Source organism: Streptomyces sp. NPDC001514 (assembly GCF_053597075.1).
The window spans coordinates 1-57671 of record NZ_JBSFHO010000021.1 but is presented as its reverse complement, the minus strand read 5'-3'; the positions used below and the strand labels follow the sequence as shown (position 1 = coordinate 57671).

Below are 57671 nucleotides of genomic sequence, written 5' to 3'. Positions count from 1 at the left end.
GTGATCCATGTGACCCCGGAGAAGGGCAGCACGGGCAAGTCGCTGGAGGAGACGGTCGGTTCGGCCCTTCCGGTGGAGTTCAACGCCCCGGCCGCACCGAAGATCAGCAGCATGACGGCGACGGGCTACCCGGCGGCGCCGCCGTTCGACGGTGAGCGGATGTTCCAGTGCGAGGACCGGCCGGGCCGGCTGTCCCTCAAGGCCGACCAGCCGACGATATACCGCATCGGTTGCACGATGACCGGCGGTTCGTCCGGCGGCGGTTGGGTCGCGGCCGGCAAGGACGGCAAGCCCGCGCTGGTGTCGAACACGTCCATCGGCCCGGTGACGGCGGGCTGGCTGGCGGGACCGCGGCTCGGTCCCGAGGCCAAGGGCATCTACGACGCGGTCAGCAAGAAGTTCGCAGGCCGATAGCCGTCAGCAGCCGGTTCAGCGAGCGACGTCTCGCTCGTCGATGGGGGCCTCCGGAGCCAGCCCGGAGGCCCCCTCGCGCTTCCGCTCCGCGCCCCCTCCCCCGCACTGATGCCTCGTCAGCCACCGGTCCATGCCGCGAAGGGCTGCGCGTGGAGACTCCGTGCAGGTGGATACCCCCGACAACTGGCATGGGCATTACGTGAATAAAGTGGGGGCCGCACCACGGGCGGTCCGCTGACGACCGCCCTTTCGCGTGCCCGTCACGTGACACGTTCATGGCAATTCACATCAGGGGGGCTCGTTTCCATGCGATCCATACGTCCGCTGCTGGTCGCCACCGGCCTCGCCGCGGTCCTCTCGCTGACGGCCACGGCCTGTGGCCCGAGTGAGAACAGCGCGGCCGACAAGCCCGCCGCATCCGCGGGCGGCGGCGGTGACGCCGCCCTCCCCGCCGACCTGGCCGACAAGCTCAAGGAGCACGGTGTCGACCTGGACAAATGGAAGAACGGCGAGTGGAAGAACTGGGAAAAGGACAAGTGGCTTCGTGAGGCCAAGGACTTCGTCAACCCGGTGATCGAGGGCCTCTGGAAGCCCGAGCGGATGAAGGAGGCCAAGTCCCCACAGAAGACCATGGCCGCCGGTGACATCTCGGGCGACCAGGGCGTCACGGACCCGGAACCGGCCCCCGTGAAGGCCGTGCCGGAGCAGAAGCCGTACCACAAGAACGCGGCGCCGGTCGGCAAGGTGTTCTTCGACGCCCCCGAGGGCACGATGGTCTGCTCGGCCACCGTGATCAAGGACCCGAAGGCCCCCGGCAGGTCCAACCTCGTCTGGACCGCCGGCCACTGCGTGCACGCAGGCCAGGCGGGCGGCTGGTACCGCAACATCGCCTTCGTCCCGGCCTACAACGACCTCGGCAAGTCCTCGGCCGAGCTGGAGAACGCGAAGCCGCAGGAGATCGCCCCGTACGGCGTCTACTGGGCGGACTGGGTCTCGACCTCCGCCGAGTGGATCACCCAGGGCGGCCCGACGGGCGGCGGGGGTGCCCCGTACGACTACGCCGTGATGCACGTCAAGCCCGAGACCGGCGGCAAGTCCCTCGAGGAGACCGTGGGCATCGCCCTCGACGTCAACTTCGACGCCCCCGAGGCGAAGGACATCGAGGCGATGGGCGCCTGGGGCTACCCGGCCGCGCCGCCGTTCGACGGCCTGCTCATGCACAAGTGCGTCGACCGTCCCGGGCGGCTGTCCATCAGCCCCGGTACGCCGACGATGTGGCGCATCGGATGCACGATGACCGGCGGCTCCTCCGGTGGCGGCTGGTTCGCCGAGCAGCCGAACGGCAAGCTGGCGCTGGTCTCCAACACCTCGATCGGCCCTGTGACGTCCGGCTGGCTGGCCGGACCACGCCTCGGCGAGGGTGCCAAGGAGATCTACACGACGATGAGCGGCAAGTTCGCGGGCCAGTGACCCCGCACGCTCGTCGGCACCCGTGAGTCACGAGTGAATCGCCGAAGGCCCGCCCCCTCACCTGGAGGGGGCGGGCCTTCGGCGTGTCCCACGGCGCCGGTCGGCGCCCGGCCAACGGCGGATCAGTGGCCGGTCAGCGGGTCGCCGGCACGTACGGTCCGAGCGCCGCGGCCAGTTCCTCATGGACGCGCGCCTTGAGCAGCGTGCCCTCGGAGGTGTGCTCCTCGGAGAGCACCTCCCCGTCGGCGTGCACCCGTGAGACGAGCGCGCCGTGCGTGTACGGCACGAGGGCCTCGATCTCGACCTCGGGACGCGGCAGTTCGGCGTCGATCACCGCAAGCAGCTCGTCGATGCCCCGGCCCGTCCGGGCCGATACGGCGATCGCGTGCCGCTCGATCCGCAGCAGACGCTGCAGCACCAGCGGATCGGCCGCGTCCGCCTTGTTGATGACCACGATCTCGGGCACGTCCAGCGCGCCGACGTCGCGGATCACCTCGCGCACGGCAGCGAGCTGCTCCTCCGGAGCCGGGTGCGAGCCGTCCACCACGTGCAGGATCAGATCGGACTCGCCGACCTCCTCCATGGTGGAGCGGAACGCCTCGACCAGGTGGTGCGGCAGATGCCGGACGAATCCGACGGTGTCCGCCAGCGTGTAGAGCCTGCCGCTCGGGGTCTCGGCCCGGCGCACGGTCGGGTCCAGGGTGGCGAACAGCGCGTTCTCCACCAGGACGCCGGCGCCGGTGAGGCGGTTGAGCAGCGACGACTTGCCTGCGTTGGTGTACCCGGCGATCGCGACCGACGGGACCTTGTTCCGCCGGCGCTCCTGCCGCTTGATCTCGCGGCCCGTCTTCATCTCCGCGATCTCCCGGCGCATCTTCGCCATCTTCTCGCGGATCCGTCGCCGGTCCGTCTCGATCTTGGTCTCACCGGGGCCTCGGGTGGCCATGCCACCGCTACCGCCACCCATCTGCCGGGACAGCGACTGACCCCAGCCCCGCAGTCGGGGCAGCATGTACTGCATCTGTGCCAGCGCCACCTGCGCCTTGCCCTCTCGGGACTTGGCGTGCTGGGCGAAGATGTCGAGGATCAGGGCGGTACGGTCGACCACCTTGACCTTGACGACGTCCTCGAGCTGGATCAGCTGGCCAGGGCCGAGCTCACCGTCGCAGATCACGGTGTCGGCCCCGCTCTCGAGCACGATGTCGCGCAGCTCCTGCGCCTTGCCCGAGCCGATGTACGTGGCCGGGTCCGGCTTGTCACGGCGCTGGATGACGCCGTCGAGCACAAGGGCACCTGCCGTCTCCGCGAGCGCGGCGAGCTCCGCGAGGGAGTTCTCCGCGTCCTGCACGGTCCCCGAGGTCCAGACGCCGACCAGCACCACGCGCTCCAGGCGCAGCTGCCGGTACTCGACCTCGGTGATGTCCTCGAGCTCGGTGGAGAGGCCCGCCACACGCCGCAGTGCGGCACGCTCGGTGCGATCGAACTGATCGCCGTCCCGCTCTCCGTCGATCTCGTAGCTCCAGGCGACGTCCTCTTCCATCAGGGCATCGGCCCGAAGGCTCTCGGTGCGGTTCGTGTCCGCGAAGCTCTGCGCGTTCTTGGAAGGGGATGAAGAGGAGGTCATTGGATCCTTACGTCGATGGAAATACGGTACGGAAAGTACGGTACGCCCGTCACAACGCGTGACGGACCGGAAAGATTCCCGAGAGACTCCGGCAGAGGCCACGGCCCGACAGGACAACGGCCCGGCGGCACCGCCCGATGTGTCGATGGTCGCACGGTGCCACCACGGCCGTCACCCCGGTTTTACCCACCGGCCCCCGGTCGACCCTCGGGCCCGGTTTCGCCGCCGGGCCACCAGGTCGCCGGTGCCCCGGTGCCCCGGTTACCGCCTGGCCTTCGGTGCCACGCTGCGCCAGTCGGCGTGCCCCGGCATCTGCGGGGTCTTCTTCCCGTACAGCCACTCGTTGAAGAACGCGGACAGGTCACGCTTGGCGACCTTCGATGCGAGCTTCGTGAAGTCCGCCGTCGTCGCCGTCCCGTCCCTGTGCTCGGCGACCCAGAGCCGCTCCAGCATCTCGAAGGCACTCTTCCCGATCTCCTGCCGGAGCGCGTACAGCACCAGCGCACTGCCGTCGTAGACCACCGGCCGGAACAGTCCGATCTGCTGGCCCGGCTCCGCCGGCTTCGGAGCCGCGGGCGGCCCGCCCGCCGCACGCCAGTCGTCCGAGTGCGTGTACGCATAGCGCATCCGCTGCTCCAGGGACTCCTCCCCGTACTCCTCCGCGTACAGGGCCTGGTACCAGGTGGCGTGTCCCTCGTTGAGCCAGAGATCCGACCAGCCGCCCGGCGTGACGCTGTTCCCGAACCACTGATGAGCCAGCTCGTGGACCATGATCGAGTCGACGTACCACTTGGGGATCTCGGGGCGTGTGAAGAGCGACCGCTCGAAGAGCGAGAGCGTCTGTGTCTCCAGCTCGAAGCCGGTGTCGGCAGCGGCGATCAGCACACCGTACGTCTCGAAGGGGTAGCGCCCGACCTTGCCCTCCATCCACTCGATGTGCGCGGGTGTCTTCTTGAGCCAGGGTTCGAGGCTGTCGCGGTCGGCCGTCGGTACGACGTCCCGTACGGGCAGCCCGTGCGGGCCCTGGCGGTGGACGACGGACGACTTGCCGATGCTGACCTGGGCGAGCTCGGTCGCCATCGGGTGCCGGGTGCGGTAGAGCCAGGTCGCGGTCGCACCGGCCCGGGCCTTCGCCTCGAACAGTCCGTTGGCCACGGCCGTCAACTCGGCCGGGGCCGTGATGCGGAATGTGAAGTAGGCCTTGTCGGCCGGATGGTCGTTGCAGGGGAAGACGCGGTGGGCGGCATCGGCCTGGTTCGCCATCGCCAGCCCGTCGGCGGTGCGGACCCAACCGCCGTCGCCCGCCTTGCCCTTCGGGTCGCTCGTGTGGGTGATGGTGATCCTCAGCGGTGCACCTGCCGCGACCGCGCCGCCTGCGGGCGCGATCACGAGGTCCTCACCGGCGGTCGCGAACTCGGCACTGCGGCCGTTCACTTCGACCGTCCGCACTGTGCCGCGGGTGAAGTCGAGGTTGATCCGCTCCAGGCGCTCGGTCGCCCGCGCGTCGATCTTCGTGACGGCATCCAGGGGCTTGCTGTTCGAGCCGTGGTAGGTGAACGCGATGTCGTACGTGAGGACGTCGTACCCCGGATTACCGAGGTGCGGGTAGAGCGGATCGCCGATGCCGAGAGGTACGGGTTCGGGCGCGGGCAGTGCGGCGGCCACCAGGGTGACCGAGGCGGCGGCGAGCAGGGCGGCTCGCAGGCGTCGAGAGGTGAGCAGCATGCACCACCGCTACCAGTGCGATGATCCTGTACGTCGACGGCGCGCTCCGCGCCCACCCGAACGGGTCCCGGCGGCAGCGGCCGACCGCGGCAGGGCATCCGCGAGGGAACATCCGCGACGGGGCGTCCGTCCGCGGATTCCGCGACAGGCGTCCGCGCCGCGGATCAGGTCGTGCCCGCCGGATGCTGCGCACGGCTCACGTCGTACACCCCGGCCACGTCGCGCATCGCCCGCATCAGCCCGGGAAGCCCGGCCGCGTCCGGGAGCTGCAGGGTGTACGTGTGCCGTACGCGCTGCTCGCTCGGCGGCTCCACCGTGGCAGCGACGATCGCCGCGCCCGCCGTCGCGATGACTTCGGTGAGATCCGCGAGCAGCCGCGGCCGCCCGAACGATTCGGCGATGAGCGTGACCCGGCACTCGGCCGCCTCGCCCCAGCGCACACCGATGGGCGCCCGCCCCAGTCCCTGCATCCGGGCCACGGCCGGACACCCCACGCGGTGCACGGTGACAGCACCGCCGCGCACCGCGAAGCCGGTGACCGCGTCGGGCGGTACGGGAGTGCAGCAGCCCGCGAGACGTACGGTCGCGCCCGGCAGGTCGGTCACCGCGTTCGCGGCGGCGCGGCGGCCTGCGCTGACGGCCGTGGCCATGGGCGCACGGGGCGCGGCGGCGGGCGGCTTCGCACCTTCCGGGTGCTCGGCCAGCCAGCTGCTGATGGCGATCCGTGCGGCGGGCGTACGGGCGTGGTCGAGCCATTCGGGTGACGGACCCGATGCGGCGTCGTGGGCGAGCAGCAGTTGCACCGTGTCGCCGTCGCCCAGCTGGGTGCTGAGCGTGGCGAGTCTGCCGTTGACGCGGGCGCCGATACAGGCGTGCGCCTCCTCGCCGTACTGCGCGTACGCGGCGTCCACGCAGCTCGCCCCGGCGGGGAGGCCGAGCGTGCCGCCGTCGGCGCGGAAGACGGTGATCTCGCGGTCCTCGGCGAGGTCCGCCTGCAGCGAGGTCCAGAAGGTGTCGGGGTCGGGGGCGGATTCCTGCCATTCCAGCAGCCGGGAGAGCCAGCCGGGCCGGGTCGGGTCTGCGCGCTCGCCGTCGGCGTGCTCCGGCTGTTCCGAGCGCCGGGCCTCGCCCAGGTCGGGGCCGTCCGCCTCGGGGCCGTCCGTCGCCGCGTACGGATTTCCGAGGGCGATCACGCCCGCCTCGGCGACCTTGTGCATCTGGTGGGTCCGGATGAGGACTTCGGCCACGGCGCCGTCGGGTCCGGCGACAGCGGTGTGCAGCGATTGGTAGAGGTTGAACTTGGGGGCGGCGATGAAGTCCTTGAACTCCGAGATCAGCGGGGTGAAGCAGGTGTGCAGTTCGCCGAGGACCGCATAGCAGTCGGCGTCCTCACCGACGAGGACGAGCAGCCGTCCGAAGTCCGTCCCGCGCAGCTCGCCGCGCTTGAGCCGGACGCGGTGCACGGAGACGAAGTGGCGGGGCCGGATGAGGACTTCGGCCTGGATCCCGGCTTCCCGCAGCACGGTCCGTACGCTCTCGGCGATGGCTGCGAGCGCGTCGGCCGCGTCGGCGTTCTCCGCGATGAGCGCACGCGTCCGTTCGTACTCCTCGGGGTGGAGGATCGCGAAGACCAGATCCTCCAGCTCGGTCTTGAGGGCCTGCACGCCGAGCCGTTCGGCGAGCGGGATGAGCACGTCCCTGGTCACCTTGGCGATGCGGGCCTGTTTCTCGGGGCGCATCACGCCGAGCGTGCGCATGTTGTGCAGCCGGTCGGCCAGCTTGATCGACATGACCCGGACGTCGTTGCCGGTGGCGACGAGCATCTTGCGGAAGGTCTCGGGTTCGGCCGCGGCCCCGTAGTCGACCTTCTCGAGTTTGGTGACGCCGTCGACGAGGTAGCAGACCTCGGCGCCGAACTCGGTTCGTACCTGATCGAGCGTCACCTCGGTGTCCTCGACGGTGTCGTGGAGCAGTGATGCCGTCAATGTCGTGGTCTCTGCGCCCAGTTCGGCCAGGATGAGGGTCACGGCGAGCGGATGCGTGATGTACGGCTCGCCACTCTTGCGGAACTGGCCACGGTGCGAGGACTCGGCGAGGACGTACGCCCGGTGCAGGATGGCGAGATCGGCGTCGGGGTGGTGGGCGCGGTGCGCCTCCGCGACGTGGCCGATCGCGTCGGGGAGCCGGTCCCTTGCCGCAGGACCGAGCAGCGCGGCCCGGCCCAGCCGACGGAGGTCGATCCTCGGGCGGCCGCGCCGGCGACTGGGCGCATCAGGGTTGGTGGCCTCTGCACTCATGGGGCACCTCCGGCAGCGTCGACCGGCGGTGGGAGGAGCAGGCTTGCCCTCCGGGCCGGTGCTTGATGCTACCGAGCCCACCACGTGGCGGAGTCCGCCTCTCGCTCAGCGTGAACCGGATCACCCATTCGAGCGAAGCCCTATGCGACTGCCGTTTGGCTGTCCGACGCGTCCGGGCCGCTTCGCGCAGTCGGACCGGACCCGCTCCCGCCCATCATGCAGGGCCGATCAGGCCGGGTTCATCGGGCCCGGTCGATCAGGCCGGGCTCATCGGGCCTGGTCGATCAGGCCGGGGGCGATCCACCCCTCGGCGACGATCCTGGCCGGGCCGGTCATCTCGATCTCGCCGTCGGGGTGCTCGGTGATCACCAGGCGCCCGCCGGGAAGATCCACCGTGTACGTCACCGGGACCCCGGTGACGGCCGGGTCGGCGCCGTCCCTGCGCGCCGCCGCGACGGCGACGGCGCAGGCGCCCGTGCCGCACGAACGGGTCTCGCCGGAGCCGCGCTCGTGCACACGCATGGCGACATGACGCGGGCCGCGGTCGACGACGAACTCGACGTTCACCCCTTCGGGATACACCTCGGCCGGGGAGTAGGCCGGCACGGATCGCAGGTCGCCCGCGTGGTCCAGATCCTCGACGAAAGCGACCGCGTGCGGATTGCCCATGTTCACATTGCGGGCGGGCCAGCTGCGGCCGCCGACGCTGACCGTGACGCCGTCCTCGGGGAGGACGGCGCGGCCCATGAAGACCGTGATGTCGCCCGCGGTGGAGCCGCTGTCGGACACAGCCTTGTCGATGTGCACCCGCTTCACACCGCCGCGCGTGGCGACCGCGAGATCGCCCGCGTCGACCAGGCCGGCGTGCTGCAGATAACCGGCGAACACCCGCACGCCGTTGCCGCACATCTCGGCGATCGAGCCGTCCGCGTTCCGGTAGTCCATGAACCATTCGGCCTCGCCGGCCTGGGAGCGCGCCTCGGGGTGGGCGGCGGAGCGCACGACGTGCAGCAGGCCGTCCCCGCCGATACCCGCGCGACGGTCGCAGAGCGTGGCGACGACGGATGCGGGCAGCTCGATCGCATTGTCCGGGTCCGGGACGATCACGAAGTCGTTCTCGGTCCCGTGGCCCTTGAGGAAGGCGATCGGCGAGGTCTTGGAGATGGTCACTTCCCCATCGTACGGGGCGGCTCCGACACCCCGCGGGGCCGGGCGATCGCCGGGTCCGGCACTCAGCGGAGCCGGGCGACCCGCCACACCGCGAGTGCGACCAGCGCGCCCACGACGACGACGTACAGCGCGATCACGCGCCAGTCGGGCCGTTCGCCCGAGCCGCGCGCGGGCAGTCCCGGCCAGGTGTGGCCGACCCGGCGGGCGGCCATCATGCCCCAGCCGGCGGCGCAGCTGCTGATCAGCAGTCCGAGCATGGCGACGACCGCGCCCCCGTCCCCCGAGCCGAAGGCGAGGGGGAACGCGAACATGAGCGAGCCGACGGCCGCGAGTCCCACGATGGGGGCGAGCTGCCAGATCCTCAGTCGGCGCTGCGGCCGGAGCTCGACCTCGACCTCCTCGCCGATCACGACCCCGGTCTCGGCGTCGTCCAGGGGCAGGTCCAGCGTGACGTCCAGAGCGTCGTCAGGACCGTCCGGGCTCAGACGCGGTGCGTCCTGCCGTGCTTCCTGATCTCTTTCGCGAGGGCCGGCCTCCATCGCCACGCGCCCTCCCAACTCGGACTCCACTGGTGGATCGATGCTTGATGATGGCATGGCCCCGGCCGCCGGAATGACGGGCTGGGCGTCCCGATGCCATCACGTGATCAGGCTGTGACCGCTCGTTCGACCAACGCCAGGGCACGCCCCGGCAGTTCCGGGCGGTCGGCGACGGCCCCGCTCAGCCAGTGGACGCGCGGGTCGCGGCGGAACCACGAGTCCTGACGGCGCGCGAAGCGTTTGGTGGCGCGTACGGTCTCGGCGCGCGCCTCGTCCTCGGTGCACTCCCCCGCGAGCGCCGCGAGCACCTGCTGGTAGCCGAGCGCACGGGACGCCGTGCGCCCCTCGCGCAGCCCCTGCGCCTCCAGGGCGCGCACCTCGTCGACGAGCCCCGCCTCCCACATGCGGTCCACGCGCAGGGCGATGCGCTCGTCGAGCTCGGGGCGCTCGACGTCGACGCCGATCTGGACGGTGTCGTACACGGCGTCATGGCCGGGGAGGTTCGCGGTGAAGGGCTTGCCGGTGATCTCGATGACCTCCAGGGCGCGGACGATGCGGCGGCCGTTGCTGGGGAGGATCGCGCGGGCCGCGTCGGGGTCCGCGGCGGCGAGCCGTGCGTGCAGGGCTCCGGAGCCGCGCTCCTCCAGCTCGGCCTCCAGGCGCGCGCGCACCTCGGGGTCGGTGCCGGGGAACTCGAGGGCGTCGATCGCTCCGCGTACGTACAGCCCGGAGCCGCCGACGAGGACGGGAGTGCGCCCCTCGGCGAGCAGCCGGTCGATCTCCGCCCGGGCCAGCTTCTGGTACTCGGCGACGCTCGCCGTCTCCGTGACGTCCCAGATGTCGAGGAGGTGGTGCGGGATGCCCTCGCGCTCCTGCGGGGTCAGTTTGGCGGTGCCGATGTCCATCCCGCGGTAAAGCTGCATCGAGTCGGCGTTGACCACCTCGCCGCCGAGCTGCTGGGCCAGATGGACTCCCAGATCGGACTTTCCGGCCGCAGTGGGACCGACGACGGCGATGACCCGCGGTGCGGGGGCTGCACTTCTCACTTCCCCAGTCTCGCAAACCGCGCGGGCCGTCCCCGAACGAGCTACGTGACGGCATACGCCTGGGGTCGTTGCCTGTTGCGAGGTTCCTGCCGCCGGTTTCCGAACCGGCGCCCCCGGGCGGCGCAATGGGACGCTCCGGGCGGGGCGGAATTTCGCCCACACGAGTACGCTATGGAGCAGATATGGGCGTTTTTGCAAGGTTTCGCCGGAATGGCAAGGGAACTGCCGAGGCGTCAACCGAGGAGGGCTCGGCCGGCACTCTGACGGCCGAATCCGGTTCCGAGGGCGAGGCTGCGGCCGACACCGGGTCCGATTCCGGGGCGGCGTCCGCGGAGGCGCCCGAGGCGGCAGCGGTCGCTTCGGTTTCCGCGTCCGAGGAGGCGGGGGCACCCGCCTCGGAGAGCGTGGAGATTCCGAAGCAGCAGTCCGCCGAGGAGGCCGCGGACAACGAGGCCGGAGAGGGCGCCCGGAAGTAGATCCCACGAGAGATCCCACGAGCGAAGGTGACCCATGGGCTTCCTGGACACGCTGAAAACCAAGCTCGCCCCCGCCAAGGACAAGGTCTCCGACTTCGCGCACCAGCACGGGGACAAGATCGAGAAGTTCGAGCACGGTCTGGAGAAGGCGGCGCAGAAGGTCGACCACCGGACCAAAGGCAAGTACAGCGACAAGATCGAGTCGGGCACCGGCAAGGCCAAGGAGGCACTGGACCGTCTCGCCCACAGGGACGAAGGCACCGAGCGGAAGGACGAGGGGACGATGCCCCCGGCCTCCTGAGACAGTGCCGCGCCGACGCGACGAGGCGTGGGCGGAGCAACGGCGGACGGCCGCGGAGCGAAGGGCTTCGCGGCCGTCCGCCGTTCGCGGTCAGTGGTCAGTGGTCAGTGGTCAGTGGTCAGTGGCCACTGACCACTGGTCCTCCTGGGCCGTGGACTGTCAGCAGTACGACGGCCTGCTCACACCGGCAGGCTCTCAGGACCAGGCGGCCACGAAGTAGCCGACGCCGTACGGAGCGTCCTCGTACAGCAGCTGCCCCGCCAGATCCGTGCCCTCGGCGGCGCCCGCGAGCACCTGCCAGGGAGCGCGGCCCGCCACCTTCAGTTCGTACGCAAGTGAGCCATCCAGCGCCTTGAGCGCCGCGGTGTCCGCCGCGCCCAGGGCCCGGGCCGCCCCGGCGTCGAAGGCGGCGGCACGCTCGTCCAGATAGCCGGGCGCCTTCAGGGTGCGGCAGGCGCTTCCGTCGCCCATGACCAGCAGCGCGACGCGCGGCGCCAGGGCGGCGAGCTCACGGCCGGTCTCCGCGCAGCGCTCCGCAGCCAGCTCCTGGTCGACGCCGAGGCCCTCGACCGGGGCATCGGCCCAGCGCACCCGTTCGAGCAGCCAGGCGGCGACGGCGAGCGACGCGGGAAGCGGGCGCTCGGCCGCCCCGGAGCCGGGCGCGCCGGGCGCCTTGGAGCCGGGTTCCCCAGAACCGGGCTCCCCGAGACGTACCCCGACATCGACCCCGAAGCCCTTGAAAGAGCCCCGTGCACCCTGGGGATACGAGCCCTGCTCGTCGCCGTCGGCCGGGCCGACCACGACCAGCCGGTCCGGCCGCGACGCGGCGAGCACGCTCAGCGCATCCGCGCACGCGGTCCTGGCGGCGTCGAGCTCGGGTGCGGCGCCGGAGGCCACGTCGGGCACGAGGAGCGGAGGGCTGGGGCAGACGGCGGCGGCGACGAGCATGATCGCAGCCTAGTGGCTGGGGGCCTGTCTTGTGGATCGGCTGGATCGGGTGGATCGGACCGGATCAGGGAGCGGCTACGCCGCGGTCAGCCGACCGCCGAGCAGCCGCCCGTCGCGGCCGGGAGCGGCGCCGGGACGCCGATCGTCGGGATGCCCAGCATGACGCCCGCCGGCTGGGCCGGAGCGGCGTTGCGCTTCTCCCACGCGTCGCCGGCACGGGTGCGCCGTACCGTCGTCGTCGGGCCCTCGGCCAGCAGGTGGTGCGGCGCCGCGTAGGTGATCTCGACGATGACGACGTCGCCGGGACGCACCTCGGTATCGGGCTTGGTGAAGTGCACGAGGCGGTTGTCGGGGGCGCGGCCCGACAGGCGGTGGGTGGCGCCGTCCTTGCGGCCCTCGCCCTCCGCGACCATGACCTCCAGGGTCCGGCCGACCTGCTTCTTGTTCTCCTCCCAGGAGATCTCCTCCTGAAGCGCGACCAGCCGCTCGTAGCGTGCCTGGACGATCTCCTTGGGGATCTGCCCCTCCATCTCGGCGGCCGGGGTTCCGGGCCGCTTGGAGTACTGGAAGGTGAAGGCCTGCGCGAACCGTGCCTCGCGCACGACGTGCAGGGTCTGCTCGAAGTCCTCCTCGGTCTCGCCGGGGAAGCCCACGATGATGTCGGTCGAGATCGCGGCGTGCGGAATCGCGGCGCGGACCTTCTCGATGATGCCGAGGTAACGGTCCTGCCGGTACGAGCGGCGCATCGCCCTGAGCACCGTGTCCGAGCCGGACTGGAGCGGCATGTGCAGCTGCGGCATCACGTTCGGGGTCTCCGCCATCGCCGCGATCACGTCGTCCGTGAAGTCGCGCGGGTGCGGCGAGGTGAAGCGGACCCGCTCCAGACCCTCGATCTTCCCGCAGGCCCGCAGCAGCTTGCTGAACGCCTCGCGGTCGCCGATGTCGGAGCCGTACGCATTGACGTTCTGGCCGAGCAGGGTGATCTCGGAGACGCCCTCGGCGACGAGCGCCTCGACCTCGGCGAGGATGTCGCCGGGCCGGCGGTCCTTCTCCTTGCCGCGCAGGGCGGGGACGATGCAGAACGTACAGGTGTTGTTGCAGCCGACGGAGATGGAGACCCAGGCGGCGTAGGCGGACTCGCGGCGCGTCGGCAGCGTGGAGGGGAAGGCCTCGAGCGACTCGGCGATCTCGACCTGTGCCTCTTCGAGGACGCGGGCGCGCTCCAGCAGGACCGGCAGCTTGCCGATGTTGTGCGTACCGAAGACGACGTCGACCCAGGGTGCCTTCTTGACGATGGTGTCGCGGTCCTTCTGGGCCAGACAGCCGCCGACGGCGATCTGCATCCCCGGGCGGGCTGCCTTCATCGGGGCGAGCCGGCCGAGGTTGCCGTACAGCCTGTTGTCGGCGTTCTCCCGCACCGCGCAGGTGTTGAAGACGATGACGTCGGCCTCGCCCTCGCCGGTGCCTTCGGGCGCACGCACATAACCGGCATCCTCCAGCAGGCCCGAGAGCCGCTCGGAGTCGTGGACGTTCATCTGGCACCCGTAGGTGCGCACCTCGTATGTTCCCTTGACGTCCACTGCTTCGCTCCGGTCGCTGCTGGTCATTCCTCCAGGGTAAGGGGGCGTCGGCGGAGCTCTGTCCCCGAGCCGGGCGGCGGCATCGGGCGGCGGGGATCCGGCGTCAGGACCGTTCGGTCGCGGGCTCCCCGCCCGGGCCTTCCGGGGCCTCGATGGACCAGGTGAGCTCGCCGTCCCGGACGCCGCAGACGGTTGAACGTTGCACCGTATGGCCTCCGGCAAGGGGGGCCTGGCCATCACCAGGAGTGAGCTGGCAGGATCGCGGCCATGTCCCCCGCACTCCCCCGCCTCACCCGACGCCGCCGCCGCGCCCTCCAGGGGTCCGCCGTGCTCGCCGTGGTGTGCGGGCTGCTGCTGTGGTGGCTGCTCCCCGTCGGGGAGAGCTCTCCGAGCGGGCGGCTCATCTTCAGCACGGGTGTGAAGACCGGCGTCTACCAGCGGTACGGCGAGCTCCTGGAGGGCACGCTCGCGCGCGATCTGCCCCGGGTCTCGGTGGATCTGCGGACCAGCGAGGGCTCCCAGCAGAACCTCGCCCGGGTCGCGAGCGGCGAGGCCGACTTCACCATCGCCACAGCCGACGCGGTGGCGAAGTACCAGCGGGACGTCAGGCCCGGCGCGAACCGGCTGCGCGGCTGCGCCCGGCTGTACGACGACTACGTACAGCTCGTGGTCCCGCAGAGCTCGTCGGCGCGGACCCCGGCCGATCTGCGCGGCAAGCGGGTCGGCGTCGGCCAGGCGGGATCTGGTGTCCGGCTGATCGCCGAGCGCGTGCTGAACGCTGCGGGCCTGGACCCCGCCAAGGACATCACTCCGGTCTCCGCCGGGATCGACACCATGCCGGACCTGCTGGAGCGGGGCGAGCTGGACGCCTTCTTCTGGTCGGGCGGGCTGCCCACCAGCGCCGTACAGACACTGTCCGAGCGCTTCCCCATCGGTCTGCTCCCGCTGGACGACGACCTGATCGACCGGCTCCATGACGAGGGGGGCGCGGCGACGCGCTACTACCGCTCGGCAGTGGTGCCCGCCGACGCCTACCCGAACATGGCGGGCGGTGCCGCTCCGGTGGAGACCGTCGCCGTCGCGAATCTGCTGGTCACCACGACCGACGCGGATTCGGAGCTGACCGAGCGCCTCACCCGCACCGTGATCAACAGCCGGGACCGGATCGGACGGGAGGTGCACCCGGCGCAGCTCGTGGATCTGCGGACGGCGATCTACACGGACCCGCTTCCCCTGCACGAGGGCGCGCGGCGGTACTTCCGCTCGGCCAAGCCATAGCCCGCCGCTTCGGCACGGCCGTTGGGCCCGGCCGGCCGAATGCCCAGACCCTCCGAAGAGCGAGCCCCCCGAAGACCCAGGCCGGCCGCAGGCCCGCCGAGCCGCCGGCCCGGCACAGCCGCGGGCCGGTCGGACCGACCCGTAGGAGCCGTTCAACCCGCGGTCCCGGGTCACGCCGCGGGTGCCTCGGCGGGATCTTCGGGAAGACGCCCCACCGGGGACGTACGCGGGAGCGTGATCGTCACGCACAGCCCTTGCGGTTCGGCGTGCGCGTACGAGATCGAGCCCCCGGCGGCCGAGAGCAAAGCGCGGGTGATGGAAAGGCCGAGGCCCGAGCCCTTCACGTTCTGATGGCGGTTGCTGCGCCAGAAGCGGTCGCCGACACGGCCCAGCTCCTCGTCCGTCAGCCCGGGGCCCCGGTCGGTGATCACGATCGTGGAGGCCTCGCCGTCCGCGGAGACCGCGACGGTGACCTCCTCTCCCCCGGGTGTGAACTTCAGCGCGTTGTCGATCACGGCATCGAGGGCACTGGAGAGTGCGACGGGGTCCGCCCAGGCCGTGACCGCCGGGCCCCGACCGGTGAGCTGTACGCCCTTCTCGTCGGCGAGCGGACGCCAGGCGGCGACCCGCTCGGCGGCGAGCGCGCCGATGTCGGTGAGCCGGAGGTCCGCGGAGGCGTGCTCGGCCAGCGCCAGGTCCAGCAGATCGTCGAGGACCTGGGCGAGGCGCTTGCCCTCGGTGCGCACGGAGGCGATCTCCTCGTTCCCCTCGGGGAGCTCCAGCGCGAGAAGCTCGATCCGCAGCAGCAGGGCCGCGAGCGGGTTGCGCAGCTGGTGGGAGGCGTCGGCGACGAAGGCGCGCTGCTGCTCCAGCACCTCTTCGACGTTGTCCGCCATCTCGTTGAACGAACGGGCCAGTCTCCGCAGCTCCGGAGGCCCGCCGGCGGCGGCGACGCGCGAGTTCAGCCGTCCGGTCGCGATGTCGTGGGTGGCGGCGTCCAGGACGCGTACGGGCCGCAGCACCCAGCCGGTGAGCCGCACCGCCGCGCCGACCGCGAGCAGCATCGCCGCGGACTCGCCGGCGGCGATGAGCAGCCATCCGGTGAGGATCTGTGAACGCAGCTGTCCGGTGGGCGAGTCGGTGACGACGACCGCGACGACGTCACCGTCCCGTACCACGGGCGAGGCGACGACGAGCCTGGCGCCCTCCTGCCAGGGCCACACCTGGGGCGGGTCGTGACTGCGGCGGCCCAGCAGCGCTTCCTGGAACGCCCGGCGGCCCTCGCCCTCCTCCGGGACCTCCCAGTACTCGGGTGCGCGGGCCATGGCCGCGTCGCTGCGGTAGAAGACACCGGTCCGCATCCCGTACACATCGTGGTAGCGGCTCAGTTCCTCTTCGAGCATTTCGCGCCGTTCGTCCTGGCCGGGGACCCCGTCGGTGACGAACTGGGCCTGCGCCGCGAACCGCGCGGTGTCGTCCAGCCGGTCCACGACGACACCCTGCTGTTCGGCGGCGGCGAGACTCACGGCGAGCGGAAAGCCGAGCGCGAGCAGCACGCCCGCCATGAGGACGATGAGGAGCGGAAGAAGGCGGGTACGCAACGGAAGGTGCCGCCCTTACGCGGCGGGCGCGACCAGGCGGTAGCCGACGCCGCGCACGGTCTCGATCAGGGCGGGCATCCGGAGTTTGGAGCGCAGCGACGCGACGTGCACTTCGAGCGTCCGGCCGGTGCCTTCCCAGCTCGTGCGCCACACCTCACTGATGATCTGCTCCCGGCGGAAGACCACACCGGGGCGCTGGGCGAGCAGCGCGAGCAGGTCGAACTCCTTGCGGGTCAGCTGGACGGCCGCGCCCTCGACGCTGACGCGGCGGGTGGCGAGTTCGATGGTGACCGGACCCAGCCTGAGGGCGCTGTCGGCGGCTGGAGCCGCGTCCTCACCGGGCCCGGTGCGCCGGCTGACGGCATGGATACGGGCGAGCAATTCGCCCGTATCGTACGGCTTGACCACATAGTCGTCGGCGCCGAGGTTCAGTCCGTGGATCCGCGACCGTACGTCCGAGCGCGCGGTGACCATGATCACCGGGGTCGGGGTGAGCTTCCGTATCTTTCCGCAGACCTGGTAGCCGTCCTGGTCGGGCAGTCCGAGGTCGAGCAGGATGACGCCGAACGGCGGTTTGCCCTCGGCGGCCGCCGGCAGGACGGCCTGCAGCGCCTCCTCGCCGTTACGGGCGTGCGTCACGGAGAAACCGTGCCTGGCGAGCACCGCGGACAGGGCCGCGGCGACATGGTCGTCGTCCTCGACGAGCAGCAGTCTCATGGCCCCCCTCCGGGCTTCGGGTCCTGTTGGTCGATCAGGGCCTAGCTCTTGCGTGTGTACAGGGCATGAACGCCGATGGCCGCCCGGTCAGTCAAGAGGCATCTCGTTACACCGGGGCTTCCGTTACCCACCCGGTACGGCGAGAGCCGCCCTGTTCACCCAGTGTGTCCGGTTGCAGCCGGATCGTTATGCTCAATTTCAGCTCAGATGTACTGACGCTGGTAGCACCGCGTGCTTAGGGTCCTCCCAATCGAGGAGGACGGAGCAAGAAGCCGATGAGCGGAGTATCAGTGACCAAGGGCACGGAGGATGCCGTACCGGCGGCGGCCGACCTGGTCGTACTGAACAACGTCAACAAGCACTTCGGCGCGCTGCATGTGCTCCAGGACATCGACCTGACGATCGCGCGCGGCGAGGTCGTCGTCGTGATCGGGCCCTCCGGGTCCGGCAAGTCCACGCTGTGCCGCACCATCAACCGGCTGGAGACGATCGACTCCGGCGTCATCACGATCGACGGCAAGCCGCTGCCCCAGGAGGGCAAGGAGCTCGCCCGGCTGCGTGCCGATGTGGGCATGGTCTTCCAGTCGTTCAACCTCTTCGCGCACAAGACCGTGCTGGAGAACGTCATGCTGGGCCAGCTCAAGGTCCGCAGGACGGACAAGAAGGCCGCCGAGGAGAAGGCGCGCGCACTGCTCGACCGGGTGGGCGTCGGCTCCCAGGCCGACAAGTACCCGGCGCAGCTCTCCGGCGGTCAGCAGCAACGCGTCGCGATCGCCCGGGCGTTGGCGATGGGTCCCAAGGTGATGCTCTTCGACGAGCCCACCTCCGCCCTCGACCCCGAGATGATCAACGAGGTACTCGAGGTCATGCAGCAGCTGGCGCGCGACGGCATGACCATGGTCGTCGTCACGCACGAGATGGGCTTCGCGCGCTCGGCCGCCAATCGGGTCGTGTTCATGGCGGACGGCAAGATCGTCGAAGAGGCCACGCCCGACCAGTTCTTCAGCAACCCGCGCAGCGACCGGGCGAAGGACTTCCTTTCGAAGATCCTGCACCACTGAAGCGGGCCCTTTGAACCCGGCCCGTCCTGGGCATCGTTGGCCCTGGACAGGGTTCTGCTGATCGCCCACATCACGTCTAACCAAGGGAAGTTCACCATGAAGCTCCGCAAGGCCTCCGCCGCCGCAGCAGCCGCCGTCGCGCTCGCCCTGACCGTCACCGCGTGCGGCTCCGGCAAGAAGGACGACTCCGCCGGCGGTTCCACGGGCGGCGGCGGCAAGATCACGATCGGTATCAAGATCGACCAGCCGGGCATCGGCCTGAAGACCCCGGACGGCAAGTACGTCGGCTTCGACGTCGACGTCGCCAAGTACGTCGCCAAGGAGCTCGGCTACGAAGAGGGCGACATCGTCTTCAAGGAGACGAAGAGCGCCGACCGCGAGACCGCGATCGAGCGCGGCGACGTCAAGTTCATCGCCGCCTCCTACTCGATCAACGACAAGCGTCTGGCGAAGGTCGACTTCGCGGGCCCGTACCTGCTGGCCCACCAGGACATCCTGGTCCGCGCCGACGACAACACCATCACCAAGCCCGAGGACCTGAACAAGAAGAAGCTCTGCTCGGTCACCGGCTCGACCTCGGCGACGAACGTCAAGGAGAAGCTCGCTCCGCAGGCTCAGCTGCAGGAGTTCGGTGGCTACTCCGAGTGCCTCACCGGCCTGGAGAACAAGGTCGTCGACGCCCTGACCACGGACGACTCCATCCTCGCCGGCTACGCCGCGCAGGAGGCGTTCAAGGGCAAGTTCAAGCTCGCCGGCTTCAAGATGAGCAACGAGAACTACGGCATCGGCCTGAAGAAGGGCGACACCGAGCTCAAGGACAAGATCAACAAGGCGCTGGAGAAGATGGTCTCCGACGGCTCCTGGCAGAAGGCCGTGGACGCCCACTTCGGCCCGGCCGGCTACAAGAGCGAGCCCGCGCCGAAGATCGGCAACATCGTCAAGTGACCGCGGGGCCTGTGAGGCGCGCCGCCGCTGACGGCGGCGGCGCGCCGGGTCCTTCCCACACGCATACGCGGAAGCGCGGGAGATCGTGTTCGACTTTCTTGATATGAACGCCCTACTGGGGGCCTTCTGGGTGACGGTGAAGCTCACCGTCTACTCGGCCCTCGGTTCCCTGATATGGGGAACGCTGCTGGCCGGCATGCGGGTCAGTCCGATCCCGCTGATGCGGGGTTTCGGTACCGCGTACGTGAACGTCGTGCGTAACATCCCGCTCACCGTCGTCATCGTCTTCACCTCGCTGGGCCTGTTCCAGACGCTCGGTGTCACCCTCGGCGCAGACGACTTCAAGGTGATCAACTTCCGGCTCGCGGTGCTCGGTCTGATCGCTTACACCGCCGCGTTCGTGTGCGAGGCACTGCGGTCCGGCATCAACACGGTGCCGGTCGGGCAGGCTGAGGCCGCGCGTGCGCTCGGCCTCAGCTTCACGCAGGTGCTGCGGCTCATCATCCTCCCGCAGGCCTTCCGCTCGGTGGTCAATCCCCTGGCGAACGTGCTGATCGCACTGACGAAGAACACGACCGTGGCGTCGGCCATCGGCGTCGCCGAGGCCGCGTACCTCATGAAGGGCTGGATCGAGGAGTACGCCGCCCTCATCCCGATCGTCGCTGTCTTCGCGTTCGGGTTCATCTGCCTCACGCTGCCGACCGGACTGGTCCTCGGCTGGGTGAGCAAGAAGGTGGCGGTGAAGCGATGAGTTCCGTTCTCTACGACGCCCAGGGGACCCGCGCCAAGCGGCGCAACATCCTCTACACGGTGCTGTTCACGATCGCCCTCGCCGGTGTGCTGTGGTGGGTGTACGACAGCCTGAACGCCAAGGGCCAGCTCGACTGGATCAAGTGGGAGCCGTTCTTCACGAGTTCCCAGCCGTACACGACGTACATCTGGCCGGGTCTGCAGAACACCCTGATCGCTGCGAGCCTCTCGCTGGTCATCGCGCTGCCGCTGGGCGCGTTCTTCGGTATCGCCCGGCTCTCCGACCACCGGTGGGTCCGGGGCGTCGCCGGCACCGTCGTGGAGTTCTTCCGCGCGATCCCGGTGCTGATCCTGATGCTGTTCGCCAACCAGGCGTACTCGGACTTCACCGACATCAGCAGTGATGTGCGGCCGTTGTACGCGGTCGTCACCGGCCTGGTGCTCTACAACGCCTCGGTGCTCGCCGAGATCGTCCGGGCCGGCATCCTGTCGCTGCCCAGGGGGCAGACCGACGCGGCCAAGGCGATCGGTATGCGCAAGGGCCAGACGATGCGGTACGTGCTGCTGCCGCAGTCGGTGACCGCCATGCTCCCGGCGATCGTCAGCCAGATGGTGGTCATCGTGAAGGACACCGCGCTCGGCGGCGCGATGCTCACCTTCTCCGAACTGCTCGCATCGGTCCGTCCGATGAGCGCGAACTACGGCGCGAACACCATCGCCAGCTTCACCGTCGTCGCCGTCATCTTCGTGGCCCTGAACTTCGCCCTCACCTCGGTCGCGAGCTGGCTGGAGAAGAAGCTCCGGCGCGGGAAGAAGAGCACGGGCGCGGTGGTCCACGCCGGGCCCGGGGGCGGCCTGGAGACGGTCGGGCCTCCCGGCGACGGCATCTCGACGCAGGGCGACTTCAAGTCCGGCGCCGGAGGCGGCGCCAGCTGACCGCACGTCATCCGACCGCACGTGGCCGAAAGCTCCGCCCGAGCAGAGGCTCCACGAGCGAAGGCTCCACGGGGGCGGCGGCGCGAACGCGCTGCCGCCCCCGTCGCTTGACGGGGGCACCGGCAGTGGGTTGCATACGTTCTGTGATCGCGCACCGGGCTTCGCCCAGCCCATTCCCACTGTTCGCTCTGTCCCCGCGGGCCTCAGGAGCAGCGCCGTGGACCCGGTGATCGTCGTCGGCGCGGGGCCCGTCGGGCTCGCGCTGTCGCTCGCCCTCGCTGCGCAGGGTGTTCCTTCCGTCGTGCTCGACGAGGGGGCGGGGAAGGACGAACCGCGCCCCGCCCGCACGGTCGTGCTGCGTGCCGACACCGCGGCCCTGATGGAGCGGCTCGGTTGCGCCACGATCCGTGACGAGGGCGCCCGCTGGATCGGCTGGCGCTCGCTTCGGCGCAAGCAGGAGATGCGCGTGCTGGAGCTCGGCGGGGAGGAGATGCCGGCCCCGGTGCACATTCCGCAGCACGCCCTGTTGCGCGGGCTGCGCGACGCCATCGCCGCCGACGACCTCGTGCAGGTCGCCACGCACAGCCGGCTGGACGCGCTGGAGCAGGACGGCAGCGGGGTCACCGCGCACACGCGCGGGCCCGAGGCGACCTGGTGGCGCGGGAGTTATCTGGTCGGCTGCGACGGGGCACGGTCGACCGTGCGGAAGCTGCTGGGTGTCCGTTTTCCTGGGCGTACCGCCGTGGAGCGCCATGCCGTGGCCGCTCTCCGCACCGAGCTGCCGTGGCCGGACGAGGCGGTGCTGCACCGGATGCCGCCGTGGCGCTCGGGCGGCGAAGAGGTGACGGCCCGGCCGCTGCTGGACGACGCCTGGCGGCTCGACTGGTTGCTGCCCGCCCGGGGCGAGCTGGTGACACCGGACGCGCTGGTGTCCCGGGTGCGCGACACGCTGTCCGGCTGGTGCGACGGGCCACCGCAGTACGAGCTCATCGACACGGGTGTCTACACCCTGCACCACCGGCTCGCCCGGCGTTGGCGCGTGGACCGGGCCTTTCTCGCCGGGGACGCGGCCCATCTCCTCGGCGCGGTCGGTACGCAGGGGCTCGACGAAGGGCTGCGCGACGCCGACAACCTGGCCTGGAAGCTGGCGCAGGCCTGGCATCACGGCGCTTCGGAGACGCTGCTGGACAGCTATCAGGCCGAGCGGCGCACCGCTGTCGCCGCGCGGTTGCGCGCCGCCGATCAGTCGCTGCCGATACTGCGGGGCAGCGGTGGGCTGCGGACCTATCTGCCGGGTGCGGGGCGCGGGCACGACACCCTGCTGACCGACGGGCACCTGGGGCTCGGGCCGCTGGGCGCGCCCCCTTCGTACCCGCACTCCCCTCTCGCGCCCCAACACGCCGAAGCGCACACCGCGGTCGGTACCCCGTTCGGAGCACCGGTCGACGACGTCCGGGTCACGGCACCGGACGGCACGACCGTAAGGCTCCGGGACCGGCTGGGGCGTGGCCGGCTGCTGGTGGTGCTCGTGGCGCCCGGCACGGGGGTGTGGGACCGGCGGCACTGGGTGAGCGCGGGCGTGATGCCGCGGCTGGCCTCGGCCGTCGAGGCACTGCCGGTAGGGGCCGAGCTGCTGGTCACCGAGGGCTACCCCGGGGCTTCGGCGCACACGGTGCTGCTGGTACGGCCCGACGGTCATCTCGTGGCGGCGTTCGGCGGGGTGCGCCCGGCCGAGCTGTACGCGGCGGCGGACGCGGTGCGCGGGGGCGCGCCCGAGTCCTCCTCGGTGGGTGCCGACCGGACTGCGGACATCAATTGACCGACGCGGGCGCACATGGTGTACTCCGAATCGTGACCGACACCGATGTGCGCCTGTGGCGGAGGGTCCATATGGACCTGCTCCGCTATGCGGGCTGCGTGTGTCGTCCGTCCTGCTGACTTCGCCTTCTTCCCTTCCGCGCGGCCGCCTTCGTCTTTCTGGTACGCGTTTTTGTGCGCGTTCTTCGTACGCCGGGCCGCGTGCGCCTCAGCGAACTTCCAGGACGGTTCTTGTGCCTCAGTCTGTCCCCGTACGCACGAAAACGGCCGCGCCCACCGCGGCCGACCTTCTCGACTTCGTCCGGCGCACCGCCGCCGACCCCGAACTGATCAGCTCCCTTCCGCTCGATCCGGAGGGCCGCACCTGGGTGCGGCTCGAAGGGCCGGGCGGCAGCGAGGCCTGGCTGATCAGCTGGCCTCCCGGCACCGGAACGGGCTGGCACGACCACGCCGAGTCGGTCGGCGCGTTCGCCACGGCCACCGGCCGGCTGACGGAGAACTCCCTCGCGGTACGGCTTCCGGCGAGCGGCTGGAAGACCCTGGAGCTGGCCGAAGGGGTGGACCGCGAGCGGCAGTTGGGCCCCGGCCAGGGGCGGGCGTTCGGACGGCACCATGTGCACGAAGTGCTGAACGAGTCGGAGACCGCGCACGCGGTCTCGGTGCATGCCTACTATCCGCCGCTGCCGCTGATCCGACGCTTCAGCCGGTCCGGCGCGGTGCTCCGTCTTGAGCAGGTCGAACGTCCGGAGGACTGGCAGTGAGCGAACATCCTGTGGGTATCGACGAGTTGCTGGAGCAGGTGCGGGAGGGCCTCGACCGGGTCGGGCCGCGCGAGGCCTTCGACGCCGCGGCGGACGGGGCGCTGCTGGTGGACATCCGCTATGCCGCGCTGCGCGACCGGGACGGGCTGATCCCCGGAGCGCTGGTGGTGGAGCGCAATGAACTGGAGTGGCGGCTGGACCCGCAGGGCAGCCATCGTGCGCCCGAGGCCACGAGCCACGACCTGCACGTCGTGGTGATCTGCAACGAGGGGTACGCCTCGTCGCTCGCGGCCGCTTCGCTCAAGCAGTTGGGGCTGCACCGGGCAACCGATCTGGTGGGCGGCTTCCAGGCATGGCGAGCGGAGGGCCTGCCCGTGCGGGTGCCGGGAGCGGCGGCTCAGACGCACGTGTCCTTCTGACTCGGTGCACCGGGACCGGCGTCCCCGGGGTGGAGGTTTCCCCCACCCCGTCCCCTCCGGGGTCGCCGGTCCGTTGGTGCCCCGGTACTGCGGGCAGTCGCACCCGTAGGCCCGCCCCGAGCGCGGGCCGGCACGGTGCCGATGGTCACAGCGGTGCCGCGAACACAGCGGTGCTGGTGGTACAGCGGTACCAGTGGGCACCAGTGGGCACAGCGGTACCAGTGGGCAGGCACAGCAGTGCTGGTGGGCACCGGGTCAGTACAGGCCGTCGTCCAGGCCCTCGCCCAGACCGTCTGTGTCCTCGCCCTCTTCCTCCAGCGCCTGGCGGACCACCCGCAGGGCCATGCCCTCCGGGTATCCCTTGCGGGCGAGCATGCCCGCGAGGCGGCGCAGCCTGCGGTCCCGGTCGAGGCCGCGGGTGGTCCGGAGCTTGCGGGCGACCAGCTCGCGGGCCGTCGCCTCCTCCTGGTCCGAGTCGAGCTGACCGACCGCCTCGTCGATCAGCGCCGAGTCGACGCCCTTGGTGCGCAGCTCGCGTGCGAGGGCGCGGCGGGCCAGGCCCCGCCCGTGGTGCCGGGACTCCACCCAGGCGTCCGCGAACGCCGCGTCGTCGATGAGGCCGACGTCCTCGAAACGGGACAGGACCTCATCGGCGACATCATCCGGGATGTCCCGTTTGTGCAGCGCATCGCGGAGCTGCTTCCGCGTGCGCGGGGTCCCGGTGAGCAGGCGCAGGCAGATCGCCTGCGCCCGCTCAGCCGGATCCTGGGGCGACAACTCCTTCTCGGCCCTCGACGAGTCGGAGCTGTCGCCCGGCCATTCGGTGCGCCGGGTCACGGATCGGCTCAGCTCTTGGCCGAGGCAGCCGCCTTGGTGGCCTTGGTGGCCTTCGCGGCGGACGCGGGCACGGACTTCGCGGGCTCATCGGCCGAGGCTGCAGCGCCCGCCGCGTCCGCGCCCGGCTCTGCCGACGGAGCCTGCGGGGCGACACCGACGCCCAGCTTCTCCTTGATCTTCTTCTCGATCTCGTTGGCCAGGTCGGGGTTGTCCTTCAGGAAGTTCCGCGCGTTCTCCTTGCCCTGGCCGAGCTGGTCGCCCTCGTACGTGTACCAGGCACCGGCCTTGCGGACGAAGCCGTGCTCCACGCCCATGTCGATGAGCCCGCCCTCGCGGCTGATGCCCTGGCCGTACAGGATGTCGAACTCGGCCTGCTTGAAGGGCGGCGCCACCTTGTTCTTCACGACCTTGCAGCGGGTGCGGTTGCCGACCGCCTCCGTGCCGTCCTTGAGGGTCTCGATACGGCGGATGTCGATACGCACCGATGCGTAGAACTTGAGCGCGCGACCACCGGTCGTGGTCTCCGGCGAGCCGAACATCACACCGATCTTCTCGCGGAGCTGGTTGATGAAGATCGCGGTGGTCTTCGACTGGTTGAGCGCGCTGGTGATCTTCCGGAGTGCCTGGCTCATCAGCCGGGCCTGGAGACCCACGTGCGAGTCGCCCATCTCGCCCTCGATCTCCGCGCGCGGCACGAGCGCGGCGACGGAGTCGATGACGATCAGGTCGAGGGCGCCGGAGCGGACCAGCATGTCGACGATCTCGAGCGCCTGCTCGCCGTTGTCGGGCTGGGACAGGATCAGGTTGTCGATGTCGACGCCGAGCTTCTTCGCGTACTCGGGGTCGAGGGCGTGCTCGGCGTCCACGAAGGCGACCTGGCCGCCGGCCTTCTGTGCGTTGGCCACGGCGTGCAGGGTCAGGGTCGTCTTACCGGAGGACTCGGGTCCGTACACCTCCACCACGCGGCCGCGCGGCAGGCCGCCGACGCCGAGGGCGACGTCGAGCGCGGTCGACCCGGTGGGGATGACCTCGATGGGCTCGTTCGGCCGCTCGCCCAGGCGCATCACGGCGCCCTTGCCGAATTGCCGTTCAATCTGTGCGAGCGCGGCGTCGAGCGCCTTCTCGCGGTCGGTTCCTGCCATGGGTTCCACCCGGGTTGCTTGAGTCGATCGCTTCACGTCAAAGACGCTAACCCCTGCCACTGACAATGCGCCCCGACGTCCGTCCTGCCTGTGGAAAACCCGGCGACAAACCCCGGAGTTTCAAGGGCCGGAACCCCATAAGAATGGATGTTCGATTTTGATGTCAAGCGCGCCACTGCGTGTGCGGGGCCGACGCCACGGCGCCACGAGTTGCCTTCGAGTGCGCTCCAATTCGTAGCGTCGAAGCATGACAACTCCTCAGCACAAGATCGGATCGGGCTTCGGAGCCCGAAGCACCACACAGGAGGTTGTGCGGGGGATCGACCTCACCGGAAAGCTCGCGATCGTCACCGGGGCTACTCGGGCCTCGGACTGGAGACGACGCGGGCACTCGCCGGCGCAGGCGCCCGCGTCGTCGTACCCGCCCGGCGGCGCCCGGTCGCCGAGGAGGCGGTCGCGGGCATCGACGGCGTGGAGGTCGACGAACTCGATCTCGCCGACCTCGAAAGCGTCCGCGGGTTCGCCGACCGCTTCATCACCTCCGGGCGGAGTGTCGACCTGGTGATCAACAACGCCGGAATCATGGCCAGCCCCGAGACACGGGTCGGCCCGGGCTGGGAGGCACAGTTCGCGATCAACCACCTCGGCCACTACGCGCTCGTCAACCGTCTCTGGCCGGCGATCGCTCGCGACGGCGGTGCGCGAGTCGTCTCGGTGTCCTCCAGGGGCCACCACCTGTCGCGCATCCGCTGGGAGGACGTCCAGTTCGAGCACGGTTACGACAAGTGGCAGGCGTACGGACAGTCGAAGACGGCGAACGTGCTGTTCGCCGTACATCTCGATGCGCTCGCCCGGGGCTTCGGAGTGCGGGCGTTCGCGCTTCATCCCGGCGAAATCATCACCGAGCTGGTACGTCACCTGACCAAGGAGGAGATGGTCGCCGCGGGCTGGATCGACGAGGAGGGCAACCCGACGGACCCCAGCTTCAAGGCGCCGGAGCAGGGTGCGGCGACGCAGACGTGGGCCGCAACCTCCCCACAGCTGGCGGGCCTGGGCGGCGTCTACTGCGAGGACTGCGACATCGCGGAGCCTTCGGGCGAGGACGATCGCGAGGGAGAGCTCACCCGCGGGGTACGCAACTACGCGATCGACCCCGCGCAGGCGGCGCGGCTGTGGGGGCTTTCGGCCGAGCTCACGGGTGTCGACGCGTTCGCGGCAACGTCCTGAACGTCGTGCCGATCCCCTGCTCGGGCGGATGCCGCAAACCCCATGTCCGGCAGCTCGGACTGCCACCGGCGTGCAGCTGCGACAGCTGAGACGGCACGGACGACGCTGACCGCGCGGCAGTCGGCCCCATCCGGACTCTGGCCCGCCCCCCCGGCCCGGGCCCGGGGGGCGGGCCGACCCGGGAGCCGCCGGGCCGGCATCGCTGACGTGCGTGGCGGGCACGGCCGGCACAGCGGGCGCGGCCGGCGCGCGGTGTGCGACGCGGCCGTGGTGTGTGGGAGCTGGGTGGTCGCGCTGGCCTGGGGATGGCTCCTGGCTGCGCTGTTCACGGGGCGGCCCGGCGAGCTCGCCACCGGTCCCGTTGCGGTGCTCACGGCGGCCGCGGTCGCCGCGCTGTTCGCCGTGCACGGGCTCGGCTTCGCCGCGATGCGGCTCACCGGAGCGCCGTACGAACGCGCCCGCCGGCTGGTCGGGCGGACCGGGCCCGGGAAGTCGTTCGCGCTTACCTCGGTGCTGATGGCCGCCCTGCCCCTGTTCGCCGGGGGCGGGCTGGAGCTGGGCTCGTCGGCCGCGGACGGCGCGACGCTCGCGCTGCTCGTGCCCGCGCTGCTCGTCGTCACTCCGCTGCTGATCGCTGCCCAGGCCTGGACGTGGTGCACGTTCCGGCACCGGGTGACCCGCCCCTCGTACCTCTGAGACTGCGTACCTCTGAGACCTCGCGCCTCTGAGATCTCTTACGTCCGATCCGATTGGAGACCGATCATGACCATCACGCGGGACACCGACCGCGCGATCCGCCGGCGCGCGGAAGGGATCCGCGGCGGCTCGGTCGAGCGACGCATGGAGGGCATGCTCTGCGAGGTGTCCTGGCTGCCGAGCGTGGCGGCTGCGTGGCGCCGAGGAGAGCGAGGGCTGACACGTTCGGAGCCGCCCGGGAGTCTCAGGCGTCGCCCTCCGCGGGTGGCGCCTGCTCCTGCCGGGCAGCCGCGTTCTTGCTGCCCAGCGCGCGCTGCAGCCGGGCCACCACCGCCTCGCCGTGGCGGCGGTGGCCGTGCACGCGCGGGTCGTCCGTCACGTCGTACCGCTTCACATACGCGCCGAGGAACGCCTGGAGCGTCGCGACGGCCGGAATCGCGATCAGCGCGCCGACCGCCCCGAGCAGCGCCGTACCCGCGATGACGGAGCCGAACGCCACCGCGGGATGGATGTCCACGGTCCTGGCGGTGAGCTTGGGCTGCAGCACATAGTTCTCGAACTGCTGGTAGATCAGGACGAAGCCGAGCACCCACAGCGCGTACCAGGGATTGACCGTGAACGCGATCAGCATCGGCAGGGCGCCCGCCAGATACGTACCGATGGTGGGGATGAACTGGGAGACCATGCCCACCCACACCGCCAGCGCCGGAGCGTACGGGACGCCGAGCAGCGCCAGCAGGATGTAGTGCGCCACGCCGGAGATCAGCGCCATCAGCCCGCGCGAGTAGAGATAGCCGCCCGTCTTGTCGACGGCGATCTCCCAGGCGCGCAGCACCTCGGTCTGCTTCGCCGGCGGCAGTACGGAGCACAGCGCCCGCCGCAGCCGGGGCCCGTCGGCCGCGAAGTAGAAGGAGAAGAGGAAGATCGTCAACAGCTTGAACATGCCGCCGAGCACGGTCGCGGAGACGTCGAGGACGCCGGTCGCGCTGTTCTCCACGTACTGCTGCAGCCAGTCGGAGCGCAGCAGGCTGTCCTGTATCTCGACGCGGGACAGCTCGGTGTGGAAGGTCTCATTGATCCAGTTGATCACCTGGTCGAGATATTTCGGGAAGTCCCCCACCATCTCGACTATCTGGCCCGCCAGCATCGAGCCGAGCAGCACGACGAAACCGGCGCCGACGGCCAGCACCGCGAAGAAGACGAGGAAGGTCGCGAGACCGCGGCGCATGCCGCGTGCGGCCATGCGGCCCACTGCCGGCTCGATCGCCAACGCCAGGAAGAACGCGATCAGGATGTTGATCAGCAGCCCGATGAGCTGGTGGAACGCCCAGCTGCCGAGCTGGAAACAGGCGTAGAGAGCCAGCGCCAGGACCATGGCGCGGGGCAGCCAGCGAGGCATACGAACGGGACCGCCGGCCTTGGCGGTCCCGGTGTCCGCACCCGCACCGGGCCCGGGATCGGGGATGCGGTCGGATCCGGGGCCGGTCCCGCGGACGGGGCCTGCTGCCTCGGGAGCGGTGCCCGGCGCGGGGACAGTCCCGGGGTCGGAGGCGCTCCTCGGACAGGGGTCCGTCCCGGATGCCGTACGCATGCCGGCGCCCGAAACCGTGTCGCTGCCCGCGCCCGTGTCCGTACGCGTGTCCGCCCCGTCGGCGCCGGGCAGGGCGCTCGGCGGCTCTTCGTCCCGGACTGTCTCGTCAGTCGATGCCACGGAGCAAGTCTCGCGTACCGCTGCGACTGCCGGACCACGGCCTGTGGAAAACCCCCCGGCTCATCGCTTGTCCGCGGGGATGCCCACGGCGGCGCAGACCCCGCGCCAGACGTCCTTCGTCTCCCAGCCGGCCGCCAGCGCCTCGTGCACCGTACGGCCGCCGAGTTCGGCCATCACATGGTCACGTGCGAAGGAATCGGCGTACGCCGCGCCGAAGTGCTCTTCCATCCGCTCCCAGAAAATCGTCAACCGCATGCCCTCAGTATCCCGCTCCTGAGAGTGCAGCCGCGTCCGTCCGCCTTGCCGAAAGCCCTTTCCGTCCTACGGTCGGTACATGGCTGGAACACCACTGGCACGGGCCGAGCACTTCATCTGGCTGACGGCCCGCGTGCTCGAGGAGCGGCGGTTCGCGTACCACTTCCTGGGCGCGGACGCGGAGCCGGTCGAGGCCGCGCTGAGCGCGTATCTCAACGAGGACGGCGGTTTCGGACACGCCCTGGAGCCCGATCTCCGCGGCCCGGTGAGCCAGCCGCTGCACACCGCGCACGCGCTGCGCGTGCTCGACTCCATCGGGCGCTGCGGCGGGCTGCGGGTGGAGCGGATGTGCCGCTATCTCACGGGCGTCGCCACCCGGGACGGCGCACTGCCCGCGGTCCACCCCTCGCAGCGGGGCTATCCTGCCGCGCCGTTCATCCCGATCGTCGACGACCCCCCGAGCGAGCTGCTGGCGACGGGGCCGGTCGTCGGACTGCTGCACCGCAACCGGGTGTGGCACGCCTGGCTGTTCCGCGCGACCGACTTCTGCTGGGCCGCTGTCGACGCGCTGGAGAAGTCGCATCCGTACGAGATCGAGGCGGCCGTCGCCTTCCTGGACGGCGTCCCGGACCGGGCCCGCGCCGAAGCCGCGGCGGACCGGCTCGGCCGGCTCGTGCGTGAGCAGCGCCTCGTCGTCCTCGACCCGTCACGGCCGGACGCGTACCCGGTCGCCGAGGGGTACGCCCCGGGCGAACACCACTTCCCGTACGACTACGCGCGCGTGCCCGACTCCCTGGCCCGCCGCTGGTTCACGGACGAGGAGATGGAGCGCTCACTCGACCACCTCGCGGCGGAGCAGCAGGAGGACGGCGGCTGGCCCGTCAAGTGGCGCCAGTGGGCACCGGGCACGGCCCTGGAGTCGCGTCCGATCGTGACGATCGAGGCACTGCGGACGCTGAGGGCGCACGGACGCGCAGTGCACTGAGCCCCCTGCGCCTCAGCCACCCCTACGGGGTGGTCCTTATCCCCCGAGTGCCCGTACCCCCGCGGTGACGAGGACGGCCGCAGCCACGACGACGAGGAAGGGCGCGCGCAGAATCAGGGCGACCGCTGCCGCTCCGAGCCCCGCGGCCCTGGCGTCGAGGACGAGTGCGCTGTCGGCGCTGAACGTCTGCTGCGCCGTGAGGGCGGCCAGCAGCGCCACCGGGAGCAGCGCGGCGAGCCGCTGCACGAGCGGGCGCTCCAGCACCCCGGCGGGCACCAGGAGGCCGGCCAGTTTGACCAGGTAGCAGGCGACCGCGGTCACGCCGATCGCGATCCAGACGTTCAACGGTCGGTTCCCTTCCGGTTGTTGGTTCCCTGCCGGTCGGTGACGGCCTTCGGGTCGGTGATTTCCTTCCGGCCGCTGCCGATCCTGCGGCCTTCGAGCCAGAGGACTGCGGGCGCGGCGAGCGCCGCGGCCAGCACCGGCACTCCGGCAGGGAGCACCGGTAGCAGCCCGAGCCCGAGGACGACCGCGACACCGGCGACGATCCGCTCGGTCGTCGTCCGAAGCATGGGTGCGAGCAGGGCGAGGAAAACCGCGGGTCCCGCAGCATCGAGCCCCCAGGCGTTGGTGTCGCCGATCGCCTCGGCACCGAGCGCACCGAGCAGCGTGGTGAGGTTCCACAGCACATAGAGGGTGAGGCCGGTGACGGTGAAGCCCAGTCGGGCGGCGCGACGGGTCGGCTGGGCCACGGAGACGGCCGTGGTCTCGTCGATGACCCAGTGGGCGGCGAAGGGGCGTACGGACCGCGGCAGGGCGAGGAGCTGGGACAGCCGCAGACCGTAGAAGGCGTTACGGGTCCCGAGGAAGAAGGCACCCGCCGCTGCGGTGAACGGGTTGCCGCCCGCCGCAAGGGCGCCGACCAGCGCGAACTGCGAGGCGCCGGTGAACACGAGCAGGCTGAGTGCGCATATCTGCAGGACGTCGAGTCCGGCGCCCGCCGCCGTGACGCCGAAGGCGAAGCCGGAGAGGCCGACGGCGACACCGACCCCGAGAGCGTCCCGTACGACCGCGGAGTCGGCCTTCACCCGAGCGCCAGGGCTGCCGGTGTCACCGGAGACGTGTGGTGTGCGGGGTACACCGGATACGCCGTGACCTGCGGGCCCGCGGGCGGCCGGCGGTCCTTCGCCGATGGGTATGTCTGCGGATGCTGTCTGTTCTGCCACGTCGTGGACGTTACGAGGGCGGGCCGCACCCGGTCTTGTACGTTCTTGCGCTCCGCAGGACCGGGCCCGTCCCGCGCACCCGCGACCCGCCTGCCCGCCTGCCCGCCTGCCCGCCTGCTCATCTGCCCGCTGCTCAACGCGCTCCGTCGAGCCCACGCCCCCGCTGGTACGCACCCGGCGGCACCCCCACGATCCGTGCGAAGTGCCGGTTGAGGTGCGGCTGGTCGGTGAAGCCGACCGCCACGGCCGCCTCCGCCGGGGCGATGCCGGCGTCCAGCAGCCGACGGGCGCGGCGGACCCGCGCGTCGGTGAGCCAGGTGTGCGGCGGCATGCCGTAGCTGTCGCGGAAGGCCCGCAGCAGGGCGAACGGGCTGGTGCCGAGCTCGCCTGCCAGGGACTGCAGGGTGGGCGGATCGGACATCCGCTCTTCCAGCAACGCACGGGCGCGTGCCGCGTCGCGCGCGCCCGCAGTGCGCAGCGCGCGCGGGGGCAGAGCGCTGCCGTATGTGCGCAGCATCCGGGAGACCATGATCCGCAGCATGCTGTCGGCGGCGAGCGCGTTGCCCTCCTCGGCCGCGCGATGGACCTCACGGATCAGCCGGGCGGCCTGGTGGTCCACCACATCGGTCTCGGCGAAGCCGGGCGTGCCATGGATGGTGGTCGTCTCGGCGGCGATCTCGGCGACCACCTCCGCCGACGGGTAGAGCGTGTAGTACACCCAGCCCTCGGGGACCCCTGCCCGCGCGGTGTGCGGGACCTCAGGGTTGATCATGACGACGGTGCCTGGTCCGGCGTGCACGACCCCGCCCGGCAGCCCGACGTCCTCGATCCCGCCGGTGATCGTGCCGAAGACGTACCCCTCGTGGCTGTGGCGGGGGAAGGTGTGCCGGACGTAGCGGGCCCGGAGCAGATCGATGCCCGGCAGTCGCTCGTGCTGCCAGTAGCGCGCCCACTCACCCTTGGCCATGAGGACATTCTCGCAGGTCGGGGCTGTTGTCAGTGGTCGGGTGCAGGATGGGTGCATGTCCAGGACGGCGCTCGACTCCTTCTCCCCCGCGACCCGCGGTTGGTTCACGGGGGCGTTCAGCGCGCCCACCGCGGCCCAGGAAGGTGCGTGGCAGGCCATCGGTCAGGGTTCGGATGTGCTGGTCGTGGCCCCGACCGGCTCCGGCAAGACCCTCGCGGCGTTCCTTGCCGCGCTCGACCGGCTCGCGGCCACTCCCCCGCCCGCGGACGCGAAGAAGCGCTGCCGCGTGCTGTACGTGTCGCCGCTGAAGGCGCTCGCGGTCGACGTCGAGCGGAATCTGCGCAGCCCACTGACCGGTATCCGCCAGGAGTCGGTGCGGCTCGGGCTGCCCGAGCCCGAGGTGCGGGTCGGAATCCGCTCCGGCGACACTCCGGCCGCCGAGCGGCGGGCGCTGGCGACGCGTCCGCCGGACATTCTCATCACCACACCCGAGTCGCTGTTCCTGATGCTCACGTCCTCGACGCGCGAGGCGCTGACGGGGATCGAGACGGTGATCCTGGACGAGGTGCACGCGGTCGCGGGCACCAAGAGGGGCGCGCACCTCGCCCTGTCGCTGGAGCGGCTGGACGAGCTGCTGCCGCGCCCGGCCCGCCGGATCGGTCTGTCCGCGACCGTCCGGCCTGTCGACGAGGTGGCGCGCTATCTCTCACCGCAGCGGAAGGTGGAGATCGTCCAGCCGCCTTCCGGCAAGGAGTTCGACCTCTCCGTCGTCGTCCCCGTCGAGGACCTCGGCGAGCTCCGGGGCTCCCCCGCTTCCGAGCCCGACAGTCCTGGCGACAAGCCGTCGATCTGGCCCCATGTCGAGGAGCGCATCGCCGACCTGGTGCAGGCGCACCGCTCGACGATCGTCTTCGCCAACTCCCGCCGCCTTGCGGAGCGGTTGTGCAACAGGCTGAACGAGATCGCGTACGAACGGGCCATGGGCGTGGCTCTCCCGGAAGGCGCCCCGCCGGCCGAGATCATGGCGCAGTCCGGTGCCGCGCAGGGCGCCCCGCCCCTGCTCGCCCGCGCGCACCACGGTTCGGTCTCCAAGGAGCAGCGCGCCCTGGTCGAGGAGGACCTGAAGGCGGGCCGGCTGCCCGCGGTCGTCGCCACGTCCAGTCTGGAACTGGGCATCGACATGGGCGCGGTGGATCTCGTCGTCCAGGTCGAGTCGCCGCCGTCCGTCGCGTCCGGCCTGCAGCGCGTCGGCCGTGCGGGACACCAGGTGGGCGCGGTCTCCACGGGCGTCGTCTTCCCCAAATACCGGGGCGATCTGGTCCAGGCCGCCGTGGTCACCGAGCGGATGCGCACCGGCTCCATCGAGTCGCTCCGTATCCCCGCCAATCCTCTGGACGTGCTGGCCCAGCAGCTCGTCGCGATGGTCGCCCTCGACACCTGGCAGGTGGACGACCTGCTCGCCCTGGTGCGGCGCGCCGCGCCCTTCGCCTCGCTCCCCGAGTCGGCCTTCACGGCCGTGCTGGACATGCTCGCGGGGCGCTATCCGTCCGACGCCTTCGCGGAGCTTCGCCCCCGCGTGGTGTGGGACCGGGTCGCCGGAACGGTCACGGGGCGACCCGGCGCCCAGCGCCTAGCCGTCACCTCAGGCGGCACGATCCCCGACCGCGGACTCTTCGGCGTCTTCCTCGCCGGGTCCGACCCGAAGAAGGGCGGCGGCCGGGTCGGCGAGCTCGACGAGGAGATGGTGTACGAATCCCGCGTCGGGGATGTCTTCACGCTGGGCACGACCTCATGGCGCATCGAGGACATCACGCGCGACCGGGTGCTGGTCTCCCCCGCTCCCGGTGTGCCGGGCCGGCTGCCGTTCTGGAAGGGCGACCAGCTGGGGCGGCCCCTCGAGCTGGGGCGTGCCGTGGGCGCGTTCCTCCGCGAGGTCGGCTCGCTCTCCGAGGAGGACGCCCGGCTGCGGCTGCTGGCCGCCGGTCTCGACGCGTGGGCTGCCGACAATGTGCTCGCGTATCTCGACGAGCAGCGCCGCGCCTGCGGCCATGTGCCCGACGACCGGACGATTCTCGTCGAGCGGTTCCGTGACGAGCTGGGCGACTGGCGGGTCGTGGTGCACTCCCCGTTCGGCGCGCAGGTGCACGCCCCGTGGGCGCTCGCGCTCGGCGCCCGGCTGGCGGAGCGGTACGGGATGGATGCGCAGGTCATGCACGCCGACGACGGCATCGTGCTGCGGCTGCCCGACGCCGATCTGATGGGCCTGGACCTGCTCGACCAGGACCCGGTGCACCTGGACACGACCTACGACAGCGAGCAGGCCCCCGTCGGTGCCGCCGACACCCTCTTCGACAAGGGCGAGATCGGCCAGATCGTGACCGATCAGGTGGGCGGCTCCGCGCTGTTCGCGTCCCGGTTCCGTGAGTGCGCGGCGCGCGCCCTGCTGCTGCCGCGGCGGAATCCCGGCAAGCGCACCCCGCTGTGGCAGCAGCGGCAGCGCGCGGCCCAGCTGCTGCAGGTGGCAAGCGAGTTCGGTTCGTTCCCGATCGTCCTGGAGGCGGTGCGAGAGTGCCTCCAGGACGTCTTCGACGTTCCCGGGCTCGAGGAGCTGATGGGCGACATCGAGTCCCGTCGGGTCCGCCTGGTCGAGGTCACCACCCCCGAGCCCTCCCCGTTCGCCCGCTCCCTCCTCTTCGGGTACGTGGCGCAGTTCCTGTACGAGGGCGACTCACCGCTCGCCGAACGCCGCGCCGCCGCCCTGTCTCTGGACTCACGGCTCCTCGCCGAGCTGCTGGGCCAGGCCGAGCTGCGCGAGCTGCTCGACGCGGACGTGCTGACCGAGCTGGAGCAGGAGCTCCAGTGGCTGACCGACGACCGCCGCGTCAAGGACGCCGAAGGTGTCGCCGATCTGCTGCGCGTCCTCGGGCCGCTCACGACCGCCGAGCTGGAGGAGCGCGGCGCCGACCCGCGCTGGCCCCAGGAGCTCGCCGCGGCCCGCCGGGCCATCCGGGTCCGTATCGCGGGAGCCGAGCACTGGGCGGCGATCGAGGACGCCGGACGGCTGCGGGACGCGCTGGGCACGGCACTCCCGGTGGGCGTGCCCGAGGCGTTCACGGAATCGGTGAAGGACCCCCTGGGCGATCTGCTGGCCCGTTTCGCCCGTACGCACGGGCCGTTCACCTCGTCCCAGGCCGCAGCCCGATTCGGCCTCGGTGCCGCCGTCACCGACGGGGCACTGCAGCGCCTCGCGGCGACCGGACGGGTGGTGCAGGGCGAGTTCCATCCCTCGGGCATCGGCCAGGAGTGGTGCGACGCGGCCGTGCTGAGGCGGCTGCGGCGCCGCTCCCTCGCCGCGCTGCGCGAGGAACTGGAGCCGGTCCCCCCGGCCGCGCTCGCCACGTTCCTCCCCCAGTGGCAGCATCTGGGGAACAGCAGCCTGCGCGGCATCGACGGACTGGCCCGCGCCATCGAGCAGTTGCAGGGCGCGCCGGTGCCCGCCTCCGCGCTGGAGAAACTGATCCTGCCGTCCCGCGTCGCGGGCTACTCTCCCGCCCTTCTCGACGAGCTGACGACAACCGGCGAAGTCGTGTGGGCCGGAGCCGGCGCGCTGCCCGGCAAGGACGGCTGGATCTCCCTCTATCTCGCCGAGGCCGCACCGCTGTTGCTCCCGCAGCCGCACCCGCTGGAGCTGACCGCCGTCCACGAATCGGTGCTCACCACGCTGTCCGGCGGGTACGGGCTGTTCTTCCGCCAGATCGCCGACCAGGTTCGCGCCACCACCCACCCCGACGCCACCGATCCCCAACTGGCCGACGCCCTCTGGGACCTGGCCTGGTCGGGGCGGCTCACCAATGACACGCTGGCGCCGCTGCGTTCGCTCCTCAGCTCGGGCCGCACCGCGGGCTCCACGGCGCACCGCGCCAAGCGCACGATCCCCCGCGGGCGTTACGGCTCGCTTACGGCCGCCGCCCGTCCCGCGTCCCGTACGGGCCCGCCCACCGTCTCCGGTCGCTGGTCCCTGCTCCCCGCCCAGGAGCCGGACCCCACGCACCGCGCCCACGCCCTGGCCCGCACCCTCCTGGACCGCCATGGCGTGGTCACCCGGGGCGCGGTCGCCGCCGAAGGGGTCGAGGGCGGCTTCTCGGCCACGTACCGCATCCTGTCCGCCTTCGAGGACAGCGGGCAGGCCCGGCGCGGCTATGTCGTCGAGGGCCTGGGCGCCGCCCAGTTCGCGATGGACGGCGCGGTCGACCGGCTGCGCGCTGCTGCCACCGCCCGCGACCGCGCCGACGGGCACGCGCCGCCCCGCGCGCTGGTGCTGGCCGCGGCCGATCCGGCGAACGCGTACGGGGCGGCGCTGTCCTGGCCCGAGCCGCCGACCGGCGCGGGCCACAAGCCGGGGCGCAAGGCGGGCTCCCTCGTCGTCCTCGTCGACGGCGAGCTCACGCTCTACATGGAGCGCGGCGGCAAGACCCTGCTGTCCTGGCCCACCGAGCCGGATGCCCCCGCGCTCCGGTCCGCCGCCGAGGCCCTCGCTGCCGCAGCCCGGGCGGGCACACTCGGCACGGTCACGGTCGAGCGGATCAACGGAGCCGCGGCCCTGACCTCCCCCCTGTCCCGCTCCTTGGAGGAGTCCGGCTTCCACGCCACCCCGCGAGGCCTCCGGATACGCCCGTAGCAGCCCACGGCCGCCGCCGCGCCCGCGCCCGTCGTCACGCATCATGGATGCCATGCCCGAAGGAGACACCGTCTGGCTGACCGCCCGGAAGCTGCACGACGCCCTTGCCGGACGGACACTCACCCGCTCCGACCTGCGGGTTCCACGGTTCGCCACCGCGGACCTCACGGGCCGGGAGGTCCTTGACGTCACCCCGCGCGGCAAGCATCTCCTCACGCGTATCGAGGGCGGCCTCACCCTCCACTCGCACCTGCGGATGGACGGTTCCTGGCAGGTCTACGCGGTCGGGGAGCGCTGGCGCGGCGGCCCGAGCCACCAGATCCGGGCGATCCTCGGCAACGACCAGAGCACCGCCGTCGGCTACCGCCTCCCCGTCCTGGAGCTGCTCCGCACCAAGGACGAGGCGCAGGTCGTCGGCCATCTCGGCCCCGATCTGCTGGGCCCGGACTGGGATCCCGCCACCGCGGCGCGCAATCTGCTGGCCGACCCCGCCCGTCCCCTCGGCGAAGCCCTGCTCGACCAGCGCAATCTGGCGGGGATCGGCAATGTCTACAAGTCGGAGCTGGCTTTCATGGCGCGGGTCACGCCCTGGCTGCCGGTCGGTGACCTACCCGCCGGCGTCCCCGACCGGCTCGTCGCCACGGCCCATCGCCTCCTGGAGGCGAACAAGGACCGTTTCGACCGCCGCACGACACCCATCGCGCGTGGCACCGCGCAACGCCGCACCGAGCAGCGCCTGTTCGTCTACGGACGCGAGGGCCACCCCTGTCTGCGCTGCGGCACCCCGATCCGCAGGGCAGGCCAGGACGACCGCGTCACCTACTGGTGCCCCGGCTGCCAGTCCGGCCCCGCCGGCGGGACCGCGACACCCAGTTGACGACCCGTCAGATACGGTCGTACGGTCTCCGGCATGCCCCTCACCGCGTACGACCTCACCGGCCGCACCGCGTTCGTCACCGGTGCGGCGAGCGGCATAGGCCGCGCCACCGCCGTCCTCCTCGCCCAGGCGGGCGCCACCGTCCACTGCGCGGACGTGCACGAGAAGGGCCTCCACGAGACCCGGACCCTGATCGATGACGCCGAGGGCACCGCCCACACCCACCTCGTCGACGTCAGCGACCGCGACCGGCTCCACGCGGCCGTGGAAGCTGCCGTGCAAGTGACGGGACCCCTGCACATCATGGCCGCGGTCGCCGGAATCATGCACTCCAGCCCGGTTCTGGAGACCCGCGACGAGGACCTGGACCGGGTTCTCGCGGTCAACTTCAAAGGCGTGCTCCACGCCTGCCAGGCCGCCGCCCGATCCATGATCGACACGGGCGTCAGGGGCTCCATCGTCACCATGGCCTCCGGCGCCGTCGACGCCGCGAACCCGGGGCTGCTCTGCTACAGCGCCGCGAAGGCCGCCGTCGTGCAGCTGACCAGGACCCTGGCCGCCGAGCTCGGACCGCACGGCATCCGGGTGAACGCGGTCGCACCGGGCTGGATCCGCACCCCCATGACCGACCGTCATGACGCGGGCCTTCAGCGGAAGGCGGAGGCCGCCATGGTCCGGCTGTCACCGCTCGGCCGGGTCGGCGAGCCCGAGGACATCGCGCACGCGATCCTCCATCTCGCCTCCGACGCGTCGTCGTTCACGACGGGTCAGATCCTCCGCCCGAACGGGGGCGTCGCGATGCCGTGGTAGCCGTGGACGTTCCCCCGGCCGCACCGGCACCCCCGGCCCGCGACGCGACATGCACCGGCAGCAGGCTGAGCCCCCACCCGCCTGCCGCCACTGCCCCCTCGACGAGTCCCGCCTGCTCCGGCACCAGCGCCAGCCGCAGAACGGCCCACCACCACAGTGCGCCCAGTGCGAATGCCGGCAGCAGGACCCATCGCCTTACCATGGCCGCCTCCTCCGGTCGACGCTAGACCGGACCGATCACTCGGCGGGAGGGCGCACCGGATGCACACCGGGCGCGCCTGCGGCGTATGCGCCAGGCGCCCCAGGGGTGCATGCCCCGGGCCACGCGCCCGCGCACATCCCGCACCGCAGCCAGCGGTACAGCGGCCACAGGCGCCGGCACAGCAACGCCCACGACCTCAGCAGCACCCGCGCCCGCAGCCGCGCCCCCGGGCGAGGCAGGGGTACCCGCACCCCCGAGCAAGGCGGGAGCGGAACCCGCGCCCAAGGCGGCCCCCGGGTACCTCTCGGACACCCCCGGAGGCCCCTCGGACGCCGTCACCACCGGACGCTCGCCTAGACGCTCTCCGCTTGGAACATCCAGGCATGCTTCTCCAGATCGCGCGTGAGCCCGATCAGGATGTCCTGGCTCACGGGGTCGGGCTCCGCCGTGGCGTCGATGCGCTCCCGCATCTTGCCGATCACGGCACCGAGCGCCTGCACCATCGTGCTGACCACATCCGCGTCCTGGATCCAGCCCTCCGGCACCTTCCCGATCGCGCTCGACGACGCCACGGTCCCGGCCCGCCCGTCCGGAGTGACACCGATCGCCGAGGCCCGTTCCGCCACGATGTCGGAGTGCTGCCGCGCCGTGGCGACGACGTCGTCCAGCTGAAGGTGGACGGAGCGGAAGCGCGGACCGACCACGTTCCAGTGGACCTGCTTGGCCACCAGCGCCAGATCGACCAGATCCACCAGCGCGCCCTGGAGTGCCTCGCCGGTGACCTTCCGGTCCGCCTCGGAAAGTGGGCTCTTCACGACAGACATGCGTGACCTCCCTTGAGATGACACCGCATCCCACGATGGCACATATGCCGGAAAACGGTCATTCGACGGCAAAGTGAAACCCCGGCCGGACACCCACCCGGCCGGGGCTCACACGTGGAGATTCAGCGTACGGAGGCCATGAGGCACATCGCCGTCACGCGGCGACGACATCCACCGCTTCCGCGGGCGCCTTGATCGTCACCCGCTCCGTCGGCACGCCCGCCACCGACGTCACGGACACGGAATTGAGCATCGGGCGTACCGGCGCACGCACCGGCTCACTCGCCGCTGCCGACTCGGCCAGCTCGGCCAGTGACAGCTCGTCGCTCACTTCACGCATGAGCTCGGACATCCGTACGTCAAGCGCGTCGCAGATCGCGGAGAGCAGCTCGGAGGAAGCCTCCTTCTGCCCCCGCTCCACCTCGGAGAGATAGCCGAGCGATACTCGGGCGGACGAGGAGACTTCGCGCAGAGTACGGCCCTGGCGCTGGCGCTGCCGACGCAGCACGTCACCCAGCAGGCGACGGAGCAGAATCATCGGTGGCTCCCTCCTCGGACCGCGTAGCCGCATCCTTCACGCCCCACCGTACCGCCTCGCGCTGCGGCCGTGCGGGGAGCGATGACGTGTTCACTCAGGGCTGCAAACATCAAGTCCCCCCGTTCTGTTCCGTATCCTGTGCCCGCTCATTCCCCGGGAGTTCGCCGACAAGCACTCCCGCGAGCAGATCCAGCACGCTCCGTACACTCTCTCTACGGATTTCCGCACGGTCACCGTTCAATCGCAGGGCGGCCACTTTCCGTGTCCCGCCGGGTCCGGCGACCGCCACGAAGACCGTTCCGACGGGCTGCCCGTCCTGCTGCTCGGGTCCCGCGACGCCCGTGGTCGCGATCCCCCAGCCGGCCCCGAGCCTCACCCGCACCCCTGCCGCCATCTGGGCCGCGACATCCGGATCCACCGCGCCACGAGCGGCCAGCAGGGCTCCGTCGACGCCCAGGATGTCCTGCTTCACGCCCGTCGCGTACGCCGTCACGGAGCCGCGGAAGGACTTCGAGGCGCCGGGCACCGCGGTCAGCTCCGCGGCCACCAGGCCGCCGGTGAGCGACTCGGCGACGGCGAGTGTCTCGCCCCGCTCCGCGAGCAGCGCGAGCACCCCGGCCGCGGCGCCCGGCACGGCGCTCATCGCGAGCGCTCCGCGCCGTCCCGTCCGGTCGTCTGCGCCTCGGCGGCGGCACGCTCGGCCCGCTGGGCCGCGAGCCCCTTGCGCCGCAGGACCACCGCCTGACGGACGTAGTCGAGCCCGGTGACCACGGTCAGTACGACCGCCACGGCCATCACCCACCACCGCAGGGTGGCCAGCGGACCGGTCAGCACGAGCACGTACATCCCGACCGCGGCGCCCTGTGCGAGCGTCTTCATCTTGCCGCCGCGGCTGGCCGGGATCACCCCGTGCCGGATCACCCAGAAGCGCATCAGCGTGATCCCCAGCTCACGGAAGAGGATCACTCCCGTCACCCACCAGGGCAGATCACCGAGCGCCGAGAGACAGATCAGACCGGCCGCCATGATCGCCTTGTCGGCGATCGGGTCGGCGATCTTCCCGAAGTCGGTGACCAGGTTGTACGCACGCGCCAAATGGCCGTCGAAGATGTCCGTGATCATGGCTACGGCGAAGGCCGCCCAGGCCCACGCACGCCAGACCGGGTCGTGGCCACCGTCCTGGAGCAGCAGGATCACGAACGCCGGCACGAGCAGCAGCCGCACCATCGTGAGGATGTTGGCGATGTTCCACAGGCTGGCCTGATTGACGGCCGCAGCACCCAGCTTGCCCCCGGGCGCCGGCCTTCCGGTCCCGCCCGCCGCGGATGCCGGGACTCCCGTCATCTGGCTGCCTCCTCACGACATTCCGTAACAACCTGGGCCACCAGGTCGACGCCCTCAGTGCCCACCACCTTGGCCTCGACCATACGTCCGGGGACCAGGCCATCGGCACCCGTGAAGATCACCTGACCGTCGGTCTCGGGTGCCTGGTGCGCGGCCCGGCCCACCGCCGCGTACTCGTCCTCGTCCGCGTCCTCGTCCTGATCCGCATCGAAGACGGACTCGACCAGTACTTCCAGGGTCTCTCCGATCCGCTCTTCCGCGCGCTGGGCGGTCAGCTCCTCGGCGAGTCGGGACAGCTTCGCAAGGCGCTCGTCCACGACGTCCTGGTCCAGCTTGTGGTCGTACGTGGCGGCCTCGGTGCCCTCCTCGTCGGAGTAGCCGAAGACGCCGATCGCATCCAGCCGCGCGGCCGTGAGGAAGCCCTCGAGCTCGGCGAAGTCCCGCTCGGTCTCGCCGGGGAAGCCCACGATGAAGTTGGAGCGCACACCGGCCGTCGGGGCCTTCGTACGGATCGTCTCCAGCAGCTCCAGGAAGCGCTCGGTGTCGCCGAAGCGGCGCATCGCGCGCAGCACACCGGGCGCGCTGTGCTGGAAGGACAGGTCGAAGTAGGGCGCGACGTTCTCCGTCGACGTGAGGACGTCGATGAGGCCCGGGCGCATCTCGGCGGGCTGCAGATAGCTGACCCGCACGCGTTCGATCCCGTCGACGGCGGCCAGCTCCGGCAGCAGGGTCTCCAGCAGCCGGATGTCGCCGAGGTCCTTGCCGTACGACGTGTTGTTCTCGGAGACCAGCATGATCTCCTTGACGCCCTGCTCGGCGAGCCAGCGCGTCTCGCCCAGCACATCGCTGGGGCGCCGCGAGATGAAGGAGCCGCGGAAGGACGGAATGGCGCAGAAGGAGCAGCGTCGGTCGCAGCCGGAGGCGAGCTTCACCGATGCGACGGGGCTGGTGTCCAGGCGGCGGCGCAGGGGGGCGCGCGGCCCGGAGGCGGGCGCGAGACCGTCCGGCAGATCGGCGGGCACGTTCTCCGGAGCCTGAGCCGGAGCCGGAGCCTGGGCGTGCCCGGGGAGGGCCACGTCGGCCGCCTGTCGCTCCGCCGGGCTGATCGGCAGCAGCTTGCGCCGGTCGCGCGGGGTGTGCGAGGCGTGGATGCCGCCGTTCAGGATGGTCTGGAGCCGGTCGGAGATGTCGGCGTAGTCGTCGAAGCCGAGCACCCCGTCCGCCTCGGGCAGGGCCTCCGCGAGCTCCTTGCCGTACCGCTCGGCCATGCAGCCCACGGCGACGACGGCCTGGGTCTTCCCGTGATCCTTCAGATCGTTGGCTTCGAGGAGTGCGTCGACGGAGTCCTTCTTGGCGGCCTCGACGAATCCGCAGGTGTTGACGACCGCGACATCCGCGTCGGCGGCTTCCTCGACGAGCTCCCAGCCGTCCGCTGCCAAGCGGCCTGCGAGCTCCTCCGAGTCCACCTCGTTACGGGCGCAGCCAAGAGTGACAAGGGCGACGGTACGGCGTTCGGGCATGGGCTCAAGACTACTTTGTCCTGGCCCACACCCGATCCGCGAGGTGAACAGTCGGGAACGAACGGTCCCGGAGGTCAGCCGGCCTCGGGGTCGCCCTTCGAGTACGACAGCCGCTCGACCTGCCCGGGCTCGAACTTGTCCTCGACCTTCTTGCCGTTCACATAGAGCTCGATCGCACCGGCGTTGCCCAGGATCAGGTCCAGCCGCTCCTCGTCCTGGAACGTCTTGGACTCGCCCGCGAGGAGCAGCCCGTCGAAGAGCAGCTTCCCATTGGCGGACTTGGCGGAGATCCAGCTCTTGTCGTCGATGGCGGACAGCTTCACCGTCACCTTGTCCTGCGGAACAGCGGCGATCGCGCTCTCCGAGGGCGCCGGCGGGGGCGCGACGGGCTGGGTCGGGGTCGGCTTCGGGGTGGTCTTCGCCGGGGCCGGGCCTGCGACCTGCTTGCCGCCGTTGGCGTCGTCCCCGCCGCTGAAGAGCGTGAAGCCGGCGAAGCCGACGACCGCGACGATCGCCGCAACCATGGCGGCGGTCCAGTTCGGGCGCCTGGGCTCGGGGCGGATACGTTCCGCCTCGAAGAGCGGCGCGGCAGGGGTGGGCGCCGGACGGCCGCCGTGGTCGGCGTCGTACTGCGCGACGAGCGGGGCGGGGTCCAGTCCTACGGCGCGCGCGAGCGTCCTGATGTGCCCGCGTGCGTACACATCGCCGCCGCAGCGGGAGAAGTCGTCCTGCTCGATCGCCTGCACGATGGGGACGCGGACACGGGTGGAGGTACTGACCTCGTCCACGGTCAGACCTGCGTCGATACGACCCTGCTGGAGCGAGCGACCGATGGAGGGCAGGTCGTCTCCGAACAAGGGCCGGTCGTCCTCGGTGGAAGGCCGGGCGTCTTCGGGGGAGTTGCCGATGGACACGGGGGCGCCTTTCGAGCGTGTAGCCACCTGCTGGATGTTCAGTCTAGGGGTGGTACGAAAGGGTGGGGCAACCGGGCGGATGCCGTTTGTACGCCATCAGAATGGCCGGACAGCATGGCCGGACAGCGAGAGGGTGGGACACGAACCCGTCCCTCCTCCCAACTTGACGTACAACCAAGGGAAACGGTTGCCTCACAATCCCGTACGTCATCCTTTATGACATCCCTTAGGAGTCAGACTCCCCACGGATCACGGCAAGCACTCCATCCAGCTCATCAGGTTTCACCAGAACGTCGCGCGCCTTGGACCCCTCGCTGGGTCCGACGATGTTCCGCGACTCCATCAGATCCATCAGCCGGCCGGCCTTCGCGAAGCCGACGCGCAGCTTCCGCTGGAGCATGGACGTCGACCCGAACTGGGTGGAGACCACCAGCTCGGCGGCCTGGCAGAGCAGATCCAGATCGTCGCCGATGTCCTCGTCGATCTCCTTCTTCTGCTTCGTCCCGACCACCACGTCGTCCCTGAAGACGGGGGCCATCTGGTCCTTGCAGTGCTGGACGACGACCGCGACCTCCTCCTCGGTCACGAAGGCGCCCTGCATACGGGTCGGCTTGTTGGCCCCCATCGGGAGGAAGAGGCCGTCGCCCTTGCCGATCAGCTTCTCGGCGCCGGGCTGGTCGAGGATGACGCGGCTGTCGGCGAGCGACGAGGTCGCGAAGGCGAGCCGGGACGGCACGTTCGCCTTGATCAGACCGGTGACGACGTCGACCGAAGGCCGTTGGGTGGCCAGTACCAGATGGATGCCGGCCGCGCGCGCCAGCTGAGTGATCCGGACGATGGCGTCCTCGACGTCCCGCGGGGCGACCATCATCAGGTCCGCGAGCTCGTCGACGATCACCAGCAGATACGGGTACGGCTGGAGCTCGCGCTCGCTTCCCTCGGGCGGCTTCACCTTGCCGTTGCGGATGGCCTGGTTGAAGTCGTCGATGTGCCGGTAGCCGTACGCCGCGAGGTCGTCGTAGCGCAGGTCCATCTCGCGGACGACCCACTGGAGTGCCTCGGCGGCCCGCTTGGGGTTGGTGATGATCGGCGTGATCAGATGCGGGATGCCTTCGTAGGCGGTGAGCTCGACCCGCTTGGGGTCGACGAGGACCATCCGGACGTCCTCCGGGGTCGCTCTCATCATCACCGAGGTGATGAGGCAGTTGATGCAGGACGACTTTCCGGAGCCGGTGGCGCCGGCGACCAGGACGTGCGGCATCTTCGCCAGGTTGGCCATGACGTAGCCGCCCTCGACGTCCTTGCCGAGTGCCACCAGCATCGGGTGGTCGTCCCCCGCGGCGTCCGCCAGCCGCAACACGTCGCCGAGGTTGACCATCTCGCGGTCGGAGTTGGGGATCTCGATGCCGACGGCGGACTTGCCGGGGATCGGCGAGATGATCCGTACGTCGGGGCTGGCCACGGCGTACGCGATGTTCTTGGTCAGCGCGGTGATCCGCTCGACCTTCACGGCCGGGCCGAGCTCCACCTCGTAGCGCGTGACCGTAGGCCCGCGGGTGAAGCCGGTGACGGCGGCGTCGACCTTGAATTCCGCGAAGACGTTCGTCAGCGAGGCGACGATCGCGTCGTTGGCGGCACTGCGGGTCTTGCCCGGTCCACCACGCTCGAGCAGATCGAGCGACGGCAGGGCGTACGTGATGTCGCCGGACAGCTGCAGCTGCTCGGCGCGCGGCGGAAGCGGCTGGGGTGCCTCGGGCGCGGACTTGGTCAGGTCCGGTACGGAGACACTCGGCTCGGGCTGCCCGGTCCGCGCGCCGGGTACCGGACCGGCGGCACGCTGCCGGTCGGCGGTGAGGTCCCGGGTCAGATCGGCGACGACCGGGGAGGGCGGCATTCCGTTCAGTACGGCCCCGTCGAGAGCCGCCGCGGCGGCCGCGGCCACGTCGACCGCATCCATGGACCGGTCCAGGCCGGCGGGCTGGGCGGACGTCCTGCGCGGCCGGCGCCGGGAGAGCGCCTCCTCCTCCACGGACTCGGCGTCGTACACCTCCGCCCCGGACGACGGGCCGCGGCGGCGCGAGGGCCTGGCGGGCACGGTGTCACGCCACTGCTCGTCGTACCGCGCGTCGTCGTCCTCACCGTCCTCGCGCGCTCCGGGCTCGTAGGGCGCGTCGATCAGGCCGAGCCTGACCCCGAGCCCGCGCAGCCGTTGCGGGATGGCGTTGACCGGGGTCGCGGTGACGACCAGCAGGCCGAAGACGGTGAGCAGCACCAGCAGCGGTACGGCGAGGACCGTGCCCATCGCGAGGATCAACGGCTTGGAGGCGGCCCAGCCGATCAGCCCGCCCGCGTCCTGCATCGCCTCCGAGCCTTCGCCGCGGCCCGGCGCACCGCAGGCGATGTGGACCTGGCCGAGCACGCCGATGACGAGGGCCGAGAGGCCGATGACGATGCGTCCGTTGGCCTCGGGCTTCTCGGGGTAGAGGATCAGCCGCACGGCGATCGCGGCGAGCAGTATCGGCACGAGCAGGTCGAGCCGGCCGAATGCGCCCGTGACGAGCATTTCGACGAGGTCGCCGACCGGACCGCGCAGATTGGACCAGGTACCGGCGGCGACGATCAGCGCGATGCCGAGCAGGAGGAGCGCGAGGCCGTCCTTGCGGTGCGCCGGGTCGAGTCCCTTGGCGCCGCGCCCTATGCCGCGGAGCATCGCGCCGACGGCGTGCGCGACGCCCAGCCACAGGGCGCGTGCGAGCCGGTACACGCCCCCGGTAGGGCTGGGGGCGGGCCTGGGCGCGGCCTTCTTCGCCGCCGTCTTCCTGGCGGGTGCCTTCTTCGCGGGGGTGGTCTTCTTGGCGGCGGGCTTCTTCGCCGCGGGCTTCTTGGCGGGCGCCGCCTTCTTCGCGGCGCCAGTCGTACGGCCGGCGCGCGGCTTTGCGGTGCCCGCCGTGCCCTGGGAACCCTTGCCGGACGTACGTGAGGCCATGATGGTGAGGTTACCGGTGTGAACGGCGGGGGACACGCGTGCCCACCGCTTCACCCGTTCGTGTCGCCCTTACTGCACCCGGAAACTGACGTTTCCTCAAACGACACGCCTGCAGCAGGCGACCAGATCCTGTCCGACCGATGATCCGTCCGGCCGATGGCGCCGGTCGCGCCTGATCGGCCGGACCGGATCCGGGCGTACCCTCCGGATCCGGGCCGCTCTTGCCGGATCAGGCCTAGCTCTGCGAAGGCAACGTGGGCGCACCGCTGCCCGTGCCCGGCTCCAGGGCGTCCAGCGCCCTGCGCAGACCGGTGAGTTTACGCTCGAGATGGGCCGCGGTGGCGACCGCGGCGGCGTCGGCCGACTCGTCGTCGAGCTGCTTGGACAGCGCCTCGGCCTGCTCCTCAACGGCAGCGAGCCGCGCCGAGAGTTCGGCGAGGAGGCCTGCCGGCTCCTTGCTGTCGCCGGCGCCCGCGTGGCCGCCCTCCAACTGGAGCCGGAGCAGCGCGGCCTGCTCGCGCAGCTGGCAGTTCTTCATGTAGAGCTCGACGAAGACGGAGACCTTCGCGCGCAGCACCCACGGGTCGAACGGCTTGGAGATGTAGTCCACCGCGCCCGCGGCGTACCCGCGGAAGGTGTGGTGCGGGCCGTGGTTGATCGCGGTCAGGAAGATGATCGGGATGTCCCTGGTCCGTTCCCGTCGCTTGATGTGCGCGGCGGTCTCGAATCCGTCCATTCCTGGCATCTGGACGTCCAGCAGAATGACCGCGAAATCGTCCGTCAGCAGCGCTTTGAGCGCTTCCTCCCCGGACGATGCCCGTACCAGCGTCTGATCGAGCGCAGAGAGGATGGCCTCCAGCGCCAGCAGATTCTCCGGCCGGTCATCGACCAGGAGGATCTTGGCCTTCTGCACCATGCCTCGCCCTCCTCGCCCCGGCTTGGGGTCACCCCAGCTCGACGAGCCGGGGGAAGCACCGGGCGCCGCCCCAGGGGACGACTCCCTTGCGTCGCCCGTCCTTGTGCCGGTCATGGTAGCCGCACCCCGCCCGTCGCCACACCCTGTCACCGCGATGTCACTGTGCACGTAGCAGAAACGCGGTGGGAGACCAGAAGGTTCCCCGGATACCGCCCTCTCACACGCTTTCGGGCACAGCCAGTCAGCAACTCGCGGAAATTCGCACAGGCTGCAATCAGACCGTGATACGCCCGCGACCAATCTTCGTCACTTTCCGCGCATCCACTGCTCCATGACCGAGAGCAGATGATCAGGGTCGACCGGCTTGGTGACGTAGTCGGACGCGCCCGACTCGATCGCCTTCTCCCGGTCGCCCTTCATCGCCTTCGCGGTGAGCGCGATGATCGGCAGCCCGGCGAACTGCGGCATCCTGCGGATCGCCGTCGTCGTCGCATAGCCGTCCATCTCGGGCATCATGATGTCCATCAGTACGACCGTCACATCGTCGTGCTGCTCCAGGACTTCGATGCCCTCGCGCCCGTTCTCCGCGTACAGCACGGACAGCCCGTGCTGCTCCAGCACGCTGGTGAGCGCGAAGACGTTGCGGATGTCGTCGTCGACGATGAGCACCTTCTCGCTGTGGAACTCGAAGGTGCGTCGCGGTTCGGGCGCGGCCTCCTGCGGGTGCTGACCGGGCGCCCACGAGTCCTGCGCCGCACCCGCCGATCCGGCCGGCTGGCCGGGCAGGGCGGACCTCAGGTCCGTACCGCCCAGTGCCTTGCGGCGGCGCCGGAAGAGCATGGCCGAGCCGGCTGCGTGCCCGTCGACGCTCGACGGCAGCGCACTCGGGGAGTGCTGGGAGTACTGGGAGTGTTGGGGCTGCTGATCCTGCGTACCGTCGTCGACGGCCGCCGGGTCGTCGACCTGGGCGAACTGCACATCGGCTCCCGGAGCGAGCTGCGGGTAGCCCTGCGGCGGCAGTTCGCTCGGGTGGAGCGGCAGATACAGCGTGAACGTCGAACCGCGGCCCGGCTCGCTCGCCGCATGGATCTCGCCGCCCAGCAGCCGGGCGATCTCCCGGCTGATGGACAGCCCCAGCCCCGTACCGCCGTACTTGCGGCTGGTCGTTCCGTCCGCCTGCTTGAACGCCTCGAAGATGACCCGCATCTTGCTGGCGGCGATGCCGATACCGGTGTCGGTGACCGAGAAGGCGATCAGATCGCCGTCCGCGTCGCGCAGCGAGCCCGCCTCCAGCAGCTGCTCGCGGATCGACTGCGGTACGTCGGCGCTCGCCGGCCGGATCACCAGCTCCACCGCACCCGTGTCGGTGAACTTCACCGCGTTCGACAGCAGATTGCGCAGGACCTGCAGCAGCCGCTGCTCGTCCGTGTGCAGCGTGGCCGGCAGCTCGGGCGAGACCCGCACCGAGAAGTCGAGCCCCTTCTCCGCCGTGAGCGGCCGGAACGTCGCCTCCACATAGTCGACGAGCTGCACCAGCGCGATACGGGTCGGGCTGACGTCCATCTTGCCCGCCTCGACCTTCGACAGATCGAGAATGTCGTTGATGAGCTGGAGCAGATCGGAGCCCGCGCCGTGGATCGTCTCGGCGAACTCGACCTGCTTCGGCGTGAGATTGCTGTCGGCGTTGTCCGCGAGCAGCTTGGCGAGGATCAGCAGCGAATTGAGCGGAGTGCGCAGCTCGTGCGACATGTTCGCCAGGAACTCGGACTTGTAGCGCATGGAGACCGCGAGTTGCTCGGCCCGCTCCTCCAACACCTGCCGTGCCTCCTCGATCTCGGTGTTCTTCACCTCGATGTCGCGGTTCTGCTGGGCCAGCAGCTCGGCCTTCTCCTCCAGCTCGGCGTTGGAGGCCTGCAGCGCACTCTGCCGGTTCTCCAGCTCGGCCGAGCGCTCGCGCAGCTGCTCCGTCAGCTCCTGCGACTGCTTGAGCAGCACCTCGGTCTTCGTGTTGACGCTGATGGTGTTGACGCTCGTCGCGATCATCTCGGCGATCTGGTTGAGGAAATCGCGCTGGATCTGGGTGAACGGCTGGAACGACGCCAGCTCGATCACACCGAGGACCTTCCCCTCGAAGAGCACCGGCAGGACGATCACGTACGCGGGCGGGGCCTCACCGAGTCCCGACGAGATCTTCAGATAGCCCGGCGGAACGTTGACCTGGATCGTCCGCTTCTCCTCGGCCGCCGTCCCGATCAAGGTCTCCCCGGGTCGGAACGAGGTGGGCATCGAGCCCGCCGAGTAGCCGTAACTGCCGCGCATCACCAGCTCGTACGAGCCCTCACCACCCGCACCGAGCTCCCCGCCACCGCCCGTGGGCATCGCCAGGAAGAACGCGCCGTGCTGTGCCGAGACCACCGGCGTCAGCTCGCTCATGATGAGCGAGGCGACGTCGTCGAGATCGCGGCGGCCCTGCATCAGACCCGAGATACGCGCCAGGTTGCCCTTGAGCCAGTCCTGCTCCTCGTTGGCCAGGGTGGTGTCGCGCAGGTTCGCGATCATCGTGTTGATGTTGTCCTGGAGGACCTGGATCTCGCCCGCCGCGTCCACATCGATCTTGAGGTTGAGGTCACCGCGGGTCACCGCGGTGGCGACGGCGGCGATCGCGCGCACCTGCCGGGTCAGGTTCCCGGCCATCTCGTTCACGGACTCGGTGAGGTCGCGCCACGTACCGTCGACGTCCCGCACGCGCGCCTGGCCGCCCAGCATGCCATCCGTGCCCACCTCGCGGGCCACGCGCGTGACCTCCTCGGCGAAGGACGAGAGCTGGTCGACCATCGTGTTGATGGTGTCCTTCAGGTCCTGGATCTCGCCGCGCGCATCGATGTCGATCTTCTTGGTGAGATCACCCTTGGCGATGGCGGTGGTGACCGTGGCGATCTGGCGCACCTGTCCGGTCAGATTCGACGCCATCGAGTTCACGGACTCGGTGAGGTCCTTCCACGTACCGGAGACGCCGGGCACGCGGGCCTGGCCGCCGAGGATGCCCTCCGTACCCACCTCACGGGCCACGCGCGTGACTTCGTCCGCGAACGACGACAGCGTCGTCACCATCGTGTTGACGGTGTCGGCGAGCTCGGCGACCTCGCCTCGCGCCTCGACGGTCACCTTCTTGGTCAGATCGCCGTTGGCGACCGCGGACGACACCCGGGAGATGTTCCGCACCTGGCTGGTCAGGTTGTTCGCCATCAGGTTGACGTTGTCGCTGAGGTCCTTCCAGATGCCGGTGACACCACGCACGCGGGCCTGGCCGCCGAGAATGCCCTCCGTACCCACCTCACGGGCGACTCGCGTCACCTCGTCGGCGAAGTTGGAAAGCTGGTCGACCATCGTGTTGACGGTCGTCACCAGCTCCAGGATCTCGCCCTTGGCGTCGACGGTGATCTTCTTCGACAGATCGCCCTTGGCGACCGCCGTCGTCACCTCGGCGATGTTGCGCACCTGCGAGGTCAGGTTGTTGGCCATGAAGTTGACGGACTGGGTGAGGTCCTTCCAGGTACCGGAGACGCCCTGCACCTCGGCCTGGCCGCCCAGGATGCCCTCGGTGCCCACCTCACGGGCCACCCGGGTCACCTGCTCCGCGAAGTTCGAGAGCTGGTCCACCATCGTGTTGAGGGTGTTCTTCAGCTCCAGGATCTCGCCGCGCGCGTCCACGTCGATCTTCTGCGACAGGTCACCGCGCGCCACGGCCGTGGCGACCTGCGCGATGTTGCGCACCTGGGCCGTGAGGTTGCCGGCCATGCCGTTCACGGAGTCCGTCAGATCGCGCCACACGCCGGCGACGCCCGGCACCTGCGCCTGGCCGCCGAGCCGGCCGTCCGTGCCCACCTCGCGGGCCACCCGGGTGACCTGCTCGGCGAACGCCGACAGCTGGTCGACCATCGTGTTGATGGTGTTCTTGAGTTCGAGGATCTCGCCGCGCGCATCGACATCGATCTTCTGCGACAGGTCTCCGCGCGCCACGGCCGTGGTCACCTGAGCAATCTGCCGCACCTGCGACGTCAGGTTCCCCGCCATGAAGTTGACGGAGTCCGTGAGCTCCTTCCAGGTGCCGGAGACACCGTCGACGCGGGCCTGGCCGCCGAGCCGGCCCTCCGTACCCACGTCGCGCGCCATCCGTGTCACCTGGTCGGCGAACGACGACAGCTGCGCCACCATCGTGTTGACGGTGTTCTTCAACTCCAGCATCTCGCCGGCCACGTCGACCGTGACCTTCTGCGACAGATCACCGTTAGCCACCGCCGTCGTCACCTGCGCGATGTCCCGCACCTGACCGGTGAGGTTACGGAACGCCGTGTTCACCGAGTCGGTCAGGTCCTTCCACGTACCCGCCGCACCCGGCACCTCGGCCTGACCGCCCAGCCGGCCCTCGACGCCGACCTCCCGGGCCACCCTGGTCACTTCGGAGCCGAACGACTGCAGCTGATCCACCATCGTGTTGACGGTGTTCTTCAACTCCAGCATCTCGCCCGCGACATCGACCGTGACCTTCTGCGACAGATCACCGTTCGCCACCGCCGTCGTCACCTGGGCGATGTCCCGCACCTGCGTCGTCAGGTTGCGGAAGACGGTGTTGACCGAGTCGGTCAGGTCCTTCCACGTCCCGGCCGCACCCGGCACCTGCGCCTGGCCGCCCAGCAGACCCTCGGCTCCCACCTCGCTCGCCACGCGGGTCACTTCGTCCGCGAACGTACGGAGCGTCTCCGTCATCTGGTTGATGGTCTCGGCCAGCTGCGCCACCTCGCCTCGCGCGCTGACCGTGACCTTCTGCGACAGATCACCGTTGGCGACGGCCGTGGTGACTTCCGCGATGCCGCGCACCTGCGAGGTGAGGTTGCCCGCCATCGTGTTGACGGAGTCGGTGAGGTCCTTCCACACACCGGCGACGCCCGGCACGGCCGCCTGACCGCCGAGCTCACCCTCCGTACCCACCTCGCGCGCGACCCGCGTCACCTCGGAGGAGAACGAGGACAGCTGGTCCACCATCGTGTTGACGGTGTTCTTCAGCTGGAGCATCTCGCCGGCCACATGGACGGTGACCTTCCGCGACAGGTCGCCCTTCGCGACCGCCGTCGTGACGAGAGCAATGTCACGCACCTGAGCCGTCAGCCGGTACGCCATGGTGTTGACCGAATCCGTGAGATCCTTCCACGAACCGGACATACCTCGCACTTGGGCCTGACCGCCGAGCTTGCCCTCGGTGCCGACCTCCAGCGCGACCCGCGTCACCTCGTCGGTGAACGCCGACAGCTGGTCGACCAGATTGTTGACCGTACGCGCGACCTTCAGGAACTCGCCGCGCAACGGCCGCACCGAGCCGTCGCCCTCCGATCCGTGCGACCGCAGCTCCATGCGCTGCTGCAGATCGCCCTCCGCGACCGCGGACAGCACCCTGCCGACCTCGGACACCGGTCGGGCCAGATCGTCCACCAGCGCGTTCGACGCGTCGATCGCGGCAGCCCAGGAGCCCTCGCAGGCCCCGGGCTCCAGCCGCTCCGTGAGCTTTCCCTCACGTCCGACGACCCGGCGCACCCGCGCCAGCTCACCGGTGAGATGCAGATTGCGGTCGGCGACCTCGTTGAAGACGGCCGCGATCTCCGCCATGACACCGTCGCCGGAGACGGTCAGCCGCTTGCGGAAGTTCCCGTCCCGCATCGCGACGAGCGCCGCCAGCAGCCGGTTCAGAGCCGCGGTGTCCACCGCCGTCATCCCCCCGCGTGGCTGATTTTTCCGGGACTGTCCGCCTTGTGCGCGCGTGCCAGTGACCCGCGCTGCTGCACCAGACTCCACCGTGTCCCTCCCGCAGGGGTTGACCGTCATGCTCGTGCTGTCTCAGGAAGCTTTCCCAGTGTTTCACTGCAGCCGAACCAGGCCATAACAGTTCGGCAGCTTCGCATAGCGTCCCCGCCATCCGTGGGCGGAAACGGCGGTGACCGGCATCCGCCCGGACAGTGAAGGTAAGTAACCTGGCATCCGGCTGTCCAACCGCCCCGGTCGCCCGGCGCGGACGGGACGGAGCGAGGACTACCACCGGGTACCGGGAGGGGCAGGCACCGACCATGGCAGAGCCGGGCGTCGAGACGCGTACGAGGACTTCTGAGATCACCGCGCGGGCGGCTGCCAGCTTCGACCCTGTGGGGCGGTCCGTCGCGACCGCCCGCGCCTTCGTCAGGGACACGCTCCAGGGCTGGGGGTACTCCGACGTCGTCGACGACGCCGTGGTCCTCACCAGTGAGCTCGTCACCAACGCGGTGATCCACGCCGGCACCGCGGCCGATGTGCTCTGTCTGCGGACCGACGACGGCGTACGGGTCGAGGTCGCCGACCGCTACCCCGAGCGCGAGATCCCCCTCCAGGGCAGCGGAAGAACCCTCGCCCACCCCGACCGCGAGAACGGCCGGGGACTGCTTCTCTGCGCCGCCCTCGCCAGCCGCTGGGGCGTCGAGTACACACCGACCCACAAGCAGGTCTGGTTCCAACTCGACATGCCGCAGCGCCAGGTCGGCACCCGCTCCGCAGGCCCGGTCCTCCCCACCGAACTTCTCCCCGTCGCGGACGAGCGCGTCCGTGTCGCCGTCGTCCAGATCGACCGGAACGGCGCGATCAGCTCCTGGAACGACGACGCCGAGCACCTCTTCGGGTACGCGGCCGACCAGGTACTCGGCAAGCCCCTCGGCGACTTCGCGGCGTGGCCGCACACGCCCGGCACCGGCACCGGCATCGCCGAGGCCCTCCGGCTCTCCCGCTGGGAAGGCAGTTACGGAATCCGCGACACCGACGGCCGTGTCGTGCCCGTGTACGCGTCCCATCTCCGCGTCCGCGACACGCAGGGCGAAGCATCCACCGTCTGCCTCCTCGTCCGCGACTACGAACGGGCGGTCCTGCAGACCCCCCTGCGCACCCCCTCGGGCGACGGCGTGGGGTCCGAGAGCCGCAACTCGGACCCCTTCGAGCTGTTCATCGGCTCCCCGGCCCCCGACGACCTCGACGGCCTCCTCCAGCGCACGGTCGAGCGCGCCCGCGACATGCTCGACGCCGACTCCGCGTTCCTGCTGCTCGCCACGGACGACGAGACGGAGCTCGAGGTACGGGCCACCACCGGCCTCCCCTCCGCCCGGCAGCGCTTCGCGCGCGTCCCCGTCGAGGCCGGCACCGGCCGCTACGGCTCGGCGCGCATGCCGGCCGTCCACGAGGACCTCACCGCCGTCCCCGGCGCCGTCCCGCTGCTCGGCGGCACCGGAATGCGCTCCGTCGTCACCGTCCCGCTCAAGGTCGAGGGCCGCCTCACCGGCTCACTCGGCGTCGCCGCCGAAGCCGCGGGACGCTACTCCAACGAGGAGGCCCTGCGCCTCCAGTTCGCCGCCGACCGCATCGCGCTCGCCGTCGAATCCGCCCGCCTCGGCGAACTCGAACGGCTCCGCCGTGGCTCCCTCAGCTTCCTCGTCGAAGCCTCCGACCTGCTGGCCGGCACGCTCGACCGCGACCAGACCCTGGCCCTCATGGCCCAGATGACGGTGCCCACCCTCGCCACCTGGTGCGCGGTCTACACGATCGCCGACCAGGCCTCGGAGCCGTACCTCTCGTACGTCCTCCACGAGGACGAGGAGCGCATCGACGGCCTCAAGGCCCTCCTCTCCAGGATCGAGCCCCCGGACCCGGTGCCGACTCCCGGCGCCCGTGTCTGGACGGCCCCCGCCGATGCCGCGCACCAGGCCGCACTGCGCACCTCCATGCGCGAACTCGGCCTCGGCGCCACGCATCTGTCGTCGGGTATCGGTACGACCCTGGCCACCGCCTCCGCGGTCGGCGGCGAGACCGTCGTCCTCCCGCTCGTCGCGCGCAACCGCGTCATCGGCATGCTCACCCTCGGCAAGCCCTCCGACGACCACTTCCGCCAGGAGATCCTCGAACTCGCCGAGGACCTCTCCCGCCGAGCGGCCCTCGCCCTCGACAACGCCCGCCTCTACTCCGAGCGCACGGCCATCAGCCAGTCCCTGCAGCGCAGCCTGCTGCCGCCCGGCCTCCCCCAGATCCCGGGCGTCGAGGTCGAGGTCATCTACCGCGCGGCGGGCGAAGGCAACGAAGTCGGCGGCGACTTCTACGACCTCTTCCCCATCCGCGACGGCGCGTACGGCTTCGCCATCGGCGACGTCTGCGGTACGGGCCCGGAGGCCGCAGCGGTCACCGGCCTCGCCCGGCACGCCCTGCGCCTGCTCGCCCGCGAGGGCTTCGGCGGCCCGGCCGTGCTGGAGCGACTCAACGCGGCGATCCTCGACGAGGGCGCCCGCAGCCGCTTTCTCACGCTCCTGTACGGCGAGTTGTGGCCCCAGGAGGACGGCTCGGCGCTCCTCAAGGTCGTCTGCGCCGGCCACCCGCTCCCGCTGCGCCTGCGCCAGGACGGCACCGTGGAGCCCGCGGCCGAACCGCAGCCGCTGCTCGGCGTGATGGACGACCTGGAGCTGTACGAGCAGACCGTCACCCTCGACCCGGGCGATGTCCTGCTCTGCGTCACCGACGGCGTCACCGAGCGCCGCGAGGGGACTCGCATGCTGGGGGACGACGGCCTCGTCGACGTCCTGACGACCTGTACGGGCTTGACGGCCGGCGCGGTCGCTGCACGCATCCTGCGCGCGGTCGAGCGCTTTGCGGCCGAGCCAGCATCGGACGACATGGCGATCCTCGCCATGCGCGTCCCCGAACCCCACAAGATCTGAGCACGCGTCAGGGTACGCAGAAGGCCCCCGCCGTGAGGCGGGGGCCTTCTTGCTTGCTGAGCCCCCAAACGGAATCGAACCGTTGACCTTCTCCTTACCATGGAGACGCTCTGCCGACTGAGCTATAGGGGCCTGTCGCGTTCGCGGTCTCCCGCGCTGCAACGGAATGAAGCATACCCCGAACTGACTTGTGCACCAAACCTTGCCTGGCAGGGCATCACTTCATGGTGCTGTGAGGCGAGTTGGGTCTGAAACGCAGAAAAGCCCCGGACCGCAAGGTCCGGGGCTTTTTGCAATGATTGTTCGGCGGCGTCCTACTCTCCCACAGGGTCCCCCCTGCAGTACCATCGGCGCTGAAAGGCTTAGCTT

General features: G+C 70.7%; 46 protein-coding genes, 1 tRNA gene, 1 rRNA gene and 1 pseudogene (1 of these 49 running past the window's edge). 20 read left to right on the top strand and 29 right to left on the bottom strand.

All coding sequences use genetic code 11. The features are described from left to right. On the top strand, window positions 1–414 hold the final stretch of the coding sequence (locus tag ACWCXB_RS22345) for a trypsin-like serine peptidase (protein WP_450725209.1). It extends 804 nt beyond the left edge of the window; only the last 414 of its 1218 coding nucleotides appear in the window; the start codon falls outside the window, past its left edge; the stop codon is at window positions 412–414. 306 nt (window positions 415–720) lie between these two features. Next, on the top strand, window positions 721–1884 hold the full coding sequence (locus ACWCXB_RS22340) for a trypsin-like serine peptidase (RefSeq protein ID WP_450725208.1): 1164 nt from the start codon (window positions 721–723) through the stop codon (window positions 1882–1884). Between the two features lie 133 nt (window positions 1885–2017). Here ACWCXB_RS22340 and hflX read toward each other — a convergent pair whose 3' ends face one another. From hflX to miaA, 6 genes are all read right to left on the bottom strand, one after another. Next, complete coding sequence (hflX, locus tag ACWCXB_RS22335; protein WP_450725207.1) at window positions 2018–3508, bottom strand: GTPase HflX; 1491 nt, start codon at window positions 3506–3508, stop codon at window positions 2018–2020. Between the two features lie 261 nt (window positions 3509–3769). After that, entirely contained in the window at window positions 3770–5233 is a 1464-nt protein-coding gene (locus ACWCXB_RS22330; RefSeq protein WP_450725206.1) for a M1 family metallopeptidase, read from the bottom strand. Window positions 5234–5397: 164 nt separating this feature from the next. Then, window positions 5398–7530, bottom strand: a complete 2133-nt coding sequence (locus tag ACWCXB_RS22325; RefSeq protein WP_450725205.1) for a RelA/SpoT family protein — start codon at window positions 7528–7530, stop codon at window positions 5398–5400. A gap of 267 nt (window positions 7531–7797) precedes the next feature. Continuing rightward, window positions 7798–8700, bottom strand: coding sequence for a diaminopimelate epimerase (gene dapF, locus ACWCXB_RS22320; RefSeq protein ID WP_450725204.1), 903 nt, complete (start codon window positions 8698–8700; stop codon window positions 7798–7800). A gap of 62 nt (window positions 8701–8762) precedes the next feature. Then, window positions 8763–9239: a hypothetical protein gene (locus ACWCXB_RS22315; RefSeq protein WP_450725279.1), complete on the bottom strand. Its 477-nt coding sequence runs from the start codon at window positions 9237–9239 to the stop codon at window positions 8763–8765. A 107-nt stretch (window positions 9240–9346) separates the two neighbouring features. Beyond that, window positions 9347–10285 (bottom strand): tRNA (adenosine(37)-N6)-dimethylallyltransferase MiaA, encoded by a 939-nt coding sequence (gene miaA / locus ACWCXB_RS22310; RefSeq protein WP_450725203.1) that lies wholly within the window; start codon window positions 10283–10285, stop codon window positions 9347–9349. Between the two features lie 182 nt (window positions 10286–10467). On the opposite strand from miaA, the gene ACWCXB_RS22305 reads away from it, so the two are divergent. Both ACWCXB_RS22305 and ACWCXB_RS22300 read left to right on the top strand, forming a co-directional pair. Continuing rightward, on the top strand, window positions 10468–10761 hold the full coding sequence (locus ACWCXB_RS22305; protein WP_450725202.1) for a hypothetical protein: 294 nt from the start codon (window positions 10468–10470) through the stop codon (window positions 10759–10761). A 34-nt stretch (window positions 10762–10795) separates the two neighbouring features. Next, window positions 10796–11062 carry an antitoxin gene (locus ACWCXB_RS22300; RefSeq protein ID WP_450725201.1) on the top strand — a complete coding sequence of 89 codons (267 nt, stop codon included), beginning with the start codon at window positions 10796–10798 and terminating at the stop codon, window positions 11060–11062. 195 nt (window positions 11063–11257) lie between these two features. On the opposite strand, the gene ACWCXB_RS22295 is transcribed toward ACWCXB_RS22300, so the two are convergent. After that, window positions 11258–12010, bottom strand: coding sequence for a class III extradiol dioxygenase subunit B-like domain-containing protein (locus ACWCXB_RS22295; protein ID WP_450725200.1), 753 nt, complete (start codon window positions 12008–12010; stop codon window positions 11258–11260). 86 nt (window positions 12011–12096) lie between these two features. Continuing rightward, entirely contained in the window at window positions 12097–13617 is a 1521-nt protein-coding gene (miaB, locus tag ACWCXB_RS22290) for a tRNA (N6-isopentenyl adenosine(37)-C2)-methylthiotransferase MiaB (RefSeq protein ID WP_450725199.1), read from the bottom strand. 240 nt (window positions 13618–13857) lie between these two features. On the opposite strand from miaB, the gene ACWCXB_RS22285 reads away from it, so the two are divergent. Continuing rightward, complete coding sequence (locus ACWCXB_RS22285) at window positions 13858–14868, top strand: TAXI family TRAP transporter solute-binding subunit (RefSeq protein ID WP_450725198.1); 1011 nt, start codon at window positions 13858–13860, stop codon at window positions 14866–14868. A 170-nt stretch (window positions 14869–15038) separates the two neighbouring features. Here ACWCXB_RS22285 and ACWCXB_RS22280 read toward each other — a convergent pair whose 3' ends face one another. Both ACWCXB_RS22280 and ACWCXB_RS22275 read right to left on the bottom strand, forming a co-directional pair. Beyond that, complete coding sequence (locus ACWCXB_RS22280; RefSeq protein ID WP_450725197.1) at window positions 15039–16469, bottom strand: sensor histidine kinase; 1431 nt, start codon at window positions 16467–16469, stop codon at window positions 15039–15041. A gap of 15 nt (window positions 16470–16484) precedes the next feature. After that, window positions 16485–17186 carry a response regulator transcription factor gene (locus tag ACWCXB_RS22275; protein ID WP_450725196.1) on the bottom strand — a complete coding sequence of 234 codons (702 nt, stop codon included), beginning with the start codon at window positions 17184–17186 and terminating at the stop codon, window positions 16485–16487. Between the two features lie 275 nt (window positions 17187–17461). On the opposite strand from ACWCXB_RS22275, the gene ACWCXB_RS22270 reads away from it, so the two are divergent. From ACWCXB_RS22270 to ACWCXB_RS22235, 8 genes are all read left to right on the top strand, one after another. Beyond that, complete coding sequence (locus tag ACWCXB_RS22270) at window positions 17462–18247, top strand: amino acid ABC transporter ATP-binding protein (RefSeq protein ID WP_450725195.1); 786 nt, start codon at window positions 17462–17464, stop codon at window positions 18245–18247. Between the two features lie 96 nt (window positions 18248–18343). Then, window positions 18344–19192 carry a glutamate ABC transporter substrate-binding protein gene (locus ACWCXB_RS22265; protein ID WP_450725194.1) on the top strand — a complete coding sequence of 283 codons (849 nt, stop codon included), beginning with the start codon at window positions 18344–18346 and terminating at the stop codon, window positions 19190–19192. Between the two features lie 85 nt (window positions 19193–19277). Further along, window positions 19278–19943, top strand: a complete 666-nt coding sequence (locus ACWCXB_RS22260; RefSeq protein WP_385423449.1) for an amino acid ABC transporter permease — start codon at window positions 19278–19280, stop codon at window positions 19941–19943. Continuing rightward, window positions 19940–20878, top strand: coding sequence for an amino acid ABC transporter permease (locus ACWCXB_RS22255; RefSeq protein ID WP_450725193.1), 939 nt, complete (start codon window positions 19940–19942; stop codon window positions 20876–20878). The genes ACWCXB_RS22260 and ACWCXB_RS22255 overlap by 4 nt, the downstream gene beginning before the upstream one ends. Window positions 20879–21095: 217 nt before the next feature. Next, window positions 21096–22697 carry an FAD-dependent monooxygenase gene (locus ACWCXB_RS22250; RefSeq protein ID WP_450725192.1) on the top strand — a complete coding sequence of 534 codons (1602 nt, stop codon included), beginning with the start codon at window positions 21096–21098 and terminating at the stop codon, window positions 22695–22697. Between the two features lie 32 nt (window positions 22698–22729). After that, window positions 22730–22816, top strand: a complete 87-nt coding sequence (locus ACWCXB_RS22245; protein ID WP_311307652.1) for a putative leader peptide — start codon at window positions 22730–22732, stop codon at window positions 22814–22816. A 113-nt stretch (window positions 22817–22929) separates the two neighbouring features. Beyond that, entirely contained in the window at window positions 22930–23457 is a 528-nt protein-coding gene (locus ACWCXB_RS22240) for a cysteine dioxygenase (protein WP_450725191.1), read from the top strand. Continuing rightward, on the top strand, window positions 23454–23876 hold the full coding sequence (locus ACWCXB_RS22235; RefSeq protein ID WP_450725190.1) for a rhodanese-like domain-containing protein: 423 nt from the start codon (window positions 23454–23456) through the stop codon (window positions 23874–23876). Before ACWCXB_RS22240 ends, ACWCXB_RS22235 begins: the two co-directional genes overlap by 4 nt. A 255-nt stretch (window positions 23877–24131) precedes the next feature. On the opposite strand, the gene recX is transcribed toward ACWCXB_RS22235, so the two are convergent. Continuing rightward, the gene (gene recX / locus ACWCXB_RS22230; RefSeq protein ID WP_450725278.1) at window positions 24132–24725 is read right to left on the bottom strand and encodes a recombination regulator RecX; all 594 of its coding nucleotides are present in this window, start codon (window positions 24723–24725) and stop codon (window positions 24132–24134) included. Further along, window positions 24722–25855: a recombinase RecA gene (gene recA, locus ACWCXB_RS22225; protein ID WP_450725189.1), complete on the bottom strand. Its 1134-nt coding sequence runs from the start codon at window positions 25853–25855 to the stop codon at window positions 24722–24724. Before recA ends, recX begins: the two co-directional genes overlap by 4 nt. A 247-nt stretch (window positions 25856–26102) precedes the next feature. On the opposite strand from recA, the pseudogene ACWCXB_RS22220 reads away from it, so the two are divergent. Together ACWCXB_RS22220 and ACWCXB_RS22215 are read left to right on the top strand one after the other, a co-directional pair. Next, window positions 26103–27082: pseudogene (locus ACWCXB_RS22220) on the top strand (SDR family NAD(P)-dependent oxidoreductase). A gap of 207 nt (window positions 27083–27289) precedes the next feature. Next, complete coding sequence (locus ACWCXB_RS22215; protein ID WP_450725188.1) at window positions 27290–27778, top strand: cytochrome d ubiquinol oxidase subunit II; 489 nt, start codon at window positions 27290–27292, stop codon at window positions 27776–27778. A gap of 244 nt (window positions 27779–28022) precedes the next feature. Here ACWCXB_RS22215 and ACWCXB_RS22210 read toward each other — a convergent pair whose 3' ends face one another. Further along, window positions 28023–29489, bottom strand: coding sequence for an AI-2E family transporter (locus ACWCXB_RS22210; RefSeq protein WP_450725187.1), 1467 nt, complete (start codon window positions 29487–29489; stop codon window positions 28023–28025). A gap of 60 nt (window positions 29490–29549) precedes the next feature. Further along, window positions 29550–29744 carry a DUF3046 domain-containing protein gene (locus ACWCXB_RS22205; protein ID WP_385423429.1) on the bottom strand — a complete coding sequence of 65 codons (195 nt, stop codon included), beginning with the start codon at window positions 29742–29744 and terminating at the stop codon, window positions 29550–29552. A 79-nt stretch (window positions 29745–29823) separates the two neighbouring features. Between ACWCXB_RS22205 and ACWCXB_RS22200 the strand changes: the two genes are divergently transcribed. Beyond that, a complete protein-coding gene (locus ACWCXB_RS22200; protein WP_450725186.1) occupies window positions 29824–30729 on the top strand; it encodes a hypothetical protein in 906 nt (301 codons plus the stop codon). A 36-nt stretch (window positions 30730–30765) separates the two neighbouring features. On the opposite strand, the gene ACWCXB_RS22195 is transcribed toward ACWCXB_RS22200, so the two are convergent. The 3 genes from ACWCXB_RS22195 to ACWCXB_RS22185 form a co-directional block, all read right to left on the bottom strand. Next, the gene (locus ACWCXB_RS22195; protein WP_450725185.1) at window positions 30766–31074 is read right to left on the bottom strand and encodes an AzlD domain-containing protein; all 309 of its coding nucleotides are present in this window, start codon (window positions 31072–31074) and stop codon (window positions 30766–30768) included. Next, on the bottom strand, window positions 31071–31817 hold the full coding sequence (locus ACWCXB_RS22190; RefSeq protein ID WP_450725277.1) for an AzlC family ABC transporter permease: 747 nt from the start codon (window positions 31815–31817) through the stop codon (window positions 31071–31073). The genes ACWCXB_RS22195 and ACWCXB_RS22190 overlap by 4 nt, the downstream gene beginning before the upstream one ends. Before the next feature lie 271 nt (window positions 31818–32088). After that, on the bottom strand, window positions 32089–32922 hold the full coding sequence (locus ACWCXB_RS22185) for an AraC family ligand binding domain-containing protein (RefSeq protein WP_450725184.1): 834 nt from the start codon (window positions 32920–32922) through the stop codon (window positions 32089–32091). Between the two features lie 55 nt (window positions 32923–32977). On the opposite strand from ACWCXB_RS22185, the gene ACWCXB_RS22180 reads away from it, so the two are divergent. From ACWCXB_RS22180 to ACWCXB_RS22170, 3 genes are read left to right on the top strand one after another with little or no spacing between them, the layout of a single operon-like run. Then, window positions 32978–37600, top strand: coding sequence for an ATP-dependent helicase (locus ACWCXB_RS22180; RefSeq protein ID WP_450725183.1), 4623 nt, complete (start codon window positions 32978–32980; stop codon window positions 37598–37600). Window positions 37601–37652: 52 nt separating this feature from the next. Next, on the top strand, window positions 37653–38477 hold the full coding sequence (locus tag ACWCXB_RS22175; RefSeq protein WP_450725182.1) for an Fpg/Nei family DNA glycosylase: 825 nt from the start codon (window positions 37653–37655) through the stop codon (window positions 38475–38477). Window positions 38478–38510: 33 nt separating this feature from the next. Next, window positions 38511–39287 carry an SDR family NAD(P)-dependent oxidoreductase gene (locus ACWCXB_RS22170; protein ID WP_450725181.1) on the top strand — a complete coding sequence of 259 codons (777 nt, stop codon included), beginning with the start codon at window positions 38511–38513 and terminating at the stop codon, window positions 39285–39287. Here ACWCXB_RS22170 and ACWCXB_RS22165 read toward each other — a convergent pair. The 10 genes from ACWCXB_RS22165 to ACWCXB_RS22120 all read right to left on the bottom strand — a co-directional run bounded on the left by ACWCXB_RS22165 (window position 39235) and on the right by ACWCXB_RS22120 (window position 54378). Further along, window positions 39235–39489 carry a hypothetical protein gene (locus tag ACWCXB_RS22165; RefSeq protein WP_450725180.1) on the bottom strand — a complete coding sequence of 85 codons (255 nt, stop codon included), beginning with the start codon at window positions 39487–39489 and terminating at the stop codon, window positions 39235–39237. The genes ACWCXB_RS22170 and ACWCXB_RS22165 overlap by 53 nt on opposite strands. A gap of 353 nt (window positions 39490–39842) precedes the next feature. Then, a complete protein-coding gene (locus ACWCXB_RS22160) occupies window positions 39843–40313 on the bottom strand; it encodes a Dps family protein (RefSeq protein ID WP_450725179.1) in 471 nt (156 codons plus the stop codon). Between the two features lie 154 nt (window positions 40314–40467). Continuing rightward, window positions 40468–40851, bottom strand: a complete 384-nt coding sequence (locus ACWCXB_RS22155) for a helix-turn-helix domain-containing protein (RefSeq protein WP_356691448.1) — start codon at window positions 40849–40851, stop codon at window positions 40468–40470. 109 nt (window positions 40852–40960) lie between these two features. Then, window positions 40961–41494 (bottom strand): CinA family protein, encoded by a 534-nt coding sequence (locus ACWCXB_RS22150; protein WP_450725178.1) that lies wholly within the window; start codon window positions 41492–41494, stop codon window positions 40961–40963. Beyond that, window positions 41491–42195, bottom strand: coding sequence for a CDP-diacylglycerol--glycerol-3-phosphate 3-phosphatidyltransferase (pgsA, locus tag ACWCXB_RS22145; RefSeq protein WP_450725177.1), 705 nt, complete (start codon window positions 42193–42195; stop codon window positions 41491–41493). Before pgsA ends, ACWCXB_RS22150 begins: the two co-directional genes overlap by 4 nt. Continuing rightward, window positions 42192–43715: a 30S ribosomal protein S12 methylthiotransferase RimO gene (gene rimO, locus ACWCXB_RS22140; RefSeq protein WP_450725176.1), complete on the bottom strand. Its 1524-nt coding sequence runs from the start codon at window positions 43713–43715 to the stop codon at window positions 42192–42194. The genes pgsA and rimO overlap by 4 nt, the downstream gene beginning before the upstream one ends. Before the next feature lie 74 nt (window positions 43716–43789). Then, on the bottom strand, window positions 43790–44629 hold the full coding sequence (locus tag ACWCXB_RS22135; protein WP_450725175.1) for a helix-turn-helix domain-containing protein: 840 nt from the start codon (window positions 44627–44629) through the stop codon (window positions 43790–43792). A gap of 226 nt (window positions 44630–44855) precedes the next feature. Then, on the bottom strand, window positions 44856–47615 hold the full coding sequence (locus ACWCXB_RS22130; RefSeq protein ID WP_450725174.1) for a DNA translocase FtsK: 2760 nt from the start codon (window positions 47613–47615) through the stop codon (window positions 44856–44858). Between the two features lie 235 nt (window positions 47616–47850). Beyond that, window positions 47851–48531, bottom strand: coding sequence for a response regulator (locus ACWCXB_RS22125; RefSeq protein WP_450725173.1), 681 nt, complete (start codon window positions 48529–48531; stop codon window positions 47851–47853). A 306-nt stretch (window positions 48532–48837) separates the two neighbouring features. Continuing rightward, window positions 48838–54378, bottom strand: coding sequence for a HAMP domain-containing protein (locus ACWCXB_RS22120; RefSeq protein WP_450725172.1), 5541 nt, complete (start codon window positions 54376–54378; stop codon window positions 48838–48840). 269 nt (window positions 54379–54647) lie between these two features. Here ACWCXB_RS22120 and ACWCXB_RS22115 point away from each other — a divergent pair, with 269 nt between their 5' ends. After that, complete coding sequence (locus ACWCXB_RS22115) at window positions 54648–57302, top strand: SpoIIE family protein phosphatase (RefSeq protein ID WP_450725171.1); 2655 nt, start codon at window positions 54648–54650, stop codon at window positions 57300–57302. A gap of 59 nt (window positions 57303–57361) precedes the next feature. Here ACWCXB_RS22115 and ACWCXB_RS22110 read toward each other — a convergent pair. Next, window positions 57362–57434: transfer RNA gene (locus tag ACWCXB_RS22110), tRNA-Thr, on the bottom strand. A 169-nt stretch (window positions 57435–57603) separates the two neighbouring features. Continuing rightward, window positions 57604–57671, bottom strand: a 5S ribosomal RNA gene (gene rrf, locus ACWCXB_RS22105); the annotation flags it as partial.

Excerpts from the sequence above, each read along its gene's own strand:
- ACWCXB_RS22340 (WP_450725208.1), top strand. The coding sequence starts at position 721 with ATGCGATCCATACGTCCGCTGCTGGTCGCCACCGGCCTCGCCGCGGTC.
- hflX (WP_450725207.1), bottom strand. The coding sequence starts at position 3,508 with ATGACCTCCTCTTCATCCCCTTCCAAGAACGCGCAGAGCTTCGCGGAC.
- ACWCXB_RS22330 (WP_450725206.1), bottom strand. The coding sequence starts at position 5,233 with ATGCTGCTCACCTCTCGACGCCTGCGAGCCGCCCTGCTCGCCGCCGCC.
- ACWCXB_RS22325 (WP_450725205.1), bottom strand. The coding sequence starts at position 7,530 with ATGAGTGCAGAGGCCACCAACCCTGATGCGCCCAGTCGCCGGCGCGGC.
- ACWCXB_RS22315 (WP_450725279.1), bottom strand. The coding sequence starts at position 9,239 with ATGGAGGCCGGCCCTCGCGAAAGAGATCAGGAAGCACGGCAGGACGCA.
- ACWCXB_RS22305 (WP_450725202.1), top strand. The coding sequence starts at position 10,468 with ATGGGCGTTTTTGCAAGGTTTCGCCGGAATGGCAAGGGAACTGCCGAG.
- ACWCXB_RS22300 (WP_450725201.1), top strand. The coding sequence starts at position 10,796 with ATGGGCTTCCTGGACACGCTGAAAACCAAGCTCGCCCCCGCCAAGGAC.
- ACWCXB_RS22295 (WP_450725200.1), bottom strand. The coding sequence starts at position 12,010 with ATGCTCGTCGCCGCCGCCGTCTGCCCCAGCCCTCCGCTCCTCGTGCCC.
- miaB (WP_450725199.1), bottom strand. The coding sequence starts at position 13,617 with ATGACCAGCAGCGACCGGAGCGAAGCAGTGGACGTCAAGGGAACATAC.
- ACWCXB_RS22285 (WP_450725198.1), top strand. The coding sequence starts at position 13,858 with ATGTCCCCCGCACTCCCCCGCCTCACCCGACGCCGCCGCCGCGCCCTC.
- ACWCXB_RS22275 (WP_450725196.1), bottom strand. The coding sequence starts at position 17,186 with ATGAGACTGCTGCTCGTCGAGGACGACGACCATGTCGCCGCGGCCCTG.
- ACWCXB_RS22270 (WP_450725195.1), top strand. The coding sequence starts at position 17,462 with ATGAGCGGAGTATCAGTGACCAAGGGCACGGAGGATGCCGTACCGGCG.
- ACWCXB_RS22265 (WP_450725194.1), top strand. The coding sequence starts at position 18,344 with ATGAAGCTCCGCAAGGCCTCCGCCGCCGCAGCAGCCGCCGTCGCGCTC.
- ACWCXB_RS22255 (WP_450725193.1), top strand. The coding sequence starts at position 19,940 with ATGAGTTCCGTTCTCTACGACGCCCAGGGGACCCGCGCCAAGCGGCGC.
- recA (WP_450725189.1), bottom strand. The coding sequence starts at position 25,855 with ATGGCAGGAACCGACCGCGAGAAGGCGCTCGACGCCGCGCTCGCACAG.
- ACWCXB_RS22205 (WP_385423429.1), bottom strand. The coding sequence starts at position 29,744 with ATGCGGTTGACGATTTTCTGGGAGCGGATGGAAGAGCACTTCGGCGCG.
- ACWCXB_RS22200 (WP_450725186.1), top strand. The coding sequence starts at position 29,824 with ATGGCTGGAACACCACTGGCACGGGCCGAGCACTTCATCTGGCTGACG.
- ACWCXB_RS22185 (WP_450725184.1), bottom strand. The coding sequence starts at position 32,922 with ATGGCCAAGGGTGAGTGGGCGCGCTACTGGCAGCACGAGCGACTGCCG.
- ACWCXB_RS22180 (WP_450725183.1), top strand. The coding sequence starts at position 32,978 with ATGTCCAGGACGGCGCTCGACTCCTTCTCCCCCGCGACCCGCGGTTGG.
- ACWCXB_RS22175 (WP_450725182.1), top strand. The coding sequence starts at position 37,653 with ATGCCCGAAGGAGACACCGTCTGGCTGACCGCCCGGAAGCTGCACGAC.
- ACWCXB_RS22170 (WP_450725181.1), top strand. The coding sequence starts at position 38,511 with ATGCCCCTCACCGCGTACGACCTCACCGGCCGCACCGCGTTCGTCACC.
- ACWCXB_RS22165 (WP_450725180.1), bottom strand. The coding sequence starts at position 39,489 with ATGGTAAGGCGATGGGTCCTGCTGCCGGCATTCGCACTGGGCGCACTG.
- ACWCXB_RS22160 (WP_450725179.1), bottom strand. The coding sequence starts at position 40,313 with ATGTCTGTCGTGAAGAGCCCACTTTCCGAGGCGGACCGGAAGGTCACC.
- ACWCXB_RS22155 (WP_356691448.1), bottom strand. The coding sequence starts at position 40,851 with ATGATTCTGCTCCGTCGCCTGCTGGGTGACGTGCTGCGTCGGCAGCGC.
- ACWCXB_RS22150 (WP_450725178.1), bottom strand. The coding sequence starts at position 41,494 with ATGAGCGCCGTGCCGGGCGCCGCGGCCGGGGTGCTCGCGCTGCTCGCG.
- pgsA (WP_450725177.1), bottom strand. The coding sequence starts at position 42,195 with ATGACGGGAGTCCCGGCATCCGCGGCGGGCGGGACCGGAAGGCCGGCG.
- rimO (WP_450725176.1), bottom strand. The coding sequence starts at position 43,715 with ATGCCCGAACGCCGTACCGTCGCCCTTGTCACTCTTGGCTGCGCCCGT.
- ACWCXB_RS22130 (WP_450725174.1), bottom strand. The coding sequence starts at position 47,615 with ATGGCCTCACGTACGTCCGGCAAGGGTTCCCAGGGCACGGCGGGCACC.
- ACWCXB_RS22125 (WP_450725173.1), bottom strand. The coding sequence starts at position 48,531 with ATGGTGCAGAAGGCCAAGATCCTCCTGGTCGATGACCGGCCGGAGAAT.
- ACWCXB_RS22115 (WP_450725171.1), top strand. The coding sequence starts at position 54,648 with ATGGCAGAGCCGGGCGTCGAGACGCGTACGAGGACTTCTGAGATCACC.